This window comes from Biostraticola tofi (assembly GCF_004343195.1).
GTDB classification, from domain to species: domain Bacteria; phylum Pseudomonadota; class Gammaproteobacteria; order Enterobacterales; family Enterobacteriaceae; genus Biostraticola; species Biostraticola tofi.
On record NZ_SMCR01000001.1, the window covers coordinates 173015 to 230685 of the forward strand.

At 54.7% G+C, this 57671-nt stretch carries 51 protein-coding genes (2 of these 51 running past the window's edge); 23 read left to right on the top strand and 28 right to left on the bottom strand.

The window, feature by feature from the left end:
* From EDC52_RS00790 to EDC52_RS00810, 5 genes are all read right to left on the bottom strand, one after another.
* Positions 1-1840, bottom strand: the 5' portion of a protein-coding gene (locus tag EDC52_RS00790; RefSeq protein WP_131863364.1) for a membrane-targeted effector domain-containing toxin. 1406 nt of this gene lie to the left of the window's left edge; only the first 1840 of its 3246 coding nucleotides appear in the window; its start codon is at positions 1838-1840; its stop codon lies beyond the left edge, outside the window.
* 292 nt (positions 1841-2132) lie between these two features.
* Entirely contained in the window at positions 2133-2843 is a 711-nt protein-coding gene (locus tag EDC52_RS00795) for an RES family NAD+ phosphorylase (protein ID WP_131863365.1), read from the bottom strand.
* The gene (locus EDC52_RS00800; protein WP_131863366.1) at positions 2837-3241 is read right to left on the bottom strand and encodes an MbcA/ParS/Xre antitoxin family protein; all 405 of its coding nucleotides are present in this window, start codon (positions 3239-3241) and stop codon (positions 2837-2839) included. The genes EDC52_RS00795 and EDC52_RS00800 overlap by 7 nt, the downstream gene beginning before the upstream one ends.
* A gap of 152 nt (positions 3242-3393) precedes the next feature.
* The gene (gene tam / locus EDC52_RS00805; RefSeq protein WP_131863367.1) at positions 3394-4176 is read right to left on the bottom strand and encodes a trans-aconitate 2-methyltransferase; all 783 of its coding nucleotides are present in this window, start codon (positions 4174-4176) and stop codon (positions 3394-3396) included.
* Between the two features lie 26 nt (positions 4177-4202).
* The gene (locus tag EDC52_RS00810; RefSeq protein ID WP_131863368.1) at positions 4203-5078 is read right to left on the bottom strand and encodes a LysR substrate-binding domain-containing protein; all 876 of its coding nucleotides are present in this window, start codon (positions 5076-5078) and stop codon (positions 4203-4205) included.
* Between the two features lie 113 nt (positions 5079-5191).
* Here EDC52_RS00810 and EDC52_RS00815 point away from each other — a divergent pair, with 113 nt between their 5' ends.
* From EDC52_RS00815 to uspE, 5 genes are all read left to right on the top strand, one after another.
* Positions 5192-6163, top strand: coding sequence for a TDT family transporter (locus EDC52_RS00815; RefSeq protein WP_329955537.1), 972 nt, complete (start codon positions 5192-5194; stop codon positions 6161-6163).
* 145 nt (positions 6164-6308) lie between these two features.
* Positions 6309-7028 carry a DUF554 domain-containing protein gene (locus EDC52_RS00820; RefSeq protein WP_131863369.1) on the top strand — a complete coding sequence of 240 codons (720 nt, stop codon included), beginning with the start codon at positions 6309-6311 and terminating at the stop codon, positions 7026-7028.
* Positions 7029-7163: a hypothetical protein gene (locus EDC52_RS20205; RefSeq protein WP_268990301.1), complete on the top strand. Its 135-nt coding sequence runs from the start codon at positions 7029-7031 to the stop codon at positions 7161-7163.
* A 121-nt stretch (positions 7164-7284) separates the two neighbouring features.
* Entirely contained in the window at positions 7285-8037 is a 753-nt protein-coding gene (gene fnr, locus EDC52_RS00825) for a fumarate/nitrate reduction transcriptional regulator Fnr (protein WP_131864064.1), read from the top strand.
* Between the two features lie 125 nt (positions 8038-8162).
* Positions 8163-9116, top strand: coding sequence for a universal stress protein UspE (gene uspE / locus EDC52_RS00830; RefSeq protein WP_131863370.1), 954 nt, complete (start codon positions 8163-8165; stop codon positions 9114-9116).
* Positions 9117-9225: 109 nt separating this feature from the next.
* Here uspE and pntB read toward each other — a convergent pair whose 3' ends face one another.
* Both pntB and pntA read right to left on the bottom strand, forming a co-directional pair.
* Positions 9226-10614 carry a Re/Si-specific NAD(P)(+) transhydrogenase subunit beta gene (gene pntB, locus EDC52_RS00835; protein WP_131863371.1) on the bottom strand — a complete coding sequence of 463 codons (1389 nt, stop codon included), beginning with the start codon at positions 10612-10614 and terminating at the stop codon, positions 9226-9228.
* A gap of 11 nt (positions 10615-10625) precedes the next feature.
* Positions 10626-12158, bottom strand: coding sequence for a Re/Si-specific NAD(P)(+) transhydrogenase subunit alpha (pntA, locus tag EDC52_RS00840; protein ID WP_131863372.1), 1533 nt, complete (start codon positions 12156-12158; stop codon positions 10626-10628).
* A gap of 329 nt (positions 12159-12487) precedes the next feature.
* On the opposite strand from pntA, the gene ydgH reads away from it, so the two are divergent.
* The gene (gene ydgH, locus EDC52_RS00845; RefSeq protein ID WP_131863373.1) at positions 12488-13444 is read left to right on the top strand and encodes a DUF1471 family protein YdgH; all 957 of its coding nucleotides are present in this window, start codon (positions 12488-12490) and stop codon (positions 13442-13444) included.
* A gap of 224 nt (positions 13445-13668) precedes the next feature.
* On the opposite strand, the gene EDC52_RS00850 is transcribed toward ydgH, so the two are convergent.
* The gene (locus EDC52_RS00850) at positions 13669-14115 is read right to left on the bottom strand and encodes a hypothetical protein (protein WP_131863374.1); all 447 of its coding nucleotides are present in this window, start codon (positions 14113-14115) and stop codon (positions 13669-13671) included.
* A gap of 250 nt (positions 14116-14365) precedes the next feature.
* Between EDC52_RS00850 and rstA the strand changes: the two genes are divergently transcribed.
* The 8 genes from rstA to EDC52_RS00885 all read left to right on the top strand — a co-directional run bounded on the left by rstA (position 14366) and on the right by EDC52_RS00885 (position 21967).
* The gene (gene rstA / locus EDC52_RS00855; RefSeq protein WP_131863375.1) at positions 14366-15094 is read left to right on the top strand and encodes a two-component system response regulator RstA; all 729 of its coding nucleotides are present in this window, start codon (positions 14366-14368) and stop codon (positions 15092-15094) included.
* On the top strand, positions 15091-16377 hold the full coding sequence (gene rstB, locus EDC52_RS00860; protein WP_131863376.1) for a two-component system sensor histidine kinase RstB: 1287 nt from the start codon (positions 15091-15093) through the stop codon (positions 16375-16377). The genes rstA and rstB overlap by 4 nt, the downstream gene beginning before the upstream one ends.
* A 200-nt stretch (positions 16378-16577) precedes the next feature.
* Positions 16578-16820, top strand: a complete 243-nt coding sequence (gene asr, locus EDC52_RS00865) for an acid resistance repetitive basic protein Asr (protein ID WP_131863377.1) — start codon at positions 16578-16580, stop codon at positions 16818-16820.
* A gap of 149 nt (positions 16821-16969) precedes the next feature.
* Complete coding sequence (ydgU, locus tag EDC52_RS20505) at positions 16970-17050, top strand: small membrane protein YdgU (protein ID WP_456236572.1); 81 nt, start codon at positions 16970-16972, stop codon at positions 17048-17050.
* A gap of 194 nt (positions 17051-17244) precedes the next feature.
* The gene (locus EDC52_RS00870; protein WP_131863378.1) at positions 17245-18075 is read left to right on the top strand and encodes a trypsin-like serine peptidase; all 831 of its coding nucleotides are present in this window, start codon (positions 17245-17247) and stop codon (positions 18073-18075) included.
* A gap of 107 nt (positions 18076-18182) precedes the next feature.
* Entirely contained in the window at positions 18183-18941 is a 759-nt protein-coding gene (locus tag EDC52_RS00875) for an outer membrane protein OmpK (protein ID WP_131863379.1), read from the top strand.
* Between the two features lie 52 nt (positions 18942-18993).
* Positions 18994-20241 (top strand): MFS transporter, encoded by a 1248-nt coding sequence (locus tag EDC52_RS00880; RefSeq protein WP_131863380.1) that lies wholly within the window; start codon positions 18994-18996, stop codon positions 20239-20241.
* Between the two features lie 103 nt (positions 20242-20344).
* A complete protein-coding gene (locus EDC52_RS00885; RefSeq protein WP_230467922.1) occupies positions 20345-21967 on the top strand; it encodes a glycoside hydrolase family 10 protein in 1623 nt (540 codons plus the stop codon).
* A 2-nt stretch (positions 21968-21969) separates the two neighbouring features.
* Here EDC52_RS00885 and hrpA read toward each other — a convergent pair whose 3' ends face one another.
* Positions 21970-25854 (bottom strand): ATP-dependent RNA helicase HrpA, encoded by a 3885-nt coding sequence (gene hrpA, locus EDC52_RS00890; protein WP_131863382.1) that lies wholly within the window; start codon positions 25852-25854, stop codon positions 21970-21972.
* Positions 25855-26084: 230 nt separating this feature from the next.
* On the opposite strand from hrpA, the gene EDC52_RS00895 reads away from it, so the two are divergent.
* Positions 26085-26690: an FMN-dependent NADH-azoreductase gene (locus EDC52_RS00895; protein WP_131863383.1), complete on the top strand. Its 606-nt coding sequence runs from the start codon at positions 26085-26087 to the stop codon at positions 26688-26690.
* A 280-nt stretch (positions 26691-26970) separates the two neighbouring features.
* Here the strand turns inward: EDC52_RS00895 and EDC52_RS00900 are convergent, their stop codons facing one another.
* Both EDC52_RS00900 and EDC52_RS00905 read right to left on the bottom strand, forming a co-directional pair.
* A complete protein-coding gene (locus tag EDC52_RS00900; RefSeq protein WP_131863384.1) occupies positions 26971-27168 on the bottom strand; it encodes a YnbE family lipoprotein in 198 nt (65 codons plus the stop codon).
* Complete coding sequence (locus EDC52_RS00905) at positions 27168-29816, bottom strand: YdbH family protein (RefSeq protein ID WP_131863385.1); 2649 nt, start codon at positions 29814-29816, stop codon at positions 27168-27170. Before EDC52_RS00905 ends, EDC52_RS00900 begins: the two co-directional genes overlap by 1 nt.
* A 105-nt stretch (positions 29817-29921) precedes the next feature.
* Here EDC52_RS00905 and EDC52_RS00910 point away from each other — a divergent pair, with 105 nt between their 5' ends.
* Positions 29922-30914 carry a 2-hydroxyacid dehydrogenase gene (locus tag EDC52_RS00910; protein ID WP_131863386.1) on the top strand — a complete coding sequence of 331 codons (993 nt, stop codon included), beginning with the start codon at positions 29922-29924 and terminating at the stop codon, positions 30912-30914.
* A gap of 50 nt (positions 30915-30964) precedes the next feature.
* On the opposite strand, the gene EDC52_RS00915 is transcribed toward EDC52_RS00910, so the two are convergent.
* The gene (locus tag EDC52_RS00915) at positions 30965-31240 is read right to left on the bottom strand and encodes a putative hemolysin (RefSeq protein WP_131863387.1); all 276 of its coding nucleotides are present in this window, start codon (positions 31238-31240) and stop codon (positions 30965-30967) included.
* Between the two features lie 249 nt (positions 31241-31489).
* Between EDC52_RS00915 and nifJ the strand changes: the two genes are divergently transcribed.
* From nifJ to ttcA, 3 genes are all read left to right on the top strand, one after another.
* Positions 31490-35011 (top strand): pyruvate:ferredoxin (flavodoxin) oxidoreductase, encoded by a 3522-nt coding sequence (gene nifJ / locus EDC52_RS00920; RefSeq protein WP_131863388.1) that lies wholly within the window; start codon positions 31490-31492, stop codon positions 35009-35011.
* Between the two features lie 228 nt (positions 35012-35239).
* Entirely contained in the window at positions 35240-35734 is a 495-nt protein-coding gene (locus EDC52_RS00925; RefSeq protein WP_131863389.1) for a hypothetical protein, read from the top strand.
* 150 nt (positions 35735-35884) lie between these two features.
* A complete protein-coding gene (gene ttcA / locus EDC52_RS00930) occupies positions 35885-36811 on the top strand; it encodes a tRNA 2-thiocytidine(32) synthetase TtcA (RefSeq protein ID WP_131863390.1) in 927 nt (308 codons plus the stop codon).
* A gap of 39 nt (positions 36812-36850) precedes the next feature.
* Here ttcA and EDC52_RS19810 read toward each other — a convergent pair whose 3' ends face one another.
* The 3 genes from EDC52_RS19810 to EDC52_RS00940 all read right to left on the bottom strand — a co-directional run bounded on the left by EDC52_RS19810 (position 36851) and on the right by EDC52_RS00940 (position 40506).
* Positions 36851-36997 (bottom strand): hypothetical protein, encoded by a 147-nt coding sequence (locus EDC52_RS19810; RefSeq protein ID WP_165911632.1) that lies wholly within the window; start codon positions 36995-36997, stop codon positions 36851-36853.
* A gap of 632 nt (positions 36998-37629) precedes the next feature.
* A complete protein-coding gene (gene zntB / locus EDC52_RS00935) occupies positions 37630-38613 on the bottom strand; it encodes a zinc transporter ZntB (protein WP_131863391.1) in 984 nt (327 codons plus the stop codon).
* Positions 38614-38889: 276 nt separating this feature from the next.
* Complete coding sequence (locus tag EDC52_RS00940) at positions 38890-40506, bottom strand: peptide ABC transporter substrate-binding protein (RefSeq protein ID WP_131863392.1); 1617 nt, start codon at positions 40504-40506, stop codon at positions 38890-38892.
* Positions 40507-40652: 146 nt separating this feature from the next.
* On the opposite strand from EDC52_RS00940, the gene mpaA reads away from it, so the two are divergent.
* On the top strand, positions 40653-41360 hold the full coding sequence (gene mpaA, locus EDC52_RS00945) for a murein tripeptide amidase MpaA (RefSeq protein WP_131863393.1): 708 nt from the start codon (positions 40653-40655) through the stop codon (positions 41358-41360).
* A gap of 69 nt (positions 41361-41429) precedes the next feature.
* Here mpaA and ycjG read toward each other — a convergent pair whose 3' ends face one another.
* Positions 41430-42419 carry an L-Ala-D/L-Glu epimerase gene (gene ycjG, locus EDC52_RS00950; protein WP_131864065.1) on the bottom strand — a complete coding sequence of 330 codons (990 nt, stop codon included), beginning with the start codon at positions 42417-42419 and terminating at the stop codon, positions 41430-41432.
* 150 nt (positions 42420-42569) lie between these two features.
* Here ycjG and tpx point away from each other — a divergent pair, with 150 nt between their 5' ends.
* Positions 42570-43076 (top strand): thiol peroxidase, encoded by a 507-nt coding sequence (gene tpx / locus EDC52_RS00955; protein ID WP_131863394.1) that lies wholly within the window; start codon positions 42570-42572, stop codon positions 43074-43076.
* A gap of 62 nt (positions 43077-43138) precedes the next feature.
* On the opposite strand, the gene tyrR is transcribed toward tpx, so the two are convergent.
* The 12 genes from tyrR to pspA form a co-directional block, all read right to left on the bottom strand.
* Entirely contained in the window at positions 43139-44701 is a 1563-nt protein-coding gene (gene tyrR / locus EDC52_RS00960; protein WP_131863395.1) for a transcriptional regulator TyrR, read from the bottom strand.
* A gap of 127 nt (positions 44702-44828) precedes the next feature.
* Positions 44829-45893, bottom strand: coding sequence for a YcjF family protein (locus EDC52_RS00965; protein ID WP_131863396.1), 1065 nt, complete (start codon positions 45891-45893; stop codon positions 44829-44831).
* The gene (locus EDC52_RS00970) at positions 45890-47287 is read right to left on the bottom strand and encodes a YcjX family GTP-binding protein (protein ID WP_131863397.1); all 1398 of its coding nucleotides are present in this window, start codon (positions 47285-47287) and stop codon (positions 45890-45892) included. The genes EDC52_RS00965 and EDC52_RS00970 overlap by 4 nt, the downstream gene beginning before the upstream one ends.
* Before the next feature lie 148 nt (positions 47288-47435).
* The gene (locus EDC52_RS00975; protein ID WP_131864066.1) at positions 47436-48209 is read right to left on the bottom strand and encodes an ABC transporter ATP-binding protein; all 774 of its coding nucleotides are present in this window, start codon (positions 48207-48209) and stop codon (positions 47436-47438) included.
* A gap of 25 nt (positions 48210-48234) precedes the next feature.
* Positions 48235-49116 (bottom strand): ABC transporter ATP-binding protein, encoded by an 882-nt coding sequence (locus tag EDC52_RS00980; RefSeq protein WP_407924188.1) that lies wholly within the window; start codon positions 49114-49116, stop codon positions 48235-48237.
* Positions 49088-49996, bottom strand: coding sequence for an ABC transporter permease (locus EDC52_RS00985; protein WP_131863399.1), 909 nt, complete (start codon positions 49994-49996; stop codon positions 49088-49090). Before EDC52_RS00985 ends, EDC52_RS00980 begins: the two co-directional genes overlap by 29 nt.
* A complete protein-coding gene (locus tag EDC52_RS00990) occupies positions 49993-51024 on the bottom strand; it encodes an ABC transporter permease (protein WP_131864067.1) in 1032 nt (343 codons plus the stop codon). The genes EDC52_RS00985 and EDC52_RS00990 overlap by 4 nt, the downstream gene beginning before the upstream one ends.
* An 89-nt stretch (positions 51025-51113) precedes the next feature.
* Positions 51114-52724, bottom strand: a complete 1611-nt coding sequence (locus EDC52_RS00995; RefSeq protein ID WP_131863400.1) for an ABC transporter substrate-binding protein — start codon at positions 52722-52724, stop codon at positions 51114-51116.
* Between the two features lie 53 nt (positions 52725-52777).
* Positions 52778-53932 (bottom strand): mandelate racemase family protein, encoded by a 1155-nt coding sequence (locus tag EDC52_RS01000; RefSeq protein ID WP_131863401.1) that lies wholly within the window; start codon positions 53930-53932, stop codon positions 52778-52780.
* Between the two features lie 371 nt (positions 53933-54303).
* Complete coding sequence (gene pspC / locus EDC52_RS01005) at positions 54304-54663, bottom strand: envelope stress response membrane protein PspC (protein ID WP_131863402.1); 360 nt, start codon at positions 54661-54663, stop codon at positions 54304-54306.
* 1 nt (position 54664) lies between these two features.
* Entirely contained in the window at positions 54665-54886 is a 222-nt protein-coding gene (gene pspB / locus EDC52_RS01010; RefSeq protein ID WP_131864068.1) for an envelope stress response membrane protein PspB, read from the bottom strand.
* 108 nt (positions 54887-54994) lie between these two features.
* The gene (pspA, locus tag EDC52_RS01015; protein ID WP_131863403.1) at positions 54995-55660 is read right to left on the bottom strand and encodes a phage shock protein PspA; all 666 of its coding nucleotides are present in this window, start codon (positions 55658-55660) and stop codon (positions 54995-54997) included.
* 171 nt (positions 55661-55831) lie between these two features.
* On the opposite strand from pspA, the gene pspF reads away from it, so the two are divergent.
* On the top strand, positions 55832-56830 hold the full coding sequence (pspF, locus tag EDC52_RS01020) for a phage shock protein operon transcriptional activator (RefSeq protein WP_131863404.1): 999 nt from the start codon (positions 55832-55834) through the stop codon (positions 56828-56830).
* Positions 56831-57178: 348 nt separating this feature from the next.
* Positions 57179-57671 carry the start of an ABC transporter substrate-binding protein SapA gene (sapA, locus tag EDC52_RS01025; RefSeq protein WP_407924190.1) on the top strand. Its footprint extends 1127 nt past the window's final position, so only the first 493 of its 1620 coding nucleotides appear in the window; the start codon lies at positions 57179-57181; its stop codon lies beyond the right edge, outside the window.

The window sequence follows — 57671 nt, forward strand, 5'->3', positions numbered from 1 at the left end:
ATTTAAAAAACACATCGTTATATTTTATGAACAATTTATTTTTCGAATTTCTATAGAGACCAGGACGGGAATGATCGAGTCTGTAGTCTGGCATTTCAATTTCTGGTATGCCAAGATGCTGGTTTTTTTCCAGTATCTCAATCAATCCAGAGGAAAAATGGGCACATTGTGACGTTGGTGAACGGGCAATGCGGCAGGATGAATAATCTAATTTTGCCTTTTCTTTTTTTCTCGATTTGTAATAGATATTATCAAACCGTATAATCTCTAAATCTGATTTATCACCAACCTCAAAAGTACCCTTACCACTCAGTCGATTCACTTTATAGTAACGACCATCGACCTTGATGGCTGAAAGTCGTTTTTTTATACCAGTTTGAAAATATGTATATATGCCCCATCGGTCCGGGTTGGCCAGAGAAGCACTATTCAGATCTATAGGCGAGATATTTTTTATCTCAGTGGCTATACTGCTATCAAATTGAAAGGTTTCCTTTTTCCGTTGCAATACCATGTTCTCATTGTTGTCAATCAATTCTCTTTCAATATCGTTCACATGGGGTTTTAAATTAGCCGAAATGTCTGAGAAAATCCATGCATTTTCCTCATGTGAATACCGAACCTGGCGTTTCTCAGCACCCCTAGATGCGAAGAAAAAATCTTTTTCGTAGGTTATTTCATAAAGTTTACCCTGGATGGGAGATAGAAACTTTCCGTCTTTTATCAAAATATTTTTTGGTATTGTTATTTCATTTTCATTCACCTTGCCGTTTTCATTTTTTGGTGAAAATTCTACAATGGATTTTGCAAGGAACAAGGCTTGGCTATCGACCTCATCCAGCAAATTTACATTTATCTCTTTTCCCTCTATGTCGTCAGCTATCATCTGAAATGCTGGACCACCTATTCTTTGCATAATAATAAGGGCATTAGCGTTGGGGATAAGCGATGTTATGATTGACATCATTGCGTCAACCTTGGAGGTTATAAATATCAGATGATTGATATCTTCTGCTGAAGGGCACCTGCCAAAGCGGTTAAAAAAATGAACAATCTGTGCTTCCCTGGCCAGTTCCAAGACCGGATTGGCGAGTGTTTTGCCTATCTGTCTGAGCACCTGCGCCAGCGACAAGTTCTGTCGTTGTGCCATACATGAAAAATCAAGCAATTCAATGCCAACATCCTCGGGCTGGATGGTTTCCGTCGTGGTGGTCGTTTTCGGCAACACATATGCCTCAGCCATCGGTGGCATATACTCACCGATAGCTTCTGTATCAGGCGGCGGGTACATGTCAATTCGTAGTGCCATTCCAGACGATGGTAAGGGATAAAGGGTACTATTGTTGACATCATCGTCAATATCAATGGATTCAGGAGTAATTTGCTGCCATTTATGTTGGCCAAACGCGAATGCACCAGTCCCTAAAGTCATTAATCCTAGGCCTAAAGCCAGTTTTTTGCTTAGACAGGTCCAGGATTGCCGCCGAACATTGCCTGCAGCAGGCCTTTCGTGGTTGGCAGTTTCACAGCCATTCATTAGCTGTGCACCCTGTTGCAGGATGTCGGTGAGCTCACTGGCGTCCCCTTCCTCGGGTGAGGGTGTTTTAGGGGAGGCGATACCGATAAAGCGAGATAGCCACCCCTTAGGATTTGGCGCGGATACAGTCCGCTTTGCTGGCCGGTTGAATTTTTCCGGGGCAAAAAGCATAGGCCTGGCGTTTGCGATAGTGAAGGGTTTATCGAGTGAGCCTGCCGAGTACCGCCGCTTATCTCCATGGTTTACGGAAGAGGGGTAGAAGGCATAATTGAATGATTGATGATCTTTAGACTCAACGTTCATTGGTTAAATTGCCTTTCGCACGATGAAGGAGGATAAGAGTCGAAATGTCGAATTTACGCTGATGGATTGCCAACTGGAATAGCTTAATCGTTACACAATAAGTGTTTTCCCTGTTCGCTTGCGGGTGATGCAAACTTGGCGCGGCATCAGTTGGGGATTTGACAGCGAAAAGAGTGGCGTTCGGCCGTATGCTGGCAGCCGCCGAAAACGGGCTTACCGATCAGCAAACACTGGCGGTTCACTATGCTCACTTCAGGCAGGTTCAATCATTAAGCATTTACAGGCGAGGACTCTAGTTGTGACGGGTTGATTTTATCCAATCTATCTGGCTGATTTCTTTACCATTCCAGATAAGCTCATAATGAGCGCATTGACGTACGCCGGTGACGCCTCTCGGTGTGAACAATGCCCAACAATGAGCGCCGGCCCGTCTGACCGAGCGATAAATGATCCCTTCTGAACCGGCGGAGCGCAGCGAGGCTCCCACCTGCGCAGAGACGGCATAGCTGTCAGGGTCATAAATGGCATCGGTTAAAGGCAACTCCATGGCAGTATGGGCCGGGTCTATCTTGAAGGTACAGAGCAGTCCCCGCATGATCAGGCGTTCAAACTTGAAACCCTCTACCGCCTGCCAGTATCCCTGCTGATGATAGGCAACTTCCGCTATCGCGGTTTCCATTTCGTCAGCAATATACAGGACGCCGAATGTACCGTCAGAAAACCGGCTGCCGCCCGGGTTCACATGGGTAAACGGCCCTACCGCGTAGGAGCATCCGGGAATGCCAAAGGGAATTTCGCTAAGCGGCAACACTGACAAATTGCCAATTCCTGCGGACAAACGTGGGTTGGTCAGGGCTTGCAGTTCAAATAAACATTGGAATTCATCTTCGTCAGCCACGTCATCAAACAGGAAGATGGGCGGATATTTGGAGTTTATCAGCCGATAGCCGCGTTGATGGGTCAGGCTGACAGCGGGAAGGCTAAGGTTATCTGCATTCACCATTGACCTCCGCGCAGCGCGTCCACACGCTTATGGACCTCATACAACGCGCCGAAGCTGCCGCCGCTGATGACCTCAATCGGTGCCCGGCCGTTAAAGTAAGGATTATGATTTTTCATCGACATAAAGCCATACACGTTTTCCGGGTTTTCGAAAAGCGTGCGCAACGCGCCATGAATATTCAGCAAATAACTGAGGCGCTCGAGCTGGTCCTGGGTCAGACTGGCCGAGGCCGGATCTTTTTTGAATTTATAATAGGAGGCTTTGGAGACCTGCAGGATCGCCTGGGCCTGTTCAGGCGTGCAGCCCCACTTATCCAGAATGACCATGGCGGTTTTCAATCCAACCGCGGCGATCTGCTTTTTGTCCGGCGCCGGGTTAATACGTTGTGGCGATGCCATATGCTGGCCTCCATGAATACCTGCGGTGTTGCTGTTCGTCGTTTCGTCCAGTAGCCACGAGGCGGGGCATAACCAGATGGTTGTTGCTGGTTTCCCCTCCTGCCGGCTTAGTCTTAGTATGGACTAAATTCCATATTCAGTCCACAGGAATACTAATATTGCAGATTCTTCCTGGCGGCAACCATAAACAGGCGCGGGAAAGACAGTATAACGCTGCCGTCTGCCCTGACGGGATAAGCGAGACTAAGCAATTGGCGATAGCGGGCCAGATAAGACTCGCGCATCCGATCGTCGAGTGGCTCCAGAAAGGGCCTAAGACCGGTAGATTTGACCCACTCGATAATCGCATCAACCGATGGCATAACGTGAAAATAAGTGGTTCGCCACAGATCGACATGCGCAGCCGGCGCCAGCAGGTCGTAGTAATCATTTGCGCCGAGGATCTTTACCCTAAGCTGGGCGCCATCGCCGATAACCGACTGCCAGGGGCTTTGGCCGGCGAGTTGCCTCATCAGTTGATGGGTGGGTTCTTCCCGATTATCCGGCATCTGAATCGCCAGGGCGCCGCCAGGGGCAATATAGGACATGAGTTTCGGCAGTAGCGTCTGATGGTCAGGAACCCATTGCAGGGAAGCATTGGCATAAATGACATCCTGCGGTGCCTCTGGCTGCCAGTGGCTGATATCCGCTGGTTCGAACCGGCAGCCCGGCAGACGTTGCCGGGCGCTGGCCAGCATAGCGTCTGAACTGTCTATGCCGGTAATTGCCGCACCCGGGTATCGTCGCAAAAGCCCTTCGGTGGAATTGCCGGGCCCGCACCCCAAATCGGTTATCCTTTGCGGATGAGATAGATCAATCCTGCTGATGAGCTCGTACGCCGGTCGACTACGTTCCTTTTCGAAGCGACGGTATAATTGCGGATCCCAATCTTGCATATTACCCCCTGTGGCTCATACCTATATTAGGCAGCCGATTGCAGAAAGGCCATCCATTGACGAGCCCCGGCTGAAAGGTATTTATTATGGTGATGACAAAGACTCAGCACACGGTAGAACCGCTGCCAAGTCCGGATAACACTGAAATGACCAGCAAAGAAAGGATGTTCGATAATGAGCTTCGATGCGAAGGTCAGACCTAACTGCCGATGAACACACAGCAGAATGGCGTCGAAAGTCTCAAGTGACAGGGTCACCTTTGGCTGCGATAGCAGTGGCGCCAAATAGGTTTCAAACTGATGACGGCTGCCTGAGCCCGCCTCGCGCAGTATCCACGCGCAGTCGCGCAGTGCCGACATCGACACCGGTTCGGCCCTGGCGAGTGGATGATCTTTGGCGGCGATTATCACCATCTCATCCTGCCGCCAGGGGGTGGTGACCAAATCCTGATCCGCCATTACTCCTTCCACCAGGGCCATGTCGTATTCGAAGTGCAGCAGTTTTTGCCTAACTTCGCTGCTGTTGGCGATGCTTACCCCTGGCATCCACCCCTGCTGCTGTTTGAAACCGCTCAACAGCCCCGGCAACAGATAACTGCCGATGGTCTTGGTACAGCCAAAGGTGAAATCGCTGACCAGAACGCTGTCGTCAAACATGCGATCCACTTCAGACATCCGTTGCAGCAATTCATCAGCCACCGGCACTAAGCGACGGCCTTCGCTATTGAGGAACAGCCGGGCATGGTGGCGATCAAATAACGGCACCGCTAACCGATGCTCAATTTCGGCGATTGTCTGCGACACTGCGCCCTTGGTCATAAACAGCAAGCCCGAGGCCTGGGTCAAGCTTTGACTACGGGCAACGGTAATAAACACCTGTAACTGCTTTAGCGTCAGCTTCATTTGTTTAGCTCAACTGAACGGTAGGTTAATATTTTAAGGATATCCTAAACAATATCGCGACTCTATACTTTTCGCATCAGGTTAGGGCACTGTGCCTCACCTTAAGGATAATAATGATGCGTAATACAGTTCGACTATTACTCAAAAACGTACCGACACCAATGGCCGGTCTGGCGCTGGGTATCGCCAGCCTGGGTTGGTGCCTGGAAAACGCGCTGGCACTGTCGGGTGCGGGCCAACTGGCCGGTGCCGTCATCGCTGCCCTGCTGCTGCTGGCGCTGACGGGTAAATTCCTGCTCCATCCGACGCTGCTGTCTGAAGATCTGCGTCATGCGGTGGTCGGAAGCGTCGTGCCGACCTATGCCATGGGCTGGATGGTGGTTTCCAAGGCGCTCAGCGCTTATTGTCCGGTGGCCGGACAGATTTTGTGGCTAGCGGCGGTGGCGGTGCACCTGGTCTGCCTGGTGGTTTTTATCTGGCATCGCAGCCAGGCCTTCCGGCTGCATCATATGGTACCAAGCTGGTTTGTTCCACCGGTGGGCATTATCGTTGCTGCAGTGGCTTCGCCAGGCGGCCCGTTTAACCCTATGGCCAATCTGCTGCTGGATATCGGTATGATGTGTTATACGGTGATGCTGCCGGTGATGCTGTATCGCTTGATATTCTGTGATGAAATTGCTGACGCCGCCAAGCCCACCATCGCCATTATGGCGGCTCCGGCGAGTTTATCTCTGGCCGGTTACCTGACGGTAGTTGAACACCCTTCGCTGCTGATTTGCGCGGTATTGCTTGGCATCGCCCTGTTGATGACCGCCATTACCTATGTCGCCTTCATCCGCCTGTTGCGTCTGCCCTTCAGCCCGGGATTTGCCGCTTTTACCTTCCCGATGGCTATCGGCGCCACTGCGCTGTATAAATTGGCGCATTACCTCGGTGAATGGCCACTGGCCCAGGGCTATGCCCGCCAACTGCATCGGTTGGCTACCATAGAAGTGACCATTGCGACAGTGATCATCGGTTATGTCATCGTTCGCTACTTGATGAATTACCTGGTCCAGGTAAAACCCCCTTTGCTCCAGCAATAGCGCCCCGCTATCGCCAGTCTCGTTGGGCATGTCTCAGGCGCTTGATCCTTATCAAGCGCCTGAGACAGCGGTCAGAATTGGTCCTTTACCTGTACTGAAAAACCATGATAAACCAGTAGCCTTTTAATTTTAGAGGCAGGCGAAGATGGTTATTGGTCCTTTTGTGAACGGCGCGGCGATCCTGCTGGGTGGCGTGGCCGGCGCGCTGTTGGGCGACAGGCTTCCGATCAGGATCCGTACCGCGATGCCCCTGACGTTCGGCATCGCATCAATGGGTATGGGCGTAGTGCTTATCGTGAAAGGCGTCCATATGCCGGTCATGGTGCTGTCGATTGTTCTGGGGGCGCTGATTGGCGAGTGGTGTTATCTGGAACGCGGCATCAGCACTCTCTGTGCCCGGCTGCGAAATCTTATCGACCGTCGCCAGCCGACCGATCCTGCTGTCAAGGAAAGCCCAAAAGAGTTTATAGATCAGTATGTGGCTATCGTTGTGCTGTTCTGCGCCAGCGGCACTGGCATCTTTGGGTCGATGCATGAGGGCATGACCGGCGATGCCAGCGTGCTTGTCGCCAAATCCTTGCTCGATCTATTTACCGCCACTATTTTTGCAACGACCTTGGGCCTGGCGGTCGCCGCTATTGCGTTACCGCAGTTGTGCATCCAGTTGGCGCTGGCGTTTGGCGCCGTGATACTTTTGCCGTTAACGACGCCGGCGATGCAGGCGGATTTTTCGGCGGTCGGCGGCCTGATGATGCTGGCTACCGGATTTCGCATCTGCGGTATCAAGATGTTTCCGGTGGCGAACATGCTGCCGGCACTGCTGGTGGCGATGCCGATCTCGGCACTGTGGAGCGCGATATTCTGAATGACCATCAACGCCAGCGCCGAGCATGGCGTTCGCGGTTTTCAGTGCGGGCATGATAACGGGTACGAGAATCAACCGCTCGGGCTCATTCGCCGGCTCAACCCGCTGGCGATTGATGATCATTGGAAAAGCTAATTTGAAGCGCTTGATGGCCTGCTTTGACTAAAAGTGCAGCCGCGTCGCGGGAGACTTTATCTCCCTACCTAAAAGATGTTAAAATTGACGTAAATCAATATTGCGTGAGCGGCGGGCTATGATTATTCAGGAAAAGCGTATCATCAGGCGGATTCAGTCCGGCGGCTGTGCGATCCATTGTCAGGATTGCAGCATCAGCCAGCTATGTATTCCTTTTACGCTGAATGAGCACGAGCTTGATCAGCTTGACAATATTATTGAACGCAAAAAGCCTATCCAGAAGGGTCAGGCGCTGTTCAAGGCCGGCGATGAACTGAAATCGCTATACGCCATCCGTTCAGGCACCATAAAAAGCTACACTATCACTGAACAGGGCGACGAACAGATTACCGGTTTTCATCTGGCCGGCGATCTGGTCGGTTTTGACGCCATCGGCGGCGGCGAACATCCAAGCTTTGCCCAGGCGCTGGAAACATCAATGGTGTGTGAAATTCCGTTCGATACCCTAGACGACCTGTCGGGAAAAATGCCCAATCTGCGCCAGCAGATGATGCGGCTGATGAGCGGCGAAATCAAAGGCGACCAGGACATGATTCTGCTGCTATCCAAAAAGAATGCCGAAGAGCGGCTGGCGGCTTTTGTCTACAATTTGTCGCGCCGTTTTGCGCAGCGTGGCTTCTCACCGCGTGAATTCAGGCTGACCATGACCCGCGGCGATATCGGCAACTACCTCGGCTTGACGGTAGAAACCATCAGCCGGTTGCTGGGGCGTTTCCAGAAGAGCGGCATGCTGGCGGTAAAGGGCAAATACATCACCATAGAGAACAGCCAGGCCCTCTCTGAACTGGCTGGAACCCCCCAGAAAGCCAGCTGATATTTGGCCGGTGATATAATTTTATCATTTTATTGATCCGGCATCATTTCTCTACTGTCAGTACCTGTATCAATGAGTTACTCTTAATTTACTGTCCTGTTGCATTACAGACGTTAGGAGACTCTATGGCTAAGTATCATAAACTTCTGGTCGCGATTGACCCTAATCAGGATGATCAGCCGGCGCTGCGCCGGGCCGTGTATGTGGTGCAGCGGCTGGGGGGGACTATCAAGGCCTTCCTGCCGATATATGACTTTTCGTATGAAATGACCACCCTGCTGTCTGCTGACGAACGGACTGCCATGCGTCGCGGTGTGATCGATCAGAGAACTGCCTGGATTGAAGAACAGTGTCAGCACTATATCAACAGCGGTATCCCGATTGAAATCAAAGTGGTGTGGCATAATCGCCCGTTTGAAGCCATTATCCAGGAGATTATCGCCCATCAGCATGATCTTCTGCTGAAAACGACTCATCAGCACGATCGCCTGGAGTCGGTCATCTTTACCCCAACTGACTGGCATCTGCTGCGTAAATGCCCCTGCCCGGTATGGATGGTAAAAGACCAGGCATGGCCGCAGGGCGGTAAAGCGCTGGTTGCGGTTAACCTGTCCGGTGAGGATCCCTATCACGATCCGCTCAACATCAAGCTGGTGGAAGAAACCCTTGCCCTGGCCGAACAGATAAATCAAACCGAGGTGCATCTGGTCGGCGCTTATCCGGTCACGCCGATAAACATTGCCATTGAGTTGCCTGACTTCGATCCCAGCGTCTATAACGACGCTATCCGTGGCCAGCATCTGATCGCCATGAAATCCTTGCGCCAGAAATTCAACCTGGACCAAAAGTTTACCCACGTGGAAAAAGGCCTGCCCGAAGAAGTTATTCCGGATCTGGCGGTGCATTTGGATGCGGGCGTGGTGGTACTGGGCAGTATCGGCCGAACCGGTTTTTCTGCAGCGTTTATTGGCAATACGACTGAACTGGTGATAGACCATCTGAAATGCGATCTGCTGACCATCAAACCCGATGATTATGTCTCACCGGTAACGCTGGAAGAAGGCGATCAGTTTGAATAGTATTCATCTGCATCTCCTGGCTGGATTTCAGCCGCTACTGGCAGAGAGAAATTGAAAAGCCCGGCATACTGCCGGGCCTATTTGGGACACTGATTCTGCGCTAGATGGCTTATAGCGCCCGCAGGATAGCCTCGACACTGGCCTTGGCATCGCCGAACAGCATCTGGGTATTCTCCTTGAAGAACAGTGGGTTCTGAACACCGGCATAGCCAGTGTTCATTGAACGCTTGAACACCACTACATTCTGCGCTTTCCACACTTCAAGCACCGGCATGCCGGCAATCGGGCTGCGCGGATCCTCCTGCGCGGCCGGGTTAACGGTGTCATTGGCACCGATGACCAGCACGGTATCGGTATCGGCGAAATCGTCGTTTATTTCGTCCATTTCCAGCACGATGTCATACGGCACTTTGGCCTCCGCCAGCAGTACGTTCATGTGCCCAGGCAAACGACCGGCCACCGGATGGATACCGAAGCGCACTTTAATCCCGCGGGCCCGCAGCTTGGCGGTAATATCGTGCACCGGGTATTGTGCCTGGGCGACGGCCATGCCGTAGCCTGGAGTAATAATGACCGAACTCGATGATTTAAGCAGTTCGGCCACCTCTTCAGCGCTGGCCTCGCGATATTCGCCTGTTGCTTCCACTGCTCCGGTACTGCTGCTGTCGGTACCAAAACCGCCGGCGATCACGCTAATAAAGGAGCGATTCATCGCTTTGCACATGATATAGGACAGGATGGCGCCGGATGAACCTACCAGAGCGCCGGTGACGATCAGCAGGTCATTGCTGAGCATAAAGCCCGCTGCCGCTGCCGCCCAGCCCGAATAGGAGTTCAACATCGACACCACTACCGGCATATCCGCACCACCGATGGACGCCACCAGGTGCCAGCCGAACGCCAGGGCGATAAGCGTCATCAATACCAGCGCCAGTACCTGCAGTCCCACCGATTCGGTGCGGACAAACATCACCATCAGCAGGAAAGAAATCACCAGTGCCGCCAGATTCATGCGATGGCGATGGGGCAGCATCAGCGGCCGGGAAGATATTTTGCCGCGCAGTTTGCCAAATGCGACCAGCGAGCCGGTAAAGGTAATCGCGCCAATAAAGATGCCGAGGAAAACTTCCGTGAGATGGATATTTTCCATGACCGGATTAGTGATTTCCCCCTGATCCAGATAGCTGTTGAAACCCACCAGTACTGCCGCCAGGCCGACGAAGCTGTGCAGGATGGCGACCAGCTCAGGCATCTCAGTCATTTCAACCTTGCGGGCTAAATGAATGCCGATGCCCCCGCCGATGACCATGGCGACGATAATCCAGCCGACACTGCCGGCGTGCGGCCCGAAAATGGTGGCGATAAGCGCAATCGCCATACCGCTGACACCAAACAGATTGCCCTGCATCGACGTTTCATGTTTGGACAGTCCCGCCAGGCTGAAAATAAATAATATCGCGGCAACAATATACGCCGCCGTCACGAGTCCTTCAGACATGGGTTTACCCCTTAATTTTTACGAAACATTTTCAGCATGCGCTGAGTCACGGTGAAGCCACCAAAGATGTTGATGCTTGCGATCAACACAGCGATAAAAGAAAGGAATGATACCCAGCCGCCGTGACCAATCTGCAACAGCGCGCCGACCACGATAATGCCCGAAATGGCGTTAGTGACCGACATCAATGGCGTATGCAACGCATGACTTACGTTCCATACCACGTAATAACCCACCACGCACGCCAGGGCGAACACGGTAAAATGCGACAGGAAATCGCGCGGGGCTACGCTTGCCAGCCAGCCGAACAAAATGATGGCCAAGGCGATAAGCGCATATTTAAGGGTCGGTGATGAAGGCGCTGCTTCAGCTTTGGTCAGCGGTTGAGATGCCGGCCTGGACGCCTGAGGCTGAGCGGATACCTGAATTGGCGGCGCAGGCCAGGTCAGTTCTCCCTCTTTAATCACCGTCACGCCACGGATCACCAGATCATCGAAATCAACCACAATGTCGCCATTCTTTTCTTTGCACAGCAGTTTGAGCAAATTGACCAGGTTGGTGCCATAAAGCTGGGAAGACTGAGTGGGTAAACGACTTGGCAGGTCGGTATAGCCGATGATACGCACGCCGTTTTCGCTAATAGTCACTTTATCGGCGACCGTAAGTTCGCAGTTACCGCCGTTCTGCGCCGCCAGATCTACAATCACACTGCCGGGTTTCATGCTGGCGACCATCTCTTTGGTAATCAGCTTGGGTGCGGGCTTGCCAGGAATCAGCGCGGTGGTAACGATGATATCGACCTCTTCCGCCTGGGCCTGGAACAGCGCCATTTCTGCTTTGATAAAAGCCTCGGACATCACTTTGGCATAACCATCGCCGCTGCCGGCCTCTTCCTGGAAGTCCAGTTCAAGGAATTCGGCTCCCATGCTTTGTACCTGTTCTTTGACTTCCGGGCGAGTATCAAACGCCCTGACGATAGCGCCAAGGCTGCCTGCCGCACCGATAGCGGCAAGCCCCGCTACGCCGGCGCCGATAATCATGACCTTGGCGGGCGGAACCTTACCGGCTGCGGTGATTTGTCCAGTGAAGAACCGACCGAACTCGTGGGCGGCTTCGACAATGGCCCGATAGCCGGCGATATTGGCCATCGAGCTCAGGGCATCAAGGGACTGTGCGCGGGAAATGCGCGGTACGGAGTCCATTGCCATGACGGTAATATTGCGGGCGGCCAACTTCTCCAGCAACTGAGGATTCTGTGCCGGCCAGATAAAGCTGACCAGGGTGCTGCCACTTCGGGTCTGGGCAATCTCTTCATCAGTGGGTGCATTGACCTTAAGCATGATGTCTGACTGCCAGACATCGATAGCGTCAGTTATCGACGCTCCGACCGCACGATAAGCGGCATCCTCGAAACTGGCCAGCTTACCCGCGCCGCCTTCAATCGCCACGGTGAAACCCAGTTTGAGCAACTGCTCAACGGTTTTCGGCGTGGCGGCAACGCGAGCCTCATTGGCCAGGCGTTCTTTTGGTATACCAATACGCATAGCATTCCCTTTTTTAACTGTTTTTTTTGATAATGACCGTCATCCTGACCCAACTGACAATTTGTCACTGCAGCCGACGCCGGGCAACCGGGCAAAAGCCATAACATAACCTACTTAAAATAAAATCTTGGGTCTATATCAGAGTAGGGATAAATCCCTTTAACGTTTAAAAAAATGCCTCAATTTCCCTGACTTACCCATCTAATGGAAGTAGCGCATTAAAATGCAGAGACACTTCGCATTATTACATGCCATAATCTGCGCCTAATCTGTTATACATCAACAGTTCAGCATGTTTTGCGTGAAAGCGTATGTCGAAAGGATTTTTTATGAAGCTGAAGAACACATTATTGGCATCTGCGTTATTGACTTTGACCACGTTATCAGCGCAGGCCGCTCAGGAGTTGACGCCCGAAAAGGCCGCCAGCCTCAAGCCCTTTGATCGCATCAATATTACTGGCCGCTTCAATGCAATCAGCGATGCCGCCGCCGCCGTTTCCCGCCGCGCCGACACCTTGGGCGCCGATGCTTTCTATATCCAGGCTATCAATGATAACTCCAATCATAGCGGCAACTGGCGTGTCACTGCTGATCTGTTCCATAATAACGCAGAGCCGGCTGCTACTGCCCCGCAGTACCGGGTAATCAATGGCGTCAAAGAACTGCCGCGTGAAGAAGCCAACCTGCTTGAACCTTACGATACCGTAACGGTTCGCGGATTTTATCGCAGCCAGCCTGAAGTGAATGACGCAATTACCAAAGCAGCGCGCGCCAAAGGCGCTGACTCTTTCTATATCGTGCGCCAGATTGATACCAACCAGGGTGGAAATCAGCAGGCGACGGCCTATGTCTATAAAGCCGATGCGCCGAAACGCGTGGTGCAGAGCCCGAACGTGATTCCGAGGGATTCCGAAGCCGGCAAAGCGGCCCTGGCCGCCGGCGGTGCTGCAGCGGCCAATGTTGAAATACCGGGTGTCGCCTCCTCGGGTTCACCAAGCCGCGAAGTGGGACGCTTCTTTGAGACACAGTCGTCTACCGGCAAGCGCTACACCGTCACCCTGCCGGATGGCAATCAGATCCAGGAAGTCAATAAGGTGGCCGCCGCCCAGATGGTGCCTTTCGACTCGGTCACCTTTACCGGCCACTACAATAGTATTACCGACATTTCCCATGAAGTTGCTCGTCGGGGTGCCAAGAAAGGCGCCAAATACTACCATATCACCCGTCAGTGGCAGCAGAATGCCAGCGGTGGCAACATATCGGTATCCGCCGACCTGTTTAAGTAACACGCTGCAGGCCGTATCGTGCATGTTCGCCGCCCGATACGGCATCTCACTTTCCCCGCCGTTTCAACCAGAATTCTCCTCCATGTCATGCTGATGGCTGGCCAGGTGGCCCGCAGACTCAGCCATCGCTAAAAACGCCGCACACGGGTGAATGCCTGCAGACCAGAAATGCAATGGCCGCAGGCTATTGACGGATATATGGTTGCATTCCCGGTGACAGGTTATCAGGGCAGAGTGGCGATGGTCGCCGAGTGCTTCTCAGACGATGTCTGCTGCAGGCAGACGGTCAGGGTCTCATTCGACTGGGTCAGTTGCAGGGTGCCGTCGAATTCGTTTTTGATTGCCGCCAACTGCTGCTGTTCAAGGGCGTAAGGCAGGCAGATATCGAAAAGCCGAATGTGTTTCTGCATCGCCAGCGTTATCAGGCGGATGATATTGGTTTCATCATTTACCTGAGTGGAAAGAACCTGTAATGCCAGCGCATCAAGCTGGTCTTGGGATATCTGTGGAGTCACCGAAGCAGAACGGGTGACAATCCCGAAAATCGGCAGTACGCCATAAATGGCATCTATAAATCCCCAGCGTTTTTTACAACTGGCTGACAGATAGCTAGTGTAATCAAAGCAAAGTCTTTTGCCCTGAGTGACAGCCCTGCATTGACGCTCGCTCATCTGACCTGTCCTTCCCTTACGATATGAAAATGGCAGCTGCGCTAACTGTAAATCGGCAGATACTATAACATATTGCCCACCCTTAAAGCCTTCTCAACGGCCGTTTTGCGACCTGGATTACTTTACCAGGTGTTTCAGTAAAGGCGGGGGCGTTAACAATCTTTGCTGCGGCTCACTTTTATCCGATAGCGTAAACCGATAGCTGCGGCTATGCTTTCAGCGTTTTCAGCCGCTAAGGGCACAAGCTCGAATGAACAAGATTGTATATGTTGAGGACGACGCAGAGGTCGGCTCCCTGATTGCCGGCTGGTTGGGTAAGCATGACTTCGACGTGATAGTGGAGCCGCGCGGCGATTGCGCCCAGGCGGTCATCGCCGAGCAGAGGCCTGATCTGGTGTTGCTCGATATCCTGCTGCCTGGAAAGGATGGAATGTCACTGTGCCGGGATCTCAGGCCCGGATATACTGGCCCCATAGTTTTGCTGACCTCGCTGGACAGCGATATGAATCACGTTCTGGCGCTGGAAATGGGCGCCAACGACTATATCCTTAAAACCACACCACCGCCGGTGCTACTGGCGCGTGTACGCCTGCATCTCAGACAGGGAACCTCAGCGCCCAGTCCCCGAGAGCCCTCATCATCGCCCTCCTCCGGCAGCCTGCTGCATTTTGGTCGGCTGAGCATCGATTTATTTAACCGTGAAGTGACATTAGGTGAAGAAGTCATCACCTTGTCGACAGCGGATTTCGATTTATTGTGGCAACTGGCAACCCATGCCGGACATACCATGGACCGTGAAGTTCTACTAAAAGCACTGCGCGGGGTCAGCTACGACGGAATGGACAGAAGTATCGATGTCGCTATTTCCCGTCTGCGTAAAAAACTGTATGACAATGCTTTGGAACCGTTCCGAATTAAAACAGTGCGTAACAAGGGTTACCTGCTGGCGCCTAATGCCTGGGAGCGCGTGCATCGATGAGAAAGCTGTTTATTCAGTTCTATCTGCTGCTGTTTGTCTGCTTCCTGGTGATGACCTTGCTGGTCGGCCTGGTTTACAAGGTCACCGCCGAACGTGCCGGCAGGAAATCGATGGATGACCTGATGAAAAGCTCACTGTATCTGATGCGCAGTGAATTACGTGAGATTCCGCCCCGAGACTGGAACAACACCATCAACAAGCTGGATCTCAACTTGTCGTTCAAAATGCATATTGAGCCGTTGCGGAAATATCATCTGGACGCTGAAACTGACCGGCGCCTGCGAATGGGTGAAATTGTGGCTCTTGATGATCAGTACAGTTTCATCCAGCGAATACCGAGAAGCAATTATGTACTGGCGGTAGGTCCGATACCCTACCTGTTTTTCATTCATGAGATGCGGCTGCTTGATCTGGCGCTGTTGGTGCTGATCGGCCTTTCTCTGGCATTCCCGGTATTTATCTGGATGAGGCCCCACTGGAAAGACATGCTCAAACTGGAGGTGGCCGCCCAGCGGCTCGGTGCCGGAAATCTTGATGAACGTACGGATTTTGAACCCTCATCAAGCCTCAACCGATTGGGGGTGGCTTTCAATCAGATGGCCGACAGCGTCAGCGCCCTGCTGGCGAGCAAAAAACAACTTATCGACGGGATTGCCCACGAATTGCGCACCCCGCTGGTCAGATTGCGCTACCGGCTGGCAATGAGTGATGGGCTGAATAGCGCAGAACAGCAAAAACTCAACCATGATATCAGCCAGTTGGAAGGTCTTATCGATGAGCTGCTGACGTTTGCCCGCCTTGACCGGCCCCAGGTGGTGCTTAACCTTACCGCCATCGATATGCCGCTGTGGGTCGGGGACAAACTGCGCGATATCAGGCTTATCCACCCGCAAAAAAAGATCGAGGCCAATTTATCCGCAGGTGGTGACTATGGCCTTATCGATAGCAGATTAATTGAACGGGTATTGGATAATCTGGTTAATAATGCCCTGCGCTACTGCCATGCAACGATCCAGGTCAGCCTCGGCAGGCAAGAGGGCAATGGCTATATTCAGGTCGACGACGATGGTCCCGGCATCCCGGTTGAACAGCGTCAGCGTATTTTCGAACCCTTTGTGCGCCTAGACCCCAGCCGCGATCGCGCCACCGGCGGCTGCGGCCTGGGCCTGGCCATTGTTGATTCCATTGCCCAAGCCTGCCAGGGTCGGGTGACCGCCGATGCCAGCCCTCTGGGTGGCGCCCGCCTCACTTTTCGTTGGCCGATACAAAGCCGGGGTGAGTAGCTTGATGGCGATGATGAGGGCCAGGTATGGCTGGAGAAGTTTATTGCATGTTGTAACTAATGGCAATAACGGCAACGCTGTACATTCGGTTACACGCCGATACCAATCACTCACGGACAGTACCATAGGAAATCACTATTCTCCTTTCACCGGCTCCACTTTGGGGTTGATATCAAAACTGAATTGCTGAGGATATGACGATGAAAAAAGTATTTGCACTGATTGTTGCCGGCACCATGGGTCTGACCAGCGCCGCTTTCGCTGCCGAAACCACCACCGCAGCACCTGCAGCGGCCAAAACCGCACCGGCCAAAACAACTCACCACAAAAAGCATCTTGTGAAAAAAGCAGCACCGGCGCAAACGGCTCAGGCAGCTAAAAAACACGTCAAGAAAGTACATAAGAAAGCCGCCCCTGCGGCTGCCGCCACGCCTGCAGCCTAAGTAATATCCAGTCATTCTTCGGCGATGCCGTCGCTGATATGCTGCTGAATCACTGAAGATTACGATAACGGGTTGCGCCTGTAACGACGCTTCACTGGCAACTGCGACATCGGGATGAACCCGATGTCGTTTTTTTTAAGGTCCGGGTTATGCTGCGCGGTTACTTATTTGAAATCATCCTGGGGTTATTGATTGTCAGCGCGCTGATATGCGCGAGTTTTTATCTCTAGCCTGCCGACGCCACACAGGGGAACAGCGGTTATCCTGCCGGATTGGCACAACGTTGCAGCCGCAGCAGGGTATGACTCCGGCGCCAATAGCCGGCTGAAACGCAACGTTTTTTCGCCCTGCCAATGTTATTTCAGCTATATTAACAGCATCCGATTCCCGGTAGACACTGGTCATCCTGATAAGGCTGCGTTTTATGCGTATTTTACTGCTCGTGATGTTGTCCTGGCTGTGTTTACCCTTGACTACCCTCCCCCGCGCGGCGACGCTCAGTGACGATCAGCAAAGATTGTTTTTCGGTTACGACCAGCGCCAGGCGGTGACCGATGGACAAGCATGGCCCTGGCAGGCAATTGGCCAAATTGAAACCGCCAGCGGCAACCTGTGTACCGCAACCCTGATCTCACCCCATCTGGCGCTGACGGCTGGGCATTGCGTGCTGACACCGCCGGGAAATATCGACCAGGCGGTGATGCTGCGTTTTGTGGCTGAAAACAGCGCCTGGCGCTATCAGACCAGCGCTATTCAGACACTGGTGGACCGTGCGCTGGGCCATCGCCTGAAACCTTCCGGCGAAGGATGGGTGGTGCCGGCGGATGCGGCCCCGTACGATTTTGCGTTGATAAAGCTCAACTCTGCTTTTACCGACATCAAACCGCTGCCCCTGTGGCAGGGTGACCAGGCGGAATTAAGCATACAGCTCAAACAGGCGTCCAGAAGAGTTACCCAGGCGGGTTATCCGGAAGATCACCTGCTGCAGCTCTACCGGCACCAGAACTGTCAAATCACCGGTTGGGCGCAAAAAGGCGTACTGTCCCACCGCTGTAATACCCTGCCGGGCGACAGTGGTTCGCCATTGATGCTCTTTACCATGACCGGCTGGCGCCTTATCGCCATCCAGAGTTCCGCGCCGTTGCCCAAAGATCGCTATCGGGCAGACAATCGGGCGTTAGCGGTAACCGGGATACATGACGCGTTACTGACCCTTGCCAATGGCGTACCGGCGACAGACAATGGCGACAAATGAGAGTGCTGCGGTATCTTGGGTGGCTGGTGCGCCAGGCGGGAATTTGGTGAACCCGAGTGTATTCCCCGGTAGTTGATGCAGTCTAACTTGATTCAGGGAGTGGATGGGTGAATCGCTTTTCGTTGGGGGTAACGGTGTTGTTGGCCAGCGCATATCAGGCTGAGGCCGGGGACTTTGTGAATTTTCAGTCATTTGATACCAGTCTTTACCTGCAGAATGAAAATCGGGTAGACCCGCAAAAGACCCTTTCACCTATTGTCGAGGCATTTGGTGATTACAGCATCGGCGATATGTATGTCTACAGTATTTGGCAGAATTCGCTGCAAAGTGCTTATCAGGGCGATAACAGCACCTATTATTACAAAATCGTTCCCCGCCTTAGCTATAGCAAAATTACCGGTCAGGATATCTCCTATGGTTGGTTCAAGGATCTGACCTTCGCCCAGTGGATAGCCAGGACCAAAGGGGCGGACTATGACTATTTCGCCGGTATTGGGCTGGACTGGCAGACCGGCTGGATAAGCTGGCTGCGGACCCTATTCTATTACGAATATAACCCATCCAAAGGATGGAATGACCAGCGTCTGCATATTGATTATGGCGTGCCCTTCAGCCTCGGCGAAAATGATTTTCGCGTGGTCGGCACCTTTGATTATACTTTCGGACTGCATGGTCAGACCCAAACCATCGATTTCAAACCCGAGCTACACTATGACCTGGGAAAAAAATGGGGTAACCTGCCGGGGCATCTGTGGACAGGTATCGTTCTCAACCCAATTAAAAACAAATATAAAATCAAGGACAGCCCCTATTTTGCCACTAATCAATTCAGTTATGGTGTATTTATCCGCTACAGTTTTTTCTGATGCCGAATCCGCCCCACGTAGTCAACAGTATTGCTGCTGTTAGGGAGAAGCCATGTCTAGTAGCCCAGATCGGTTCGGACCCCATTACCCGTGGGTGATGCTGCTGCTGTTCGGTATGCTGTATTTCCTGGCTACCGCTACCACCTTTACCTCACTGGGGGTGGTGCTGCCGGCGATGATTGGTGACCTTGGCTGGAGCTGGACCGATGCCGGTCTCGGCTTTACCCTGCTTGGACTGGCCTGCGGGCTATCAAGCTATCTGCCGGCCATCAGTATCAGAAAACTGGGCGTTCGCCTGACGTTACTGCTAGGTACTTTGCTATTTATCGCCGGATTCGGCAGTCTTTATGGGGCGCAGAGCATTGCGTCTTATTTTATCGGCACGACGTTGCTGGGGATCGGTTTCAGTTTCCTGGCCACAGTGCCGGGCACCTATGTCATCAGCCGATTGTTCGTGAAACAACCGCTGGCGTTCGGCATTTATTTCACTATCGGCGGACTGGGCGGCGTGGCCGGACCCTGGATTTATTTCCTGGCCCAGGGATTCTGGGGCGACTGGCGGATGCATTGGATCATCTCCGGCACACTGCTGACGCTTGTCAGCTTGTTGACCGTGGTAATGATGCGCGAAGGTGGGCGTGAGCTCGCCCATGCTGAACAGGTCAGCCAAGTTCAGGTGAGTCAGGCGCCGGGCGCTATTTATCGCACCGTTGAAATATGGAATGCCCGTCAGGCGCTGCGGACCCGGCAATTCTATGTGATTGCCGCCGCCTATACCTCATTCCTGCTGTGCGGTATTACGGTAAACAGTTTTGCGGTGGCGCATATCACTGAAAATGGCTTCAGTGCAACCGTTGCCGCTACTCTGCTGAGCGTACAGGCATTTATCAACGCCTTTTCTCGCTTTGCCGGCGGTGCCGTCGGTGAATGGCTTGACCCGAAGAAGCTACTGGTCGGCAGCCTGTCGATGATCATCTGCGGGATGATAGCGTTAAGCGCAGCCTCCTCCTGGCCAGTGCTGATGCTTTTTACCCTGTGTATCGGCGGCGGTTATGGGCTGACCTTTCTGGCGTCAAGCGTGCTGCTGTCCAATTATTTTGGCCGCAGACCTTACCTGGAATTGTTCTCGGCGATGAATCTCATCTCTACCTTGGCCTGCTTCGCACCTTTCCTCGCCGGGGCCATCAAAGATCACAGCGGTAATTTTTCGTCAGCCTTCCTTATCATCGCGCTGCCGGTCGCGGCCATTTTACTGTTGACGCTTAAAATGAGCCCGCCATCTCACTCGGCATCTCAATGAAAAATAAACAGCTTTACTATTTCGCTTAAGGCTTTCCTGACCGGATGGGCAGATGCGGTATACTCTGATTACTACTGGGCTTTTCAGTTTTTCCTGGCAAATAATGAATATTAAACAGGTTGTTATCATCGCGGTCATTGTTACGTCTGTCATCGCCTGCAAGCCGAAACAGCCTGAACCCTCCGGGGCCGCCCCGCCCTTGCCCGCTGTCACTACCGTTAACCCGGTTGCACCGCGCGAATTCCGCGCCAGCTGGGTTGCAGCGGTGCTGAATCTGGACTGGCCCTCCGCCGACTCGCTGGAAATCAAAGACCACCAACAGCGGGCAGTGGTGCAACAACGGGAATTCATCCGTATCCTGGATGAAGCCCAGCAGCACCGCCTCAATGCGCTGATAGTGCAGGTCAAACCGAATGCCGATGCGCTTTATCGTTCCACTCTGCTGCCGTGGTCGCCTCAGCTTACCGGCGTCCAGGGCAAGGATCCAGGCTATGATCCACTTCAGTTCATCATTGAAGAAGCCCATAAGCGTAATATAGATATCCATGCATGGATAAATCCCTACCGGGTCTCGATGGATCTGTTGCCGGCAACCCTGGCGGCCCTGTCCGCTACCGCTCCCGGCGGTCCACCCAGTGTATATGTCAGCCACCCGCAATGGATACGCACCGCCAACCATCGCCTGGTACTGGATCCGGGCATCCCCGAGGCGCGACAGTGGATTGTGCGTATCGTGAGTGAAATCATCAGCCATTATGATGTAGACGGCATCCATCTGGATGATTATTTCTACTATGAGTCCCCGACTTCACCATTGGATGATGATAGCACCTACCGGCAATATGGCGGCGAGTTCAGCAACAAAGCGGACTGGCGGCGCAACAATACCTATCTGCTGATGAAAATGCTGGCCAACGATATTCGCGCCCGACGGCCGGAGGTCAGATTTGGCGTCAGTCCAGCCGGGGTCTGGCGCAATAAGTCAGCGGATCCGCACGGCTCTGATACCCAGGCGGGGATCCCCAATTATGACAAGGCTTATGCCGATACCCGCCGTTGGGTCAAAGAGGGGCTGGTCGATTATATCGTACCGCAAGTCTATTGGTCTTTTGACCAACGGGCGGCGGCCTATGATGCCGTCGCCGGATGGTGGGCGCAAACGGTACGCGGCACGCCGGTGCAGCTGTATATCGGCAATGCGCTGTACAAAGTCGGCGAAGCTTCTCCTGCGGAACCGGCCTGGCGTGCAGGCAATGGCGTCAGTGAACTGATGAACCAGCTGCGCTTCAATCAGCATACACCCGGTATCAGCGGTACCGTGCTGTTCCGGCATACTTCGCTGCGTGAAGCCCAGATCCAGCCGGCCATGGCGGCGCTGTCGACCGAGCGTTGGCCGACCCCGGCACTGATACCGCCGATGCCGGGCAGCAGCCGATCGACGGCGCAACCGCCAGTGGCCCTGACGCTGACGCAGGCACCCGGCGAGACCCTCCTCGGCTGGCAGACGGCGGATACAGCGCAGGAAACCGCTTATTATGCCCTGTATCAGGTGAACCAAAGCTGGCCGCTGATGCCAGAAAGTCGATTACTCGGCACCCAACGCAACCAGGGAGGCAGAGGCGCCTGGACTGTACATACCGCCCCGCTGACAGGAACAGCGCGTTACATCATCACCGCGGTAGACAGGCATCATCGGGAAAGCAGCGCCCTTTTTTTCCCGAAATGATATCAGGGCTGTATCTGTTCCATTGCCTGGAGCACCCGCTTATCTGAAATAGGGTAAGGGGTGCCCAATTGCTGAGCAAAGTAGCTGACCCGCAATTCCTCTATCATCCAGCGGATTTCACGGACATCGTCATCCTGGCGTCGAAGCTCAGAAAGCTTTGATTGCCACTGCTGCCAGGCGCGCTGGACCTGTTCAATTTTCAGCATCTGGGCCCGGTCCCTGCTCGGGTCGACCGCCAGCTTTTCTAGCCGGCGTTCAATGGCCCGCAGATAGCGCAGGGTATCCGGCAGCCGCCGCCAGCCATTACCGGTAACAAATCCGGGATACACCAGTCCGCTGACCTGGCTCTTTATATCGGACAGCGCCAAAGCGAGGCTAAAATCAACCCGGCCTTTAAGCCGCTTGTTAATGTTGAATACCGCCGTCAATATTTGCTCAACCTGGCTGGCAATCGCGACCACGGCGTCATTAAGATTAGCCCGGACAAACTCCTGCAGCGCGGCATATTCCGCTGCCTGCCACACCAGTCCGCCCTGTTCTGACATCAGCTTATCGACGCCGCAGGTAATACAGTCGTCAATCAGGTCCAGCACCTTGCCGTAAGGGTTGAAATACAGCCCCAATTTGGCTTTGTTAGGCAATTTTTCATGCAGATATTTTATCGGCGACGGAATGTTGATAAGCAGTAGACGGCGGGTACCTCGCCACATGGCACGCGCCTGATCATGCTCGGTTTCAAATAGCCGTATAGCCACGCTGTCTTTTTCATCCACCAGCGCCGGGTAGGCTTTGACCGCGTAGTTGCCTTTCTTCTGCTCATAGCGTTTGGGCAAGTTTCCAAAGCTCCACACCTGCAGATCCTGTTGCTCCATACCCTCATCGGCTACCGCAGACAGGGTTTGCTGCACATGGTCTTTCAGCTGGATTTTAAGGGCTTCGAGGTTTTTACCTTCGCGTAACAGTTTCTGCTTGTCGTCAATCACCCGGAAAGTGATCTTCAGATGGTCCGGCACCTGCTCCCATTGCCAGGCTTCCCGGTCAAGGGCTACGCCGCTCATGCGCTTGAGCTCGCGCTCCAGTGCATCAAGGAGATGACCTTCGCCCGGCGTCACCCGGCCTAGAAATGCCTCGGCGTAGTTGGGGGCCGGCACGAAGTTACGGCGTAACGGTTTTGGCAGCGATTTGATCAAGGCAATCACCAGTTCCCGCCTGACGCCGGGTATTTGCCAGTCGAATCCAGCCGGCTTTATTTGGTTGAGCAGCGGCAGCGGGATATGTACCGTTACGCCATCAGCTTCTTTACCCGGCTCGAATTGATAGCTCAGACGCAGCTTGAGATTGCCTTGCAGCCAAAAGTTGGGATAATCCAGGGCGCTTATCTCATCCGCCCCTTGTTTAATCAGGAAGCTTTTCTCGAAATTCAGCAGATCAGGATTGGCCGGGCTTTCCCGCTGCCACCAACTATCAAAATGCCGGGCCGAGACCACCTCTTGGCCGATGCGCTGGTCGTAGAAACTGAACAGGGTTTCATCGTCCACCAGAATATCGCGGCGTCGAGATTTATGTTCCAACTCTTCCACTTCGCTCAGCAGCCGACGATTGGCCCGGAAGAACGGGTGGCGGGTCTGCCAGTCGCCCTCCACCAGCGCGTGTCGGATAAACAGTTCCCGGCACAGCGAGGGATCGATGGTGCCATAGTTCACCTTACGCCCGGCAACAATCGGTAAGCCCAGCAGGGTCACTTTCTCGGTGGCCATCACCGCACCGGCTGCTTTCTCCCAGTGAGGTTCGCTATAGCTGCGCTTGACCAGATGTTGGGCCAGCGGCTCAATCCACTCCGGATCAATTCGGGCAGCGATCCTGCCCCATAACCGGCTGGTCTCCACCAGCTCAGCGACCATCGCCCATTTGGGCGGCTTCTTGAACAGACCTGAACCGGGATAAATGGCAAACCTGGCGTTACGGGTGCCTGAATACTCGTGTTTGTCGGCATCTTTCTGACCGATATGGGACAGCAGGCCCGCCAGCAGAGAACAGTGCAATTCCCGGTACTCCGCCGGCTTGGTATTGACCGGCAATCCCAATGTCTTGACAGTCTGACGTAACTGGGTGTAAACGTCCTGCCACTCGCGTACCCGCAGATAGCTGAGAAAATCGATACGGCACTGGCGACGAAACTGACTGGATGACAGCGCTTTTTGCTGTTCCTGGATATAATCCCACAGTTTAACGAACGCCAGATAATCGGAATCTTTATCAGCAAAGCGGTGATGTTTTTCATCCGATGCCTGTTTTTTATCCATCGGCCGTTCGCGCGGATCCTGGATAGACAGGGCCGCGGCGATAACCATCACTTCCCTGACGCAGCCATTGTTGCGGGCCTCAAGCACCATGCGCGCCAGGCGCGGATCAAGCGGCAGCTGCGCCAGTTGCCGGCCGAGCGGACTGAGCTGGTAGCCGTTGGCATTCTCTTCCTTGAGCGCCCCCAGTTCTTCCAGCAGGCGAACCCCATCCTGGATATGGCGTTTATCTGGCGCCTCGACGAACGGGAAGGCGGCAATGTCGCCCAGCCCAAGCGAGGTCATCTGCAGGATAACCGAGGCCAGATGGGTGCGCAGAATTTCCGGATCGGTAAATTCAGGGCGGGAAAGAAAATCTTGTTCCGAATACAGTCGGATACATATACCTTCAGAGACACGGCCGCATCGGCCTTTGCGCTGATTGGCTGAGGCCTGGGAGATGGGTTCGATCGGAAGGCGCTGCACTTTGGTTCGAAAGCTGTAACGGCTGATACGGGCGGTACCGGGATCGATGACATATTTTATGCCCGGCACCGTCAGGGAGGTTTCGGCTACGTTGGTCGCCAGCACAATTCGTCGGCCGCTGTGCGACTGGAATATACGGTTTTGCTCACTGTTGGAAAGACGAGCATAAAGCGGTAACACTTCGGTATGGGGCAGATCCAGTTTGCCAAGACCGTCGGCGGTATCCCTGATTTCACGTTCACCGCTCATAAAGACCAGGATATCCCCAGGCCCTGCCTGGCTGAGTTCCTGCACTGCATCAAAAATCGCCTGGGATTGATCCCGATCGACATCTTCCTCACTTTCGACTATCGGCCGATAGCGCACCTCTACCGGGTAGGTGCGCCCGGAGACTTCAATGATCGGCGCATTGTTGAAGTGGCGAGAGAAACGGCCCGGATCAATAGTTGCAGAGGTAATGATCACCTTCAGATCGGGACGTCTGGGCAACAGTTGATGCAGATAACCTAGGATAAAATCGATGTTCAGACTGCGTTCATGGGCTTCATCGATAATCAACGTGTCATACTGCAGCAATTGCCGATCTTGCTGGATTTCCGCCAGCAGAATGCCATCGGTCATCAGTTTGACCAGCGTATTGTCACTGCTTTGATCGTTGAACCGCACTTTATAACCGACGGCGCCGCCCAGCGGGGTGTCCAACTCCTGGGCGATGCGGTCGGCCACACTGCGCGCCGCCAGACGACGAGGCTGGGTATGGCCGATAAGGCCGGTCACGCCGCGACCAAGCTCAAGACAGATTTTCGGCAACTGCGTGGTTTTACCGGAGCCGGTTTCGCCGGCGACAATCACCACCTGATTATCGCGAATTGCCCGCAGTATATCTTCGCGCTTTTGGCTGACCGGTAAATTTTCCGGATAACTGATTGCGGGACAGCCGGCACGGCGGTTGGCGACCTGTTGCCTTGACGCCGCGATATCGGCCTCGATTTTTCCGGCTATGGCGTTTTGCGCCTGATCATCGGTCTTCATGGCGCCCTGCAGGCGACGGCGCAACACCATTTTGTCCCGGATCATCACATCATCGAGGGAGGCGGACAGTGCCGCTAGGGGTGACTTCACGTTTCTTTCCTTAACTGGTGGCCGGGTAGGCAGGTGTCCCGGCTCTGCAACGAATTTCTATGGAGCCAAGTTTACCATAATTGGAGCTGAGGCCGTAAAAGACTCTGGATTCATTCAATTAATTCGAACAATCGACTCGAATTATTACGCTATCCGTCAGCGAGTTTAATGAATAAAGTAGGTGCTACACATCTTGGCAACATTATTTTAAAGTCTGTAAGGAACGAGAAATGAGTAAAATATTGATCCTCAAATCAAGCATTCTGGCTACTTTTTCACAATCCAATCAACTGGCGGATTACTTTGCCGATCAATGGCAGGCGGCCCATGCCGGTGACCAGATTACGGTTCGTGACCTGGCGGAACAGCCGGTACCGGTGCTGGATGGTGAACTGGTAGGCGCGCTGCGCCCGGCAGATGCGACCTTGACGCCGCGCCAGCAGGAAGCGTTGGACCTTTCAGATGAGTTGATCGCCGAACTTCAGGCACACGATGTCATTGTGTTTGCTATACCGATGTATAACTTCTCTATTCCCACCCAACTGAAAAACTATTTTGACCTTATCGCCCGCGCCGGTGTCACCTTCCGTTACAGCGAGCAGGGTCCTGAAGGCCTGGTGCTGAACAAACGCGCCCTGGTGCTGACCAGCCGTGGCGGCATCCATAAGGACACCCCGAGCGACCTTATCGCTCCTTACCTGAAACTGTTCCTGGGTTTCCTGGGCATCACCGATGTCAGCTTTGTCTACGCCGAAGGGATTGCCTATGGACCGGAAGTGGTCGGCAAGGCCCACGACGACGCGAAAGCAGCTATTGATAGTTACATCGTCGCTTAAGGTGCTATAACTTACACCCCGCGCCCCGGCGGGCATTTTCTGTGTCTGGTGTTGCCTGCCCGGGACGAGGCGGTGTTTACCGCCATTCAATGACCTGAACGCGCCTGAAGGCGCGTTTTTAGCTGGCTGTTTCCGTTAAAACCTATCAGCGGATCACCGTCGATTTTTGCTTCCCCATCGACTTTTGCTTCCCCATCGATGCTCGCTACACCGTCGCTTATGAGCAACTACCTAGGGTTGCGACTATCAATGCCATCGCTTGCTGGAATCGTCGTAGCCTTTATTTCTGCTCCGCCCGGCGTTGTGGCGACAGCAGTTTCTCGCTGGCCTGGTCGGCTTTGATATTGATGTCGTGCTCGATATGTACGTTCATATTGATGGTAATAGGCTCTTTGGGTGTGGCGATTTCAATCCGCGGTACGCAACCGGTCATCGCCAGCAATATCGGCCAAGTCAACAGTCTGCTGCTTAGGTGCATTAGTGTGTGTCTCCCTGCGGTCCACCAGGCACCGATGCCTGTTTTTCCACGGTTTGTTCCAGAGTGCCGCCAAAGCGCAGACTCTGCCATAGCATGAAGATATTTTCCTGATGCCGGTAATTAAGCGTAACGGCACGCTTGGCATTGATTTGCGGATTGGTACCGTTAACCTGTGCTTTCAGTACCAATTCCCCTGCCCGGCTCACGTCGATCGTGGCCCTGGAACGGGTAATTTCCATATAACGCAGCCAGTCTATCGCCAACCCGGCCGCCATATTTTTACCGGCAATCGCATCGGCAAATTGCCGATCCAGGCGCAGCGCCATGAGATTGTCATTGGCTACCCAGCCATTGCGCACATAACCCTGGGGGCTATTGAAGTCTATCGGCAACTGGCCGCTGACCCGGCCTGAGATAGCCAACTGCTTAGGTTTCAGGGCGGTGATAAGCTCACTCATTTCAATCGAATCAATGCTCAGTATCGCCGCGGCCTGCTGCGGCAGCGAAAGCGGCGTCAGGCTGACCTGTCCTCCCAGCATGTGGGTATCCAAACGGGTCAATACCAAGGGACGCTGATGACTGAAAGGATAATAACCTTTAACGGCGATATTGACCTGATTGAGCGCTACCGGCGTAGCAACCTTATCAATATGCAGGCTCAAGGGTTGGTGCGGTCCCAGTTGCCATTGTTCATCTGCCAGCCGATAAGACAGCGTCAAATCAACACCGCTAAGCCGGGTATCGCCCAACCACAGGTCGCCGTTACGCACGACCCCGTGGCCGCCCGCCAGCAGCCCTTGTCCCGGTGCCGCCGAAAACGCAGTCTGGGCATAAAACTCACCCTCATCAAGAGTAATAGCCAAATCTGGATTCAGCAGCGGCTGAAATGCCCTTAGCGACTGACGGGGCCACCAGGCCTGTCCGCGCAATCGGCTGCCATCCCAGCGGCCGGATAGCGTAACTGGACCGACCTCGCCGGCCTGCAGTTTGCCGCTCCAATTGAACCATTGGGGGTCCCGGCCGAAAATTCGCAGGTTAATGGTCGGGTTATCCAGATGCCCGGCCCGCTCAATATCTATTCGGCCGGCAGCCAGCCGCACTTCGCCTGATAATGAGGGGTTGGCTGCGCTGCGCCGCCAGTGAAACGGTGTTTTCAGCGACAGTGCAGGACGCCTGGCGCTTATCAGCCCATAGTGCAGGCTATTCAGCCGGCCATTAAGTTCAGTCAGACTGACGGTGTCATCAATCCACGATCCGCGCCCATCCAGCGTCCAGGCACCATTGATCGGCTTAAGTTCTCCGCCGCCCCAATAGCGCCAGCGCCATGTCCCTTTATCAGGTAAAAACTGGCTGGCCCGTCCATCCAGGTGCAGCTTCAATCGCCCGGACTGCGGATTGGCGGCGGCTAAAATCGCCTGCAGCCGACCGTCGATGCCCTGGGAAGTAAGCTTAACGCCAGCAAGCGGTAATCTGGCGTTATCGATATCCAGTACATCAGAAACCTGGCCCACCAGCCGTACCAGGGCGCCAGGCAGCATTGCTAGTCGTGGGCTGGTCAGCGGCCCCTCCAATCGAGCCGGCAAGGCAATATTAACCGATAAGTCGTCATGGTTGGCTCGACCAGTGAGCCTGAGATCCAGTTGATTATCGGTGATGCTTAACGGACCTGGCCCCACCGCCAGCACCGCATTGGCTTTTCCTCGCAGGCCCTGGCTGAGCATATTGACCCGTGCGCTGATGCCCATGGTATCGATCCCTGACAGCCAATTGCTCAGGGTCAACGACATCCCGCCCGAGAGCGGCGCGGTCAGATAGGGCCAGCGCCAGTTGCCGCCCTCAATGCGTAAATCGTTGCCATTGATTATCCACGGAAGCCGGGCCAGGGTGATGGCCATTCGATTATCGGTTATCGTCAAAACACCCTGCCGTTGCTGCCACGCCAGAGACACATCCAGCAGGGTGCCGTCCTTCAGGCTGACCTGGGAATTGACCTTACCCTTATCGACGCCAAGCTCAGGCGTCGACGCGAGTTCGATGCGCCCTTGCAAATGAAGCTCAGGCTGCATCGGTACACCGTTGATTCTGATATCTTCAATCGACACCACCCGATCGTTCAGGCGCAGATCAAGCGCCAGTTGCTTGCCGATGAATGACAACCGAGTATCATCCTGGCGATGGCTGAGGCTGACCTGTCCACCCTGTTCCTGCCAAGGCAGGACCACCAACCGGTCTAGGTGTAAATCGATAGCCGGTAAAGTAGTGAGTTGACTTAATGGGTCTCCGCCTTCCGGCGCGGCAGAGGAGGATGGACAGCGGGTATCCAGCGTTATCTGGCGCAGGTTAATCCGCCAGATGCCCTCATGTCGTGAGATGTCAGGATGCTCGGCGTTGATCCAGCGACAGTGCGAACGCCACAGCGTTATTTCAGGCAGTCGCAAATGACCGTCGCGCCAAGTCGGCCGCCCGGAAACCTCAAGGCGAACATCGTCTGCCAGCAGAAAGCGAGCAGCCCAGGGAGCAAGTGAAGGAAAACTGAACCAGAGCAAAACGGCGGCCAGCAGCGCCAGCGCCAGCAAACCGGCCAAGATCCTCAGTACTGCGCGGCCCGGCGATTGCCGAGTGGGTAAATCTGCGGTTCCCTTGGACATGACTTCCCTTGCATTGCCATTAATTGCAGAATTTTAGCATAGTCAGCGGATAATCGGGATGCCAGGGTATCTGCTAACATAAAACTATCTTATGGAGAACCTGTTATGAAAATTGCCGTTTACAGCACCAAAAATTATGACCTAAAATATTTGACCCAGGTTAATCACAATTTTGGTTTTGAGCTTGAATTTTTTGAGTTTCTACTGACCCCACGGACCGCTAAAACGGCTGAAGGGTGTGATGCGGTGTGTATTTTTGTTAACGATGACGGCAGCCGGGAAGTACTGGAAACACTGGCAGGCATGGGTATCAAAACTGTGGCCCTGCGCTGCGCCGGCTTCAATAACGTCGATCTGGATGCCGCCAGTGAGCTGGGCATCAATGTGGTGCGAGTGCCGGCCTATTCGCCGGAAGCCGTCGCTGAACATGCGGTGGGGTTAATGCTAAGCCTGAACCGCCGTATACACCGCGCTTACCAGCGCACCCGGGATGCCAACTTCTCGTTGGAAGGATTGATAGGCTTCAATATGCACAACCGCACCGCCGGCCTCATCGGCACCGGTAAAATCGGTGTCGCCGCCATGCGTATCCTCAAGGGGTTTGGTATGCGCCTGCTGGCATATGATCCCTACCCTAATCCGCAGGCTTTAGCTCTGGGGGCGGAATATGTTGATCTCAAAACGCTGTTTGCCAGTGCGGATGTGATTTCGCTCCATTGCCCGCTGACGCCGGAAAACCATCATCTGCTTGATCGGGACGCCTTTGCCCAGATGAAGGACGGGGTGATGATCATCAACACCAGCCGCGGCGGCCTGATCGATTCTCAGGCGGCAATCGATGCGCTGAAACAGCAGAAAATCGGCGCTTTGGGTATGGATGTCTACGAGAATGAGCGGGATTTGTTCTTCGAAGATAAATCCAATGACGTTATCCAGGATGATGTGTTCAAACGCCTTTCAGCCTGCCATAACGTCCTGTTTACCGGTCATCAGGCCTTCCTGACTGAAGAAGCGCTATTGCAGATTGGCCAGACAACCCTGAATAATATCCAGCGTATTGCCAGCGGTCAGCCTTGTGAGAATACCGTGTCGGCCTGAGGGCCGGTAACAGGCCGGCCCGGCATTAGCCTCATGATGGGGAGTCGGGCTCAATTGGCCCGGCAGGCTCCGCTCTTCAAGGCGCCGAGTTCGCACTGGCGCCCATTGGAAAGCTGACACATACCGACACTGCTGCCGTCGAGCTGACGGGCCAGGGTGGTCGTTCCGCCCACCAGACTGCAGCCGGGATCTGCGTTCATTGATTGGGCCAGAGACCGTGGCATATGGACCGAAGTAGCCTGCTGTTCGGGTTCTTCATCGGGCGTACTGCTGCAGGCAGACAGCGACAGGGCCGCAATGGCCATTAGCCAGGATGATAGCGTCATCAATGGGCTCCGCAAAAAATAGAGAGGTTAAGAGAATTCCGAAGCCGCCAGTGTAGCCCCAGAAGACGCCGGTCGTCGAGAACCCAACGATGCCATTTACACAAATTTATGCCCGTCTCGGCCGTTTCAGCATAAGTAATATCACACAAAAGCAAAAATCCCCTGCAGTTGCTGCTGGTATACTTCGGCCAAATTATGATGTCCCGATAGGTCAGGGGATGATCATTCGCAGCAGTGAAAAGGGTAAATATGATCACCACAGACGGTAATAACGCAGTCGCCTCGGTGGCCTACCGTATTAACGAAGTCATCGCCATCTATCCGATAACCCCCAGTTCAACCATGGCCGAGCAAGCCAGTTCCTGGGCCGAGTCCGGTAAACAGAATATTTGGGGCGACACCCCCCGGGTGATTGAAATGCAATCCGAAGGCGGCGCTATCGCCACGGTACACGGTGCTTTACAGACCGGCGCCCTGTCGACCACCTTTACCTCGTCCCAGGGATTACTGTTGATGATCCCGACGCTTTACAAATTGGCTGGCCAATTGACCCCGTTTGTGCTGCATGTGGCGGCTCGCACCGTAGCCACCCACGCCCTGTCGATTTTCGGCGACCATTCCGATGTGATGGCGATACGCCAGACCGGCTGTGCCATGTTGTGCGCCAGCAATGTCCAGGAAGCCCAGGATTTTGCCCTGATCTCAACGATTGCCAGCCTGAACAGCCGGCTACCGTTTGTCCATTTTTTCGATGGCTTCCGCACCTCTCATGAAATCAATAAAATAGCACCGATTGCAGATTCCACCTTGAAAAAACTGGTTCCCCAAGCCAGCATCGATGCTCATCGCGCCCGAGCCCTGACGCCGGATAATCCGGTGATCCGCGGTACCTCGGCGAATCCGGATACCTACTTCCAGTCCCGCGAAGCGACCAATCCCTGGTATAACGACACCTATCGCCATGTCCAGCAGGCCATGGATGACTTTGCCGCCCAGACCGGCCGTCAGTATCGTCCGTTTGAATATTATGGCCATCCCGAGGCCGAGCGGGTTATTGTCGTGATGGGATCGGCTGTCGGCACCTGTGAAGAAGTGATTGATACTCTGCTAGCCCGCGGTCAGAAAGTAGGCGTGGTCAAAGTGCGGCTTTTCCGCCCCTTTGCTGCCGAGCATTTGCTGGCGGTGATTCCCCAAAGCAGCAAAGCGATCGCCGTGCTGGACCGCACCAAAGAACCAGGTTCGCTGGCCGAGCCGCTCTATCTGGATGTGATGACCGCCCTGGCCGAAGCCTATAGCCATGGCACGCGCGATCATCTGCCGCGTACCATCGGCGGACGCTACGGCCTGTCATCCAAAGAGTTCGATCCGGCCTGCGTGCTGGCCATCTATAATGAGCTGGCGCTCGACAAACCGCGACCGCGCTTTACCGTCGGTATCTACGATGATGTAACCCATCTGTCACTGCCGCGCCCCGAGGCCGATCTGCCGCACCGGGCGAAACTTGAAGCGCTGTTTTACGGCCTGGGCAGCGATGGTTCGGTATCGGCAACCAAAAACAATATCAAGATTATCGGCAACAGCACCCCGCTGTTTGCCCAGGGCTATTTTGTCTATGACTCGAAAAAGGCCGGCGGCCTGACGGTATCGCACCTGCGCGCCAGTGATCAGCCGATCAATTCAGCCTACCTTATCAGTCAGGCCGATTTCGTCGGCTGCCATCAGTCGCAGTTTATCGATAAATACCAGATGGTGGAACGGCTGCGTCCGGGCGGCATCTTCTTGATGAATACCCCTTACAGCGCTGATGAAATCTGGTCCCGGCTACCGCAGGAAGTCCAGGCAGAACTTAATCTGCGCCAGGCACGCTTCTATATTATCAATGCCGCGCAGATTGCTCGCGAATGCAAGCTGGGCGCACGCATTAATACCGTGATGCAGATGGCGTTCTTCCAGCTTACCGACATTCTGCCCGGCGACGGCGCGCTGGCCGCGCTGCAGTCGGCCATCAGCAGCAGCTACAGCAGCAAGGGACAGGAACTGGTTGAGCGTAACTGGCAAGCGCTGGCGGCGACCCGCGAAGCTCTGCATGCGGTCGAGCTGCAGCCTGTCAGCGCTGAAAGTCTGATGCGCCCACCGGTGGTATCAGACGCCGCGCCGGACTTCGTGAAAACCGTTACTGCCGCGATGCTTGCCGGCCTCGGCGATGCCCTGCCGGTATCGGCGTTGCCGCCGGATGGCACCTGGCCGATGGGCACCACCCAGTGGGAAAAACGCAATATTGCTGAAGAAATCCCATTGTGGAAACCCGAACTCTGCACTCAGTGCAATCATTGCGTCGCCGCCTGCCCGCATTCGGCCATCCGTGCCAAGGTGGTTTCTCCCGCCGCCATGGAAGACGCGCCGACAACCCTTGCCTCGCTGGACGTCAAAGCCCGCGATATGCGTGGTCAAAAATATGTGCTGCAGGTTGCGCCAGAGGATTGCACCGGCTGCAATCTGTGTGTGGAAGTCTGTCCGGCCAAAGATCGCCAGCACCCGGAAATCAAAGCAATCAACATGGCCTCCAGGCTTGATCATGTTGAAGAAGAAAAAGTGCACTATGACTTCTTCCTGGAGTTACCCGAGATAGATACCACTACGCTTGAGCGTATCGATATCCGCACCTCGCAGTTGATTACGCCGCTGTTCGAGTATTCGGGCGCCTGCTCCGGCTGTGGCGAGACGCCCTATATCAAGCTGCTGACCCAGCTTTATGGCGATCGGCTGCTGATTGCCAATGCCACCGGTTGTTCGTCAATTTATGGCGGAAATTTGCCGACCACTCCTTACACCACCAATGCCGAAGGTCGCGGCCCGGCCTGGGCCAATTCACTGTTCGAGGATAACGCCGAGTTCGGTCTTGGCTTCCGGTTGACGATTGATCATCATCGCCAGCGTATCACCCGGCTCTTGCACCATTTTGCCCCGCAGTTGCCGGCAGACCTGGTAGCTGGCCTGCAGGCGGAAGCGGTACCGATTGAACAACGCCGGGCGCAAATCACCCAGTTGCGCAGTCTGCTGGCGGACAGTGAGGACAGCCAGGCAGCGCAGTTAGTGAAAGACGCCGATTATCTGGTGGATAAATCCATCTGGCTTATCGGTGGAGACGGCTGGGCCTACGATATCGGCTTCGGTGGCCTGGATCACGTGTTGAGCCTCAGTGAAAACGTCAACATACTGGTGCTGGATACCCAATGCTATTCCAACACCGGCGGACAGCAGTCTAAAGCCACCCCGCTAGGTGCGGTGACCAAATTCGGCGATCAGGGCAAGCGCAAAGCACGCAAGGATTTGGGCGTCAGCATGATGATGTACGGTCACGTGTATGTGGCGCAGATTTCACTGGGCGCCCAGCTTAACCAAACGGTGAAGGCCATCCAGGAAGCCGAGGCCTATCCGGGACCGTCGCTGATTATCGCCTACAGTCCCTGTGAGGAGCATGGCTATGACCTGGCGTTAAGCCATGATCAGATGCGTCAGCTGACGGCCACCGGCTTCTGGCCGCTGTATCGGTTCGACCCACGCCGCAGCGACGAAGGCAAACTCCCCCTGTCGCTGGACTCCCGTCCGCCGTCAAGTGAGCTCAGCACCACGCTGCTGAATGAGCAGCGCTTCCGTCGACTGAATTCACAGCAGCCGGAAGTGGCCAGCGCACTTTATCAGGCCGCGGAACAAGAACTGAAGGTCAAATACGACTTTCTGGCTAAAATGGCGGGTAAAACGGAATCCTGATAAGCCTCGCAGGCATGATAATTTATCGTCCCGGTCCTTGTGAATGGCCGTCACAGGCAGTATGAGTTACGGGCACAGGCATTAGCAGTTACCGCCGCTGACAGTATGAATAGGTACTTGACTCTCCAGGCCATCGTTAATGATGGCCTGTTTTTGTTTGCCGATACTGTTCAGCACGCAATCTAAAGGATACCCTATGGGCCTGTTGGTATACGTATCAGGTTAAAAATGGATCAGGGTGATGTTAACTTTGCCGTCGAGAGCGCCCCGCAATCGACCTTTCTTTTGTCGTGGGTAGCCTATGTGCGGCCGACAGTGCTGTTTTTCGTACTGGTAATTATTGGCCTTATTGTTTCTCAATCAGCGAATAATGCGATAATTATTCTGATTGGCTATGCGGTCATTTTCGCGGCTATTCTAAAGCTGATTTACGATGTGATGTGGCTTAAGCGCGTGCGTCTTTATTATAATCAGGACGGCGTCTGGATTTACAGCGGCATTCTGCCCTGGAATAAAGGGGTCAGCGGCGTCAAATGGCGAGATATCGATGAAGCGACCTACTATACCGGCTTTATCAGCTGGCTGACCAAATCGTACCGGATCCGCGTTGGGCACCGCTTTACCAAGTCCAGCGAGATGTTCTTGTCCCACGTCAAACGCGGCAATGTGGCGGTGGCGGCCATCAATGAAACGCTGATGCGCGAGTTTCGCGATGCTGAATAAGGCGTCGATTAAGGGTGACGTTTTTCACCCAGTCAAATGAATCATCGTCAGTTGATGGCAATATGACGCAGTTTTCGTATCATAGGGTCCATAAAAACGCGTCGCTTTACCGTGCGGCGCGCGTAATATCAAGTTAAAGGCAAAACATCAGTGGCAGATCAAAAGCAGCAATACAATTTGAATAAACTCCAGAAGCGCCTGCGACGCAATGTCGGCCAGGCGATTGCCGACTTCAACATGATTGAAGAAGGCGACCGCATTATGGTCTGCCTGTCCGGTGGCAAAGACAGCTATACCATGCTTGAGATCCTGCGCAACCTGCAGCAGAGCGCACCGGTCAATTTTTCGCTGATAGCCGTCAACCTTGACCAGAAACAGCCAGGTTTCCCGGGACATATTCTGCCCGAATACCTGGCGTCGCTGGGCGTGGAATATAGAATCGTCGAGGAAGATACCTACAGCATCGTTAAAGATAAAATCCCTGAAGGCAAAACGACCTGTTCGCTCTGCTCACGACTGCGACGCGGTATCCTGTACCGCACCGCCACTGAAGTCGGCGCCACCCGTATCGCCCTTGGACATCACCGGGATGATATTCTGCAGACCCTGTTCCTGAATATGTTCTTTGGCGGCAAACTTAAAGGGATGCCGCCTAAGTTGATGAGCGACGATGGCAAACATATGGTCATCAGGCCGTTGGCTTATTGCCGTGAAAAAGATATTGAACGCTTTGCCATCGCGCGGGGCTATCCGATAATCCCTTGTAATCTGTGCGGCTCGCAGCCCAATCTGCAGCGCCAGGTCGTCGGCGATATGCTGCGCGACTGGGATAAACGTTATCCGGGCAGACTGGAAACCCTGTTCAGGGCAACACAAAATATCGTGCCCTCGCATCTTAATGATGGCCAGTTGTTCGATTTTGTTCATCTTCAAACCGGCAGCGAGGTGATTGACGGCGGCGACCTGGCTTTTGATCGCGAAACCATACCCGCCGTTCCGGCCGGCTGGCTGGATGAACTGGCCGATGAGCAGCAGAAACTGCCCCCATACCGGCTTGACGTCGTCGAAGTAAAATAATTGGCTGCGCCCGCAGCCAATTATTGCGGTGAACCAGACCTACAGTAAATCAGGCGGCGGATCGTTGATGGGATGTGGGTCCGGATTCCAGGGCGGCTCAAGAGGCGGATCCGGCAGCGGGCCGGGAATCGGCGGCGGATCGGTCGGAATAGGCTCCGGCGGAATCGGGTCCGAAGGTATGCTCATCCGCACAGGTTCCAACCCAGCCGCCGTGTCAGGTGCCTGCGTCTCAGATGGGTACTTTCCAGGTGTTAGCGTCGTCATCATACTCTTGCCACCTTTCATTGTAAGTCGCGTTTCCGCCCGCGTCGCTGAACGGATGCCGGCGGGCATCGATGCTACGCGGCGTCGCCGCCACGCGTTGGTGCTGCACTCAGGTTTAAGGATAGTGGTCAAATGGCCATAGGACAAATTGATGCCTAATACCACGCGGGCTCTATGCGGTATAAGGCCCGCCGCCGGAGCGGGTGAAAAGCAACGAGGTTAAGTGTCTAAGGTCGAGAGCGTGATGAATCAGCGCGGGTGTGATCAGTATTTATCCTGGCCGGCGGGGCTGAGTGGCCATGACCGGCTGGCCGGATTGATTGCCGGCAAAAAAAAAGCCGGGGTATACACCCGGCGTTATCTGAATCAACTATGCTGCATAGCCATTCACAATATAAAGAAGTAAGACAATATGGAGCGCAACGCCCATCGCTTGACGTTGCATTCACCTGCGAGACTGATATTGCCCTAATTGATGCATTGATTAATTGATATTGCTCAATTAAAGGGCTGTTTTTAACGATTTACACGACCGCCGTCATTTTGCAAACCGGTTATAACCACTTCCGTCTCTTCAGCCAGAGGGCTACCGCCGCCACCAGTACCCCCAGCAGCAGACAAAACAGACTGAAACCGAAGCGTGACCCCCCTCCCGGTATCCCTCCCAGGTTAACGCCAAACAGCCCGGTGAGGAACGTAGTCGGCAGAAACACCATGGCCATCAGCGACATGGTATAACTGCGACGGTTGATGGCTTCCGCCATTACCGAATTGATTTCATCAGCGATAACCGCGGTACGGGCTATGCCGCCATCGATATCATCCAGCCCCCGACCGAGGCGATCGGAGATATCCTGCATGCGGCGGCGATCTTCGTCATTCATCCACGGCAGATGTTCGCTGGCCAGCCGGGAAAACACATCCCGCTGCGGCGTCATGTAACGGCGCAGCACAATAAGCTGTTTACGCAGGTGGGATAATTCACCGCGTGGCGGGATTTGCTGATCCAGCAGGGCATTCTCCAGGGCGATAATTTTATCGTGCATGTCTTCGATAAATTCACTGGCATGATCGGTCAACATATCGCTCATGCCCACCAGCCAGCTGCCGCTGTTAAGGGGTCCCTGGTTTTTGGTCAGATCATCCAGCACTTCATCAACCGCCTGTATCGGTTGCCGACGGGTCGTCACAATCAGTTTTTCGGTGATGTAGATGCGCAGGACTATTAATTCCTCAGGATGCTCCTCGGTATTGAAGTTGATACTGCGCAGAATAATAAGCGCCCCTTCAGCCAGGCGGGTCACCCTGGGGCGAGTACTGCTGCCTGCCAGGGCCTCTCTGACCGGCTCAGGAATCAGCGGCGAGGTATTGAGCCATTCGCTGCTGGCTTGGTGGTCGACATCCAGATGGAGCCAGCAGGGCCGCTGACTGTGAGTGATATCGCTGTCCGCTATCGGCGCAATGCCGCCTTTACCGTCCAGTTGGCCTGAGTAGATAACCCCATGGATAGTTAACGCCTGGTGATTGAACGAGTCCAACGTCGCTGCCCTTCTGCCGATACAAAGCTGTAGTGTAGACTGCAATAATACAGAATACCTTTAAAATTAACCCGGTCCGGCAAGCCGGGTAGTGGTCGGGTGTGAAAATAATGCACCCAAAAAAACCCCGCCGGGTGTTCAGCGGGTTTTTACATTATTGATAAAACAGCGTGTAGGGCAAGCAGGGCATTTATTTCTGAGAAACCGCAATGCTTAATGCTTAATGCTCAATGCTCAATGCTCAATGCTCAATGCTCAATGCTCAATGCTTAATGCTTAATGCTTCACAATATACATCGTATGGCTGTAGGCCACATCTTCCGGGTTGGTAATCGGATAGCCTTTCAACCAGGGCTTAATCAAACGCCCGTTGGTGTATTGATATATCGGCGCTATCGGTGCCTGTTCGGCAATGATGTCTTCCGCTTTATTGTAATCGGCCGCCAGCGCTTTGGGGTCGGTCTGCAGGCTGGCCTGGGTCATTAGCTTATCGTATTCGGCGCTTTTGAATTTGCCTATGTTGCCGCTATGGCTGGAGGTCAGCAGCGAAAGAAACGTTGATGGCTCATTGTAGTCCCCTACCCAGGAGGCGCGCACCACATCGAAATTGCCGCTGTTACGGCTATCAATATAGGATTTCCACTCCTGGTTAACCAGCTTGACGTTGACGCCCAGTTTCTGTTTCCACATCGAGGCCACGGCGATGGCGATTTTTTCATGACTCTCAGAGGTGTTATAGAGCAGGCTCAGGTTCAAGGGTTTATCCGGTCCGTAGCCGGCCGCATGCATTAATGCCTTGGCCTGGGCGTCAAGCGAGGCCTGATCGTGCTGCTGCAGGAAATTTTTCGCCGGGTTGTAGCCCGCGGTGACGTCAGGGGTAAAGTGCCAGGCCGGTTTTTCGCCGGTACCCACCACTTTCTCCGCAATAATCTGACGATCGATAGCGTAAGACAAAGCCTGGCGAACACGCGGATCGTTGGTCGGGGCGCGCTGGGTGTTAAAGGCGTAGTAATAGGTGCCTAATTGGTCTGGTGTGTAAACTTCATGGGGAATATCCTTTAACAGCTTGCGGTACATGATTTTAGGGAACGATTCGGTGATATCGATTCCGTTTGCCAAATAACGGTTAAGGGCCGCCGTTTCCTGATTGATCGGCACAAAGGTTACCTGTGTCAGCACCGTGTGTTTGTGGTCCCAATAGTGTGCATTGGGCGTCAACACCAGCTTTTCATTGACCACCCGCTCTTTCAGGGCAAAGGCGCCGTTGCCCACCAGGTTGCCTACCCGGGTCCACTCATTGCCAAATTTTTCAATATTGGCCTGCTGGACCGGGTAAAGGCTGAAGTTGGCGGTCAGGCTGACGAAGTAAGGTACTGGACGGGAAAGCTGGATTTTAAGCGTATAAGCATCCGGGGCGCTGACGCCGAGTTTGTCCACCGGCAGTGTGCCGGCGGCAATCTCCGCCGCATGCTCTAACCCCGCCAGGTCGGCAAACCAGGCAAAGGTGGACAGATTTTTGGGATCAACCAGTCGTCGCCAGCTGTAGACGAAATCATTGGCGGTCACCGGTGTTCCATCAGACCAGCGAGCGTCTTTTCTCAGATGGAACACAAAGCTGCGATTATCATTGGTTTGCCAACTGAGCGCGACGCCTGGGATTATCTTGCCGTGAGCATCCTGATTGACCAGCCCTTCAAATAAATCGCGCACCACCTGGGCTTCCGGCAGGCCGACCGCCTTAATAGGGTCGAGCGAGGCTGGTTCGTCCTTGATATGTCTGACGATATGCTGTTGGTCGGCAAGCTGAGTGCCCTTGGGAACTTCCGCCGCCCAGGCACCGGCAGACACTAATGCCAGCAGCGAAGCAGCGGCAATATGATTGAAACTGGGCATAATGTTATCCTTAATATAATGGCCGGGTACAGGCAGGCCCTGATCAGGCTAACGTAAAAAGTATCGACATCAGGTAAACAATCAGGGACTTTTTAGATACAGTAAGCAAAGACAATGTAACCTACTATTTTCTGCCGGGAAATACCATGAGACCATTTCAGTCACGCCCGTTGCGCGGCAGGCTGCCCTTCGCCGCGCGTCCCTATGGTGAGTCGGTGCTGGGCGCACCACTGCTTTATTTCCCCGCCGCCGCGGCCACTGAGGCCACCGGCCTCATCATCGCCGGCACCCATGGCGACGAAACCGCCAGCGTGGTGGCTCTTTCCTGCGCATTACGCAGTCTTGGCGAGCATCCCCTGCGCCATCATCTGGTGCTGGCTGTGAATCCTGATGGCTGTCAACTGGGGTTGAGATCAAATGCCAATGGCGTGGATTTGAACCGTAATTTTCCGTCCAACAATTGGCAGCCGGGTGAGACCGTTTATCGTTGGACCAGCCATACCGCCGAGCGTGATGTGACGCTTTCCACCGGAAAGATGGCCGGTTCTGAGCCGGAAACGCAGGCGCTTTGCCAGCTTATTCATCAGTTGGAACCGGCCTGGGTAGTGAGTTTTCATGAACCGCTGGCCTGCATTGAAGACGAGACCGCCTCGCCGCTGGCGGCATGGTTGGCAGCCGAGCTGGAGCTGCCATTGGTGGAAAGCGTCGGTTATGCCACACCGGGCTCTTTCGGCAGCTGGTGCCGGGATATCTCCCTGCCCTGTATCACCGCTGAATTGCCGGCTATTTCAGCCGACGCCGCCACCGACAGCTATCTGCAAGCCCTGATGTCGCTGCTGGAATATCACCCCTGAGGGCCGGCGCTGAAATTTACGTGAGGCGAACGCTCTCTACCCGGCAGAATATGCACTGCCGGGCCTGACTTAGCCGGATATGTTTCCCGCCGGGGTCAGGCTGATGGATCCACAGCTGAAATTCAGTCCGGGCTGAGCATCCATCGCCAGCCAGGTCGGGCCGTCCAGATCGATAAAGCGGGCAACCCCAGTCAACGGCAGGGCTGACGCAATCGCCCGGGAGGTGCAGAGCATACAGCCGAGCATCACGCCAAAACCCTGTTCGGTGGCTTCTCTGGCCAGCAGCAGCGCCTCCGTCAGGCCGCCGGTCTTATCCAGCTTGATATTGACCATTTCATAATTGCCTTTCAGGGCAGGCAATTGTTCGCGGGTATGGCAGCTTTCATCAGCGCAGATCGGCAGCGGATGGATAAAATGCTGCAAAGCGGCATCCTGCTCTGCGGGAAGCGGTTGTTCCAGCATCGCCACCTTGAGATCGGCCAGCAATTGGCAGCGGGACGCCAGGCCTTCCGGGTGCCAGGCCTCATTGGCATCGACAATCAGCGTCGCTTCTGGCACCACTGAGCGTATGGCGACCATGCGTTCGGTAATCAGGCGATCATCGAGTTTGATTTTCAGAAGCCTTGCCCCCTGCTGCCAGTAGCGTAGAGCAGCTTCGGCCATCTGCTGAGGTTCATCAATGCTGATAGTCTGTGCCATCACTATCGGGTTGGCGAGCGTTACGCCTGCCAGTTCCGCCAGGCTTTTCCCGCTCAGTTGCCGCTCAAGATCCCACAGCGCACAGTCCACCGCATTGCGGGCGGCACCGGCCGGCAACAGTTGCTGCAGAACCTCACGGGAAACGCCCTGGCCGATGGCATGTGCAACCGAGGCCAACTGGGCCGATACCGAGGCTTCATCCTCACCATAGCGCGGATAGGGCGTACATTCGCCGATGCCCTTCAATCCGCCCTGCTCAATTTCCACTACCATTACCTGGGCCTGGGTACGGCTGCCGCGAGATATCACAAAAGGCGTGTGAAGCGGCCAGGATTCGGGATAAAAACGCATAACTCTCATCATCAGTCCTCGGACTATCAGCTGCTACCCCAAAGTATAGCGCCTAAAGCCGGTAAAATTGGCAAGGGGAACACAAGAAATCTGGTATATCATGGTGTTAGGGCTTATGCTGAACAGGCTTTTGATTTCAAACACACAAGGACCCTGCTTATGTCACAGACTGTACATTTAAAAGGTAATCCCGTCACCGTGGTAGATAAACTAGCTCAACCTGGCGATACTGCTAAAGATTTTTTGCTGGTTGCCAAAGATTTATCCGACGTGACGCTTAAAACCTATGCCGGCAAACGTAAGGTGTTGAATATTTTTCCAAGCGTTGATACCAGCACCTGCTCCAAGTCGGTACACGCGTTCAATAAGCTGGCCGGTGAACTCTCTAACACCGTGGTACTGTGTATTTCTCAGGATTTGCCGTTCGCCCAGGCCCGTTTCTGCGGCGCGGAAGGCCTGGATCAAGTAGTTACCCTATCCCTGTTGCGCGATGCCGATTTTAAACGAAGCTACGGCGTTGAAATCGCCGATGGCCCGATGAAAGGCCTGGCCGCGCGCGCGGTCATAGTGATCGACGAGCAGGACAAGGTTATTTACAGCCAGTTGGTGGAAGAAATCGCCAATGAACCGGATTACGATTCGGTGCTGTCGCTGCTCAAAGCCTGATATCCAACCTGATGACGGGCGATGCCGATGCTGGCCGCCCGTTTATTTCCTGCTGAATGCCCCTACTCCTCGCCGGCTTTTTTACTGCTTAGCCCATATTCACGCAACTTGTTGGCAATGGCGGTATGGGACACCCCCAGCCGTTTCGCCAGTTTACGGGTGCTGGGATAGGTCAGGTAGAGCCGGGTCAGTACCGAGCGCTCAAAGCGTTTACTGATATCATCCAGTGAACCATCCAGATTATCATCCATTAACCCCGCCGTCGGGCCAAAATCGGGCAACTCGATATCATCAGTATCCAGTATCCGACCTTCATGCTGCGCGATTGCCCGCAGCAGCACATTACGCAGCTGGCGGACATTGCCTGGCCAGGGATAGTTCATCAGCAGAGTAGCAAGTTCAGGGGCAATCGATGGCCGCGGAATATCCTGCTCGTCGCAGAAACGGGCAATAAACAGCATCGACAGCGGCATGATGTCATCCGGACGCTCGCGCAACGGCGGCAGCGTCAGGGTCAGCACATTGAGCCGATAATAGAGATCTTCCCGGAATTGTCCCAACCGCACCAGCTCATGCAGGTTTTTCTGGGTGGCGCAGATAACCCGGACATCGACATGCATCTCCTGATCCTCGCCCACCCGGCGAAAAGTGCCGTCGTTAAGGAACCGCAGCAGCTTGGACTGCATGCTGGGGGACATTTCCGCTATTTCGTCAAGCAATACCGAGCCGCCGTTAGCCTGTTCAAAGAACCCTTTTTTGCCTTCCAGCGCATTGGGATAAGCCCCGGCGGCATGGCCAAACAGCTCGCTTTCGGCGACGTCATCCGGCAGCGCGGCGCAGTTGAGCGCCAGAAAAGGCGCTCTGCCGCGAGGGCTGCGTCGATGGCAGGCATAGGCCAACATATCTTTGCCGGTGCCGGTGTCGCCGGTAATAAGCAGTGGGGCATCCAGCATCGCCAGCTTTCTGGCCTGCTCAACCGCCTGACGCATTTTTCCACTCGTGGCAATGATATGGCTGAACTCGCTGTCATCAGCCGGCGGGCGGTCTTGCAATTGCCTGCCGATGCGGGCGGCTGATTTAAGCACGATAACCCCGCCCGTCACTGTCAACTGGCTGTCATTATCGGGCAACTGCAGCGGGGTAATGTCCAGCAGGAAATCCTGTCCCTGAATCACCACCTTCTGGCTGGCGGCACCCTGATGGCTGCTGTCCAGCCAGTCGGCGACATGAAAGCCGGGGATGAGGCCGCTGACCGGATGCTGATGGATTTTATCCGCACTCAAGCCAAACAATGCCGCAGCGGCAGGATTGATTAACGTCAGCCGTCCTTTCAGATCGATAGAAAATACCGGATCTGGCAAGGCCGACAGCAATGCCCTGAGAGTACGGTATTCACCCTCAGAAGGCATATGGGAAATGGTACGTACATCTGTCACGCCCTTGATGCGGCGTATTTCCGCCATCAGTTGACTAAGCGTGTCAAATTCCAGCATCGACAGGTTCAGGTAAATGCGGCCGACCGGATCGATTTCAATACCGCGCAGATCAATACTGCGCAACACCAGTAAATCAAGCAGTTCCCGGGCCAGGCCAAGTCGATCCTCACAAAAAACTTCCAATCGCATGTAATGCCTCATTCCCAATGACTTAGGGGGATATCCGTCTTGTATCATACGTGCAGAACCGGTGGGGAAGAAGCCATGGCTGACAAAATGTTGGTGGAGCGATAGCGGTTGGTGATGTTGCCGGCGTTCAGTCGTTTTTTTTCTTAGCGCGCAGTGTCTCCTGCAGTTGACCGATGATTTCACGCCGAAAATCGCCCATGCGCGGACGGTCATTGCCGATCCATGGCAAAGGCCGGCAAAGTTCCATCGTCTTGATGCCCAGGCGTGCGGTCAGCAGACCGGCGCCGATCCCCTGCGCCGCGCGCGCCGATAAGCGGGCAGCCAGATCCTGGGACATCCAGTCCACGCCTATCTCTCGCACCCACTCGGTAACGCCGGCAAAGGCGATATTTATCAGCACCACTTTGAAAAGGCGGATCCGGCTGAAATACCCCAAATCGATGCCATACAGCGCGGCAACCCGGTTAATCAGCCGCAGGTTACGCCAGGCAATAAACGCCATATCGACTATCGCCAGCGGACTGACCGCCACCATCAGCGCCGACTCCGCCGCGCTGCGGCTGATTTCACGTCGTACCTGCTTATCGACTACCGGTTGCACCAGGGTGGCATAGAGCTGTACCACCTCCCGGTCGCTTTGAGAATCGTGCAGCGCCGCCAGGTAGCGTTGCCAAGCCGGGTGTTCAGCGCCGATGCCGGCCTTGGCCGCCAGCATTTCACAAAAAGGCCGAGCATTGCCAAGACCCTGGCTTGACAGCAATTCTGCCGCGGTATCCCGGTGCTCGGTCTGCAGACGCAGCCGACGCAGCCTGCGCCATTCCGTCGCCAGCGCACCGACACCCGCCAGCACGATAAGTCCACCCGCCGCGAGCGAGCCCAGCGCCAGCCAGTCCTGTTGCTGCCAGGCGCGGCTCAACCACAGGCCGCCCTGGGCAACAGCGCTGACGGCGAAAAGGCCGATGCCGGCAATCACCATTCGACGCCACAGACTGGGTTTGGGCTTAAGTGCAGAGGTCAGCAGGCGCTCTGTCCGGCCCTCGCTGTCGTCGCTGTTTCCAGAGCTGAACTCCGCCACCGGGCGGAAAGCGGCGTCGCCATTTTCCGTAAAGATTTCGGCCGGCCGCAGCGGGACATCGTGCGGCGCGGCCAGTGGCTGCTCAAAGTCCATACGTGGCTTAAGCGGATCGTTCATCGCAATTTATCCCCCAACAGAAATTCCATTACGCTGTCCAGCCGGATGTGCGGTAAGGGTGTGTCCACATCGATTTGCGGTGGACGAAAAGATTCAAAATCAAAGCCCTGACGCTGCCAGAACGCATTGCCAGGCAGTCGGGCCGGTACCTCTCCCGGATAGAAAGTGAGAGGCGCGTTATCCGCCAGACGATACCCCTTAAGGGCAGGGACATCCTTGCCCTGATGGGAAACCATACCGCTTTGGGTCGCCTGTACCGAGGCGATGCCGGCGCAGTCCATTGCTATACCCTCAAACGCCGCATTCTGCCAGGCGTCCTGTACCAGTTGGCGCAATAGCGATACCAGGCTGGCATGCTGATCGGCGGTAATATGGTCGGCTTTGGTGGCGGCAAACATCAGTTTATCGATACAGGGTGAAAACAATCGGCGATACAGGCTGCGCTTACCGTAATGAAAACTGCGCATCAGTTGGGTCAGCGCCAGACGCATATCATTGAACGCGTCCGGGCCGGTATTAAGCGATTGCAGGCAGTCCACCAGCACTATCTGCCGATCGAAGCCGCTGAAATGCTGTTTATAAAAACCTTTGACTATAGTTTGGCAGTAGTACTGATAGCGGGCTTTGAGCATGCCCAGATTGGTGGTGCTATCGCCACGGGCCAATTGGACATCATTCAGGCGGCCGTTATCCGGCCAGGGAAAGAACTGCAGCACCGGCGCATCGGCCAGATCGCCGGGCAGCACAAATCTGCCGGGCTGGATAAAATGCAGGCCATGGCTTTGACAGCGAATTAAATAATCGGTATATCCCCGGGCTATCTCAGCCAGCGCCTTTTCATCGGCTGGGGCCAGCGGGTCCAGGGCGGCGCATTTCTCAAGCCATGGCTTGGCCCATTCGGCCCGTTTGCCATGCAGCAGACCGCCCATCTGGCCCGACCATGATAGGTAGTCCAGCTCAAGCATCGGCAGATCCAGCAACCATTCGCCCGGGTAATCGACGATTTCCAGATACAGCGTACCGGTATTTTTGATATGGCGTAGCAGCGAATCACGCGGTCGATAACGCAGCGCCAGCCGCATCTCGCTGACGCCGCGGGTCGGCACCGGCCAGGCGGGTGGCGAGGCATAAAGCGAGGCGATACCCTCATCATAGGCAAACCGCGCCAGCCCAAGGTTACGCTGCGCCACGCGTCTTACGCCGAGTAAACGGTTATCGCGCACCACGTTGAACAGCGGCAGTCTGGCGCCCTGATTAGCCATCAGCAACTGATTGACCAACGAGGTGATAAACGCGGTTTTACCGCTGCGGCTTAGCCCGGTGACCGCCAGGCGTAAATGACGGTCCAGACCGCGATCCAGTAGCGAGGTGAATTCATTACGAAGTCTGTTCATGGTGTCAGTATGTCCTGCAATCGGTCGACAAACAAATGGCCGGTGACATTTTTACCAGAACTTGCACAATGACGCACCGTACCCTTGCTTTTAAAGGGCCGGTGCGTTTTTTTTTACTCAAGGTATCACGCTAAAGAGGGGTAACGGACTATTGACCCGCCACCTGTTGGGCCAGTTCCCGGCTGTAATGTTGACTGGCATCGATCAATACCCGGGTATACTCGGTCTGCGGCCCCTGGCCCAGCAGGTCGTCAGTGGCAAGCGTTTCCAGGATCCTGCCATGCTGCATCACCGCGACCCGATGACACAGATGGGCGATGACCCCCAGGTCGTGGGTGACCATCAGGTACGTCAGGCCCTCGCGCTGCTGCAGTTCGGCCAGCAGATTGAGAATTTCAGCCTGAACCGAGACATCCAGCGCCGAGGTAGGCTCATCCAGCAGCAGTACTCTGGGCTCCAGTATCAACGCCCGGGCGATGGCGACGCGTTGACGCTGTCCGCCGGATAACTGATGAGGAAAGCGATCGCGGAAAGCCGGGCTCAAACCGACCTTGACCAGCATGCTGTCAATACGGTCATCCCGGTTGTCGATATGGTGAATCGCCAGCGGCTCTTCGAGTATCGACTCCACATTGTGGCGCGGATGCAGGGAACCGTAGGGATCCTGAAACACCATTTGCACCTGGCGGCACTGCGGCCGGTTAATGCCATGGGACAGTGGCTTACCGTCAATGGCCATTTCGCCCTGCCACTGAGTCAATAAGCCGGCCAGGCATTTCAATACCGTGGTTTTACCCGAGCCGGACTCGCCGACCAGCCCGAAAATTTCCCCCTGCCGTACGCTCAAATCAACGTCATACAGCACCTGATTGGTCTTGCTGCCATGGCCAAAGGTCAGATTCAGTCCCTGGATATGGATCATGTTTTCATTTGGCATCTGCGGTTCCTTAATCAGTCAGCCAGGAAGGATCCCGGTTCAGCACCGGCAGCACCGGCCGGCGCTGGGTCATATCGGGCAGCGCGTTCAGCAAGCCACGGGTATAGGGATGGCAGGCGTTGTCCAGATCGGCGGCGGCAATCGATTCCACCACCCGTCCGGCATACATCACCAGCACGCGATCGCAGAAGCTGCGCACCAGGTTGATATCGTGACTGATAAACATCAGTCCCAACCCTCTGGACTGCACCAGGTCATCCAGCAATGCCAATACCTGCAGCCGTACCGAGACATCCAGCGCCGAGGTGGGTTCATCGGCAATGACCAGCTCAGGATCGGTAATCAGCATCATGGCTATCATGATACGTTGACCCTGGCCGCCGGAAATCTCATGAGGATACAGCGAGTAGACCCGTTCCGGCTGGCGAATGCGCACCACGTTAAGCATTTCCATCACTTTATCCCGCGCTTCGCTGCGGCTGGTTTTATGATGGGCCAGCCAGGCTTCGGCGATTTGATCACCGACCTTGACGACCGGATTAAGGGAATATTTCGGATCCTGCATGATCATCGAAATACGCTTACCCCTGATTGCCCGCATATCCGCAGCGCTGGCCGCCAGCAGATCCACCTCACTGAATCGCAGGCGATCGGCGGTGATACGCGCGCTGCGCGGATGCAGTTGCAGCAGCGCCCGACCAACGGTCGACTTGCCCGAGCCGGATTCACCGACAATAGCCAGTTTTTCACGGCCCAGGGTAAAAGAAACCCCTCGTACCGCGTCGGTCACTTTGCGGCCATTGACGAAACTGACGTGGAGGTTGCTGACATCCAGCAACGGCGCGGTATTCAACGGCGCGGTATTATTCTGTTCTGGGATCGAGAATGTCACGTAAGCCATCTCCTAAGAAGTTGAACGCCAGGCTGTTGATAAGGATCGCCAGACCAGGAATAGTCACTACCCACCAGCACTCCATCATGTAGCGACGGCCGCTGGATATCATGGCGCCCCACTCCGGATCCGGCGGCTGGGCGCCCAGGCCAAGGAAACCCAGGCCGGCGGCAGTCAGAATAATTCCGGCCATGTTCATGGTGATGCGGATGATCACCGAAGGCAGGCAAAGGGGCACGATATGACGCAGCAGGATGCGCAGCGGCGATGCGCCCAGCAGTCTCACCGCCGAGATAAAATCGGACTGGCGCAGCGACAACGTCTCGGCGCGCGCCAGACGGGCTACCGGCGGCCAGGCGGTCAGCGTAATGGCAATCACCACATGTTCCAGTCCCGGACCGAGGGCGGCGACAAACGCCAGCGCCAGCACCAGACTAGGAAATGAGATAAAAATGTCGGTGACCCGCATCAGCACCATATCCACCTTGCCGCCAAAATAACCGGCGGTCACACCCAATAGCAGCCCCAATGGACCGACGGTGATGGATACCAAGAGCACGATATACAGGGTAATACGCGAACCATATACCAACCGGCTGAATACATCCCGGCCGAATTCATCGGTGCCGAACCAGTGGGCGGAGCTCGGCGGCAACAGGGTATTATTCAAGTCCTGAATCAGCGGATGGTGAGTGGCTATCCAGGGCGCAAACAGGGCGACCAGCATCAGCAGCAGCACGATGCCGCCGCCGATAGCGGTCAGCGGGTTACGCGCCATCTTGCCGAGGAAACCGCCGGTACGGGACAACAGCCGGCGCCAGCGCCCGCTGTGCTTGATGCTGCCGGGGGATGGCAAAGCCGGATCGATAGACATAGTCATACTTTGGTCCTCGGGTCAAAAATCTGATACAGCATGTCGGACAGCAGATTAAGGCTGACGAAGATAATGCCGACCACCAGCACACAGCCCATGACGGCGTTCATATCGCCCAGCAGCAGGCTGCCGGTCAGATAGGATCCAAAACCGGGCCAGGCGAACACCGTTTCAATCAATACGGCGCCCTCTAGCAATGAGCCGTAAGCCAACGCCACCACCGTCAGCAACTGCACCAGGATATTGCGGAAGGCATGTCCCCAGATGACCTGCCATTCGGTCAGGCCTTTGACCCGCGCCGTAATGATGAACTCCTGGGATAGCTGGGCCAGCATAAAGCTGCGCGTCATACGGCTGATATAGGCCAGCGAGTGAAAGCCGAGCAGGGCGGCCGGCAGGACCAGATAATTCAGGGCGCTGAAAAACACCTGCTTGTTGCCGGCCAACAGCGAGTCCACCAGCAACAGACCGGTCCGGCGTTCCACCAGGCCGTCAAACGCCAGGTCTACCCTGCCCGATCCGCCTACCCAGCCAAGCCAGGCATAAAAAATCAGCAGCCCTATCATGCCCACCCAGAAAATCGGCGTTGAATAGCCGGCAAGGCTGATGACCCTGACCACATAGTCCAGCGGGCTGTTGCGCCGTGCGGCAGCCAGCACCCCCAGCGGAATGCCGAGGCCGGCGCCGACGATAATCGCCATGGTGGCCAGTTCAACGGTGGCCGGGAATACCCGGACAATATCGTCCAGCACCGGTTTGCCGGTCAGCAGGGCATTGCCGAGATCGCCGTGCAGCAGCGTACTGAGATAGATGATGAACTGCGTCCACAGGGGTTTATCGAAACCCAGTTGCAGATAGACCTGCTGATAAGTGCTGTGATCGGCATCGGGGCCGACGATGGCCAGCACCGGATCGATAGGCATAACCCGACCAATGATAAAGGTCAGGACCAGCAGGCCGAACAGCGTAATGATGACCTGCACCAGTCGCTTGGCAAGGCGACGGGCCAGATTTTCATTAGAGAACCATTGCATTGCTGTCATGGATGCTCCCACAAAAAGAGGACTCATGGATGCCGGCAGTACCACACCGGCGTTAAGCGCAAGCGTCAACCCGCGGATCGTTACTGTTCCTGCTTATAGACTTCTCGCAAAAAAGTGGTTGCCGATGGGTGCGGTACGTAGTTCCTGACGTTCTTGCGCACCACGACCGAATCGACCATTTGCGATACCGGCATGATGGCCGGGAACAGCGCATCGTAACGATTCTGTACCTCGGCATAGAGCGCCCGCTGTTTGTCCGGATCCCGTTCAAGCAGCGCCGTGTCAATCAACTGGTTCAGGGTCTTATCAAAGAAGCTGGTCCGCCAGCCCTGGAAGTTGGTCAGTCGGGCTTCATCACGGTTATCGGGGTTGTAAACCAGCGCCCGCAGGCTGGAGTGAGGATGAGGTTCTACGCCGCTGCCGCCGCGTCCGACCAGCATGTCGAATTGCCGATCTCGCATGGCGCCGTAGATTTGGTTGCCGGTGCCGGTCATGATTTTGGCGCGTATGCCGGCCTGCATCAGTGTCGATTGGACCGCAATGGCGATATTGATGAACGGCGGATCAGCCAACACCCGCAGGGTAGTATCGAATCCATCCGGATAGCCTGCTTCGGCCAGCAGTTTTCTGGCCCGTTCGATATCCAGCGCGTAGCCCGGATTCGGCAGCGTCGCGTCCATTCCTTGCTGAATCGGTCGCTGATGCAGGACGCCATACCCCGGCATAATGGCCTTGTTGATACCTTGATAGTCAATCAGATAACGCACGGCTTCACGCACTTTCGGATTGGCGAAGTGGGGTTCCTTCATACTGACCGCCACGTAATAGATGGTGCCCTTGCGGACCGCATCTATCACCATCTCCTGATTGCTTTTCAGCGCTTCGATATCCGGCACCGACATGGTGGCGGCGATATCCAGATCGCCTTTGGCAATCATCAGCCTTAAGGTCTGGGATTCCTGCAGATGGCGGAATATCACCCGGCTCATCCGGCTTTCGCCACGCCAGTAGCCTGGCGCGCGGCTGATGCGCATCACATCTTTAGCCTGCCAGATATCCAGTTTGAACGGACCTGAACCGGCCTCGGCGGTGGTTAGCCAGCGATTTCCCCAATCGCCCTTCTGTTCATGCTGCTTGACGGTTTTGCTGTCCAGTACCGAGCCGCTGCCCAGTGCCGCCAGTGAATAGAGCACCAGTTTCGGATCGTTGGGCTTAGGCAGCGCTATCTCGATGGTATAGTCATCGACCGCTCTGACCTGACGGTCAACGTTATCGCGGTTGAAGCCATAGGACTTCCAGACCGACGCCTGGGCCATGTTGAGATGCAGTACCCGCCTGAATGACCAGACCACATCTTGAGCGGTCAACGGATTACCGGAGTGGAATTTTACCCCTTTGCGCAGATGGAAGGTCAGCAGATTTCGGTCATCGCTGATGGTCCAGCGTTCGGCGAGCGCCGGCATGACGTTGGTGAGCTCGGCAGGGTCCAATTCCACCAGGCTGTCATAAAGATTGACCACAATGCCGACCACTTCATTGCCGGTCATGGCGGCCGGATCCAGCGTCAGCAGGTTATTCATGTTCATGCCGATAACCAGTTGGTCCGGCGGCGTTTTAGCCTGGACCAGGGAAGCGCTCAGTACCAGGCACAGTACCGCAATTCCCCTGCCAAGCAGGGTTTTTATGTTCATCGGGCGTATCCCTATGCGGGTAAACAGAGGTTTTTTTTATTGTTACCGCCGGCTTAATCCCGGCTTACGGTATGCGCTTCGATGTAGCTGAAATTAATGTCCTCACCCAAGCCGGGTAATGTCGGCAACGACACCAGGCCGTCAGCGTCCATCGGATCGACTATCTGGTTCAGATAAGCCGGGGCTTCGTCATAATCGAGGAACGGGTGCAGCAGCCCTCGCTCATACCAACGGCAGTTGCGAATGGCGCCGACCACCGCCAGATTGGGGGCTCCGTTACCGTGCACTTCACAATCCATGCCGAAGGATTCCGCCAAGTGAACGACTTTCATGCAGGGTCCGATACCGCCCACGCCAGCCACACCGGCTCGCAGGATGTCGCAGGCGCCGGCCTTGACCCAATCAGCGCGGCTATAGTGTTTTCCGCTGAGGCTTTCCGGTCCGATGACATCGATGGACAGGTTTTCCGCAAGCCAGACATAGGAGGACATACTCTGCTCTTCCATCGGCTCTTCAAACCAGGTGAAATCGAGTTTTTCCAGCGCACGACCGATGGTCAGCGCATCGCTGCGGCTGTACCAATGATAACCGTCCAGCATCAGGGCGATATCGGGACCGACCGCTTCACGCACCGCGGCACAGGCGCGGATATCCATTGTGGTGCTGGGGGCAAAAGATACCGGCGGCATCCAGGTGTGCAGTTTTATCGCCTTGTAGCCACGCGCCACCAGTTTCTCGGCAAACTGGCCATACTCTTCAGGCGTAGAAAGGCCTCCGCTCAATTCATCGCCACACATAGTGCTGCCGTAGGCCGGCACTTTGTCGCGGTAACCGCCCAATAATTTATACACCGGCATATTGAGTTTACGGCCCGCCAGATCCCACAGTGCTTGTTCCGCAAATGCCAGGGCGCGGTCGGACAATTGATGGGCGCTACCCCGCTGCCAATGGACCAGGTCATTCCACAGACGCTCACGATCGAACGGATCCTGACCGATAAGCACTTTGCGAAAGAAGCTATTGACGATATAGGGGCGGATCACCTCTGGCGGCGCGAACGCGTAGCCTTTGTCGCCTTCATCGGTGGCGATGGTCAGCATCGCCATTTTGGCCTGGCTTTCTTCACCAGGATGGGAATGTCCAGCGCTGTCGGAAACGCGTCGCGTAGGGTACGTAAATACGGTCACATCTACAGAAGTTATTTTCACGTCTTACCTGTCCTGTATACGTTAGTGTTGTCAAAGGTCATAAATCGAGCCAAGAATGCCGGTGAAATATAGTGTTATTAAAAACAAAATGTTATTTCACTTTTACATTCTAGGAGGGCAATTGGAGGGGCGTCACTAGGCAAATTGGTGTAATAAACTGGAAAATGCCACTAATTTTCAGGCATACGCACTAGAGGTTGTGAAGGTAATCACGAAGTGATGTCGAGATGTGATCTTGATCAGCTACAAAAAAACCGGCGGCAGTTCAGGCATTGCCGCCTGAACCCACCACCGGTTGATAAAAATGAGCCCTAAGGGGCGTTATGGAGAGAAGCAGCCCCAGCGTTTAACCGCACGCCGCAGCCAGTGGGTCAGAGCTGACGAAACCTGTTCTGCACAGTGAACGTATCCGACGTCACATAGCGTTCCAGCTGACGCAACTGCTGTTCGCTTTCTCCCATCTGCAGTTCAGCCCTTTCAAGCTGCTGCGCCGGAGTAAGCTGGCTGGCAGAGGTCTGTTCTTCCCCTGCCGGCGCAGGTTCCAGCCAGTATGCCAGTATGGCGTAGGCGACCAGCGTAATCATGAACAGGCCGAACAACATCGACAGGACGGTGATGATGCGAACCAGCTTGACCGGCACATCCAGGTACTGCGCAATGCCGGCGCACACTCCCTTGAACATGGCCTCATCGGGACGAAGATAGATTTTACGCGATGACATCGTCTTCATCTTATTGTCTCCAGTTCGGGTGTTCTGCATCCAGGATATCTTCCAGGGCGCGGATCCTGGCCTGCATCCGGCCGGCATCTTCGGTCAGCTGCGCCAATCGCCGGGTATCCTGCGGGTTCATACGGGAACCCTGCTGACGACGTTGGCTATAATGCAGCCATAGCCACACCGGTGCGACAAACAGGATGAATATAGTCAGCGGTATGGCAAGCACAATTGACAGGGCCACCATAATTTCTCCTTTATCTGGTGAGGTAACGGTTAACCAATGACAGGAATCGGCCTGATGCCTTTGGTTGCCATAACCGGGGTATCACCTGTTGCGTTATCGTTATTTATCAAGATTCATTTTATTCTTCAACGCCGCCAGTTGCTCGCTGATTTCATCATCGGCTGACAGTTCGGCAAATTCCTGCTCGAGCGATTTTTTCTTGCCGAAAGCCACCGCTTCCCCTTCCGCTTCCATATGATCGATGCGGCGTTCAAACTGTTCGAAACGGGCCATCGCCTGATCCAGTTTACCGGTATCCAGCTGGCGACGAATATCGCGAGAGGAAGAGGCGGCCTGATGGCGCAACGTCAATGCCTGCTGACGGGCGCGGGTTTCAGCCAGTTTACTTTCCAGCTCACCAATTTCATGATGCATGCGGGAGAGGGTTTCTTCAATGGCGACGACTTCCTGACCCAGGGAAGCAATAAGCTTTACGAACCGTTGTTTCTCGATAAGAGCGGCCCGAGCCAGATCTTCTTTATTTTTACTGATCGCCAGTTCGGCTTTCTGCTGCCAGTCGGTCTGCTGTTGTTCGGACTGCTCAATCCGGCGAATGAGCTGCTTCTTTTCCGCCAGCGCCTGGGCAGAAGTGGTACGGACTTCCACCAGGGTGTCTTCCATTTCCTGGATCATCAACCTGACCAGCTTCTGAGGATCCTCTGCTTTATCCAGCAGGGAATTGATGTTGGCGTTCACAATATCGGTAAAGCGAGAAAAAATGCCCATGTCAACTTCCTCATCATAAGGGTAATTAAAAAAGACTACAGGGTGTTAATACAGGAATCGTGCCAACTTTTTAATTATTGTAATTGACTGATTTTTAGCGATTTAATTTATTGATCTGTTATGGGCTTGATGTATAGTGATAAATACCACTACCTTTTAGCGAAATTGACCATGTCTGCATCACACGAAAATTTGCTCGGTCAGGCCAACAATTTCCTCGAGATGCTCGAGCAGGTATCACGGCTGGCTAAACTGGTCAAACCGGTGCTGGTGATTGGCGAGCGCGGCACCGGTAAAGAGATGATCGCCCGTCGGCTGCATTATCTGTCGCCCCGTTGGCAGGGGCCGTTTATCTCACTGAACTGTGCCGCCCTCAATGATAATCTGCTGGATTCTGAATTATTCGGCCACGAGGCCGGTGCCTTCACCGGGGCGCAGAAACGCCATCAAGGTCGATTTGAACGTGCCGATGGCGGCACACTGTTCCTGGATGAACTCGCCACTGCACCGATGCTGGTGCAGGAAAAGTTGCTGCGGGTCATCGAGTACGGCGAACTTGAGCGAGTGGGCGGCAGTCAACCACTGCAGGTGGATGTCAGGCTGGTATGCGCCACCAATGCCGACTTGCCGGCGCTGGCGAGCGCCGGCCTGTTCAGAGCCGATCTGCTGGATCGGTTGGCATTCGATGTGGTTGCCCTGCCTCCGCTACGGGAGCGCCAGCAAGACATCATGGTGATGGCCGAACACTTCGCTATCCAGATGTGCCGAGAGCTGGAGCTACCGCTTTTTTCCGGATTCAGCGCACAGGCCACCGCCACGCTGCTCACTTATAGCTGGCCGGGCAATGTGCGTGAACTTAAAAATGTGGTTGAGCGCTCAATTTATCGCCACAACAGCAGCGATCATCCCCTGGACGATATTGTTCTCAATCCTTTCGAGCAGGTATATCAGCAGCCGACGTTACCTGAAACACAGCATACTGCAGCCAGCCTGCCGCTCGATCTCAGGGCCTGGCTGGACCAGCAGGAAAAGACGTGGCTCGAACAGGCGTTGGCGCGGGCGCGTTTTAATCAACGCCAGGCTGCGGATTTGCTGGGTCTGACCTATCATCAATTACGAGGCATGATGAAAAAGCATGCCTTGAAAGGCCCGCAATCTTTTCCTGAGTGAATTCAGGGCAAAAAAAAGGCCGGCAAACTAGCCGACCGTAAATACTATTGGAAGCAATGTGAGCAATGTCGTGCTTCTGACCAGGAGGAACCCCGTCTTCCTGGTCATCGGCACAGCTATGATAATGGTTCTCAATACACTCTGTAAAGCGTTTTATTGAGAATGGTTCTCATTACCACACTAACATTGTGGTTCTTTTCGCCGGTTTGATTTTTATAACCGCAAACCGGGCCAATATTCTCTGCGGCGAATTGGGTGAGCCACGAGACTAAGGTAGACTGGCACGATTGCCCGGCAGGAACTCAGTTGTTTATGCAAAAAAATAGCTATTCATTCATACGTCCGCTGATGGTGACATTGACGGCAGTACTGGCGCTCGGTGCTGCCGCCGCTCCTGCTGCTGCGGCACCCGGAAATATCCGCGCGACCGGTTTTATTTATTGCGTCAGCGGCGTACTCAATACCTTCAATCCGCAGATGGCCAGTAGTGGCCTGACGGTAGATACCCTCTCGGCCCAGCTTTATGATCGTCTGCTGGACGTGGACCCCTATACTTACCGACTGATCCCCGAGCTGGCTGAAAGCTGGCAAGTGCTGGATAACGGCGCGACCTATCGTTTCCATCTGCGGAAAAACGTAGCGTTTCAGCATACCGCGTGGTTTACCCCTACCCGGACGCTGAATGCGGACGACGTGGTATTCAGCTTTGCCCGCATGTTCGACGCCAAGCATCCCTGGCATGCGGTCAACGGCGGCAGCTATCCCTACTTCGACAGTCTGCAGTTTCCGGAATCGGTGCAGAGCGTGCGCAAGCTGGATAATGATACCGTGGAGATCCGCC

What these genes read in the sequence shown, in the direction of transcription:
- EDC52_RS00795 (WP_131863365.1), bottom strand. Translation starts at nt 2,843, where the DNA reads ATGGTGAATGCAGATAACCTTAGCCTTCCCGCTGTCAGCCTGACCCAT.
- EDC52_RS00800 (WP_131863366.1), bottom strand. Translation starts at nt 3,241, where the DNA reads ATGGCATCGCCACAACGTATTAACCCGGCGCCGGACAAAAAGCAGATC.
- tam (WP_131863367.1), bottom strand. Translation starts at nt 4,176, where the DNA reads ATGCAAGATTGGGATCCGCAATTATACCGTCGCTTCGAAAAGGAACGT.
- EDC52_RS00810 (WP_131863368.1), bottom strand. Translation starts at nt 5,078, where the DNA reads ATGAAGCTGACGCTAAAGCAGTTACAGGTGTTTATTACCGTTGCCCGT.
- EDC52_RS00815 (WP_329955537.1), top strand. Translation starts at nt 5,192, where the DNA reads ATGATGCGTAATACAGTTCGACTATTACTCAAAAACGTACCGACACCA.
- EDC52_RS00820 (WP_131863369.1), top strand. Translation starts at nt 6,309, where the DNA reads ATGGTTATTGGTCCTTTTGTGAACGGCGCGGCGATCCTGCTGGGTGGC.
- EDC52_RS20205 (WP_268990301.1), top strand. Translation starts at nt 7,029, where the DNA reads ATGACCATCAACGCCAGCGCCGAGCATGGCGTTCGCGGTTTTCAGTGC.
- uspE (WP_131863370.1), top strand. Translation starts at nt 8,163, where the DNA reads ATGGCTAAGTATCATAAACTTCTGGTCGCGATTGACCCTAATCAGGAT.
- pntB (WP_131863371.1), bottom strand. Translation starts at nt 10,614, where the DNA reads ATGTCTGAAGGACTCGTGACGGCGGCGTATATTGTTGCCGCGATATTA.
- pntA (WP_131863372.1), bottom strand. Translation starts at nt 12,158, where the DNA reads ATGCGTATTGGTATACCAAAAGAACGCCTGGCCAATGAGGCTCGCGTT.
- ydgH (WP_131863373.1), top strand. Translation starts at nt 12,488, where the DNA reads ATGAAGCTGAAGAACACATTATTGGCATCTGCGTTATTGACTTTGACC.
- EDC52_RS00850 (WP_131863374.1), bottom strand. Translation starts at nt 14,115, where the DNA reads ATGAGCGAGCGTCAATGCAGGGCTGTCACTCAGGGCAAAAGACTTTGC.
- rstA (WP_131863375.1), top strand. Translation starts at nt 14,366, where the DNA reads ATGAACAAGATTGTATATGTTGAGGACGACGCAGAGGTCGGCTCCCTG.
- rstB (WP_131863376.1), top strand. Translation starts at nt 15,091, where the DNA reads ATGAGAAAGCTGTTTATTCAGTTCTATCTGCTGCTGTTTGTCTGCTTC.
- asr (WP_131863377.1), top strand. Translation starts at nt 16,578, where the DNA reads ATGAAAAAAGTATTTGCACTGATTGTTGCCGGCACCATGGGTCTGACC.
- ydgU (WP_456236572.1), top strand. Translation starts at nt 16,970, where the DNA reads ATGCTGCGCGGTTACTTATTTGAAATCATCCTGGGGTTATTGATTGTC.
- EDC52_RS00870 (WP_131863378.1), top strand. Translation starts at nt 17,245, where the DNA reads ATGCGTATTTTACTGCTCGTGATGTTGTCCTGGCTGTGTTTACCCTTG.
- EDC52_RS00880 (WP_131863380.1), top strand. Translation starts at nt 18,994, where the DNA reads ATGTCTAGTAGCCCAGATCGGTTCGGACCCCATTACCCGTGGGTGATG.
- EDC52_RS00885 (WP_230467922.1), top strand. Translation starts at nt 20,345, where the DNA reads ATGAATATTAAACAGGTTGTTATCATCGCGGTCATTGTTACGTCTGTC.
- EDC52_RS00895 (WP_131863383.1), top strand. Translation starts at nt 26,085, where the DNA reads ATGAGTAAAATATTGATCCTCAAATCAAGCATTCTGGCTACTTTTTCA.
- EDC52_RS00900 (WP_131863384.1), bottom strand. Translation starts at nt 27,168, where the DNA reads ATGCACCTAAGCAGCAGACTGTTGACTTGGCCGATATTGCTGGCGATG.
- EDC52_RS00905 (WP_131863385.1), bottom strand. Translation starts at nt 29,816, where the DNA reads ATGTCCAAGGGAACCGCAGATTTACCCACTCGGCAATCGCCGGGCCGC.
- EDC52_RS00910 (WP_131863386.1), top strand. Translation starts at nt 29,922, where the DNA reads ATGAAAATTGCCGTTTACAGCACCAAAAATTATGACCTAAAATATTTG.
- EDC52_RS00915 (WP_131863387.1), bottom strand. Translation starts at nt 31,240, where the DNA reads ATGACGCTATCATCCTGGCTAATGGCCATTGCGGCCCTGTCGCTGTCT.
- nifJ (WP_131863388.1), top strand. Translation starts at nt 31,490, where the DNA reads ATGATCACCACAGACGGTAATAACGCAGTCGCCTCGGTGGCCTACCGT.
- EDC52_RS00925 (WP_131863389.1), top strand. Translation starts at nt 35,240, where the DNA reads ATGGATCAGGGTGATGTTAACTTTGCCGTCGAGAGCGCCCCGCAATCG.
- EDC52_RS19810 (WP_165911632.1), bottom strand. Translation starts at nt 36,997, where the DNA reads ATGAGCATACCTTCGGACCCGATTCCGCCGGAGCCTATTCCGACCGAT.
- EDC52_RS00940 (WP_131863392.1), bottom strand. Translation starts at nt 40,506, where the DNA reads ATGCCCAGTTTCAATCATATTGCCGCTGCTTCGCTGCTGGCATTAGTG.
- mpaA (WP_131863393.1), top strand. Translation starts at nt 40,653, where the DNA reads ATGAGACCATTTCAGTCACGCCCGTTGCGCGGCAGGCTGCCCTTCGCC.
- ycjG (WP_131864065.1), bottom strand. Translation starts at nt 42,419, where the DNA reads ATGAGAGTTATGCGTTTTTATCCCGAATCCTGGCCGCTTCACACGCCT.
- tpx (WP_131863394.1), top strand. Translation starts at nt 42,570, where the DNA reads ATGTCACAGACTGTACATTTAAAAGGTAATCCCGTCACCGTGGTAGAT.
- tyrR (WP_131863395.1), bottom strand. Translation starts at nt 44,701, where the DNA reads ATGCGATTGGAAGTTTTTTGTGAGGATCGACTTGGCCTGGCCCGGGAA.
- EDC52_RS00965 (WP_131863396.1), bottom strand. Translation starts at nt 45,893, where the DNA reads ATGAACGATCCGCTTAAGCCACGTATGGACTTTGAGCAGCCACTGGCC.
- EDC52_RS00970 (WP_131863397.1), bottom strand. Translation starts at nt 47,287, where the DNA reads ATGAACAGACTTCGTAATGAATTCACCTCGCTACTGGATCGCGGTCTG.
- EDC52_RS00975 (WP_131864066.1), bottom strand. Translation starts at nt 48,209, where the DNA reads ATGATCCATATCCAGGGACTGAATCTGACCTTTGGCCATGGCAGCAAG.
- EDC52_RS00985 (WP_131863399.1), bottom strand. Translation starts at nt 49,996, where the DNA reads ATGACTATGTCTATCGATCCGGCTTTGCCATCCCCCGGCAGCATCAAG.
- EDC52_RS00990 (WP_131864067.1), bottom strand. Translation starts at nt 51,024, where the DNA reads ATGCAATGGTTCTCTAATGAAAATCTGGCCCGTCGCCTTGCCAAGCGA.
- EDC52_RS00995 (WP_131863400.1), bottom strand. Translation starts at nt 52,724, where the DNA reads ATGAACATAAAAACCCTGCTTGGCAGGGGAATTGCGGTACTGTGCCTG.
- pspC (WP_131863402.1), bottom strand. Translation starts at nt 54,663, where the DNA reads ATGAAGACGATGTCATCGCGTAAAATCTATCTTCGTCCCGATGAGGCC.
- pspA (WP_131863403.1), bottom strand. Translation starts at nt 55,660, where the DNA reads ATGGGCATTTTTTCTCGCTTTACCGATATTGTGAACGCCAACATCAAT.
- pspF (WP_131863404.1), top strand. Translation starts at nt 55,832, where the DNA reads ATGTCTGCATCACACGAAAATTTGCTCGGTCAGGCCAACAATTTCCTC.